The organism is Planctomicrobium stercoris, assembly GCF_051465655.1.
GTDB lineage: Bacteria > Planctomycetota > Planctomycetia > Planctomycetales > Planctomycetaceae > Planctomicrobium.
The window spans coordinates 5117501-5175171 of the sequence record NZ_CP195791.1; the positions used below are offsets into that span (position 1 = coordinate 5117501).

General features: G+C 57.7%; 43 protein-coding genes and 1 pseudogene (1 of these 44 cut by a window edge). 10 read left to right on the forward strand and 34 right to left on the reverse strand.

Annotated elements, in window-relative coordinates:
• Window positions 1-194: 194 nt before the first annotated feature.
• The 7 genes from SH661x_RS20640 to SH661x_RS20670 form a co-directional block, all read right to left on the reverse strand.
• Entirely contained in the window at window positions 195-1067 is an 873-nt protein-coding gene (locus SH661x_RS20640) for an SGNH/GDSL hydrolase family protein (protein ID WP_437225573.1), read from the reverse strand.
• 114 nt (window positions 1068-1181) lie between these two features.
• On the reverse strand, window positions 1182-1676 hold the full coding sequence (locus SH661x_RS20645) for a carboxypeptidase-like regulatory domain-containing protein (RefSeq protein ID WP_437225575.1): 495 nt from the start codon (window positions 1674-1676) through the stop codon (window positions 1182-1184).
• Between the two features lie 126 nt (window positions 1677-1802).
• Entirely contained in the window at window positions 1803-2804 is a 1002-nt protein-coding gene (locus SH661x_RS20650; RefSeq protein WP_437225578.1) for a DUF1559 family PulG-like putative transporter, read from the reverse strand.
• 84 nt (window positions 2805-2888) lie between these two features.
• Window positions 2889-4625, reverse strand: a complete 1737-nt coding sequence (locus SH661x_RS20655) for a LamG domain-containing protein (RefSeq protein WP_437225580.1) — start codon at window positions 4623-4625, stop codon at window positions 2889-2891.
• Window positions 4618-5157 (reverse strand): RNA polymerase sigma factor, encoded by a 540-nt coding sequence (locus tag SH661x_RS20660; protein WP_437225582.1) that lies wholly within the window; start codon window positions 5155-5157, stop codon window positions 4618-4620. The genes SH661x_RS20655 and SH661x_RS20660 overlap by 8 nt, the downstream gene beginning before the upstream one ends.
• Before the next feature lie 574 nt (window positions 5158-5731).
• Window positions 5732-7054, reverse strand: coding sequence for a Gfo/Idh/MocA family oxidoreductase (locus SH661x_RS20665; RefSeq protein ID WP_437225584.1), 1323 nt, complete (start codon window positions 7052-7054; stop codon window positions 5732-5734).
• 582 nt (window positions 7055-7636) lie between these two features.
• A complete protein-coding gene (locus SH661x_RS20670) occupies window positions 7637-8401 on the reverse strand; it encodes a hypothetical protein (RefSeq protein ID WP_437225586.1) in 765 nt (254 codons plus the stop codon).
• Between the two features lie 519 nt (window positions 8402-8920).
• Here SH661x_RS20670 and SH661x_RS20675 point away from each other — a divergent pair.
• From SH661x_RS20675 to uvrA, 3 genes and pseudogenes are all read left to right on the forward strand, one after another.
• Entirely contained in the window at window positions 8921-10129 is a 1209-nt protein-coding gene (locus tag SH661x_RS20675; RefSeq protein ID WP_437225588.1) for a cofactor-independent phosphoglycerate mutase, read from the forward strand.
• 88 nt (window positions 10130-10217) lie between these two features.
• Window positions 10218-10793: a cytochrome c oxidase subunit 3 gene (locus tag SH661x_RS20680; protein WP_437225590.1), complete on the forward strand. Its 576-nt coding sequence runs from the start codon at window positions 10218-10220 to the stop codon at window positions 10791-10793.
• Window positions 10794-10941: 148 nt separating this feature from the next.
• Window positions 10942-14712 (forward strand): annotated as a pseudogene (gene uvrA / locus SH661x_RS20685) (excinuclease ABC subunit UvrA); the annotation flags it as partial.
• 130 nt (window positions 14713-14842) lie between these two features.
• Here the strand turns inward: uvrA and aroB are convergent.
• Both aroB and SH661x_RS20695 read right to left on the reverse strand, forming a co-directional pair.
• Window positions 14843-15988 carry a 3-dehydroquinate synthase gene (aroB, locus tag SH661x_RS20690; RefSeq protein WP_437225592.1) on the reverse strand — a complete coding sequence of 382 codons (1146 nt, stop codon included), beginning with the start codon at window positions 15986-15988 and terminating at the stop codon, window positions 14843-14845.
• 161 nt (window positions 15989-16149) lie between these two features.
• Complete coding sequence (locus tag SH661x_RS20695; RefSeq protein WP_437225594.1) at window positions 16150-16650, reverse strand: hypothetical protein; 501 nt, start codon at window positions 16648-16650, stop codon at window positions 16150-16152.
• A 410-nt stretch (window positions 16651-17060) separates the two neighbouring features.
• On the opposite strand from SH661x_RS20695, the gene SH661x_RS20700 reads away from it, so the two are divergent.
• A complete protein-coding gene (locus SH661x_RS20700; RefSeq protein ID WP_437225596.1) occupies window positions 17061-18746 on the forward strand; it encodes a hypothetical protein in 1686 nt (561 codons plus the stop codon).
• A gap of 85 nt (window positions 18747-18831) precedes the next feature.
• Here the strand turns inward: SH661x_RS20700 and SH661x_RS20705 are convergent, their stop codons facing one another.
• The 4 genes from SH661x_RS20705 to SH661x_RS20720 form a co-directional block, all read right to left on the reverse strand.
• Complete coding sequence (locus tag SH661x_RS20705; RefSeq protein WP_437225599.1) at window positions 18832-19170, reverse strand: P-II family nitrogen regulator; 339 nt, start codon at window positions 19168-19170, stop codon at window positions 18832-18834.
• Window positions 19171-19406: 236 nt separating this feature from the next.
• Window positions 19407-19745 carry a P-II family nitrogen regulator gene (locus tag SH661x_RS20710; protein ID WP_437225601.1) on the reverse strand — a complete coding sequence of 113 codons (339 nt, stop codon included), beginning with the start codon at window positions 19743-19745 and terminating at the stop codon, window positions 19407-19409.
• A 94-nt stretch (window positions 19746-19839) separates the two neighbouring features.
• Window positions 19840-21249, reverse strand: a complete 1410-nt coding sequence (locus SH661x_RS20715) for an ammonium transporter (RefSeq protein ID WP_437225603.1) — start codon at window positions 21247-21249, stop codon at window positions 19840-19842.
• Window positions 21250-21403: 154 nt separating this feature from the next.
• Window positions 21404-21937: a DUF456 domain-containing protein gene (locus SH661x_RS20720; protein WP_437225605.1), complete on the reverse strand. Its 534-nt coding sequence runs from the start codon at window positions 21935-21937 to the stop codon at window positions 21404-21406.
• A 219-nt stretch (window positions 21938-22156) separates the two neighbouring features.
• Here SH661x_RS20720 and SH661x_RS20725 point away from each other — a divergent pair, with 219 nt between their 5' ends.
• The gene (locus SH661x_RS20725) at window positions 22157-23047 is read left to right on the forward strand and encodes a CHAD domain-containing protein (RefSeq protein ID WP_437225607.1); all 891 of its coding nucleotides are present in this window, start codon (window positions 22157-22159) and stop codon (window positions 23045-23047) included.
• 21 nt (window positions 23048-23068) lie between these two features.
• Here the strand turns inward: SH661x_RS20725 and SH661x_RS20730 are convergent, their stop codons facing one another.
• A complete protein-coding gene (locus SH661x_RS20730) occupies window positions 23069-24292 on the reverse strand; it encodes an HD domain-containing phosphohydrolase (RefSeq protein WP_437225609.1) in 1224 nt (407 codons plus the stop codon).
• Window positions 24293-24785: 493 nt separating this feature from the next.
• On the opposite strand from SH661x_RS20730, the gene SH661x_RS20735 reads away from it, so the two are divergent.
• Window positions 24786-25364: a hypothetical protein gene (locus SH661x_RS20735; RefSeq protein ID WP_437225611.1), complete on the forward strand. Its 579-nt coding sequence runs from the start codon at window positions 24786-24788 to the stop codon at window positions 25362-25364.
• A gap of 62 nt (window positions 25365-25426) precedes the next feature.
• Here the strand turns inward: SH661x_RS20735 and moaA are convergent, their stop codons facing one another.
• Window positions 25427-26428 carry a GTP 3',8-cyclase MoaA gene (gene moaA, locus SH661x_RS20740; protein ID WP_437225613.1) on the reverse strand — a complete coding sequence of 334 codons (1002 nt, stop codon included), beginning with the start codon at window positions 26426-26428 and terminating at the stop codon, window positions 25427-25429.
• 30 nt (window positions 26429-26458) lie between these two features.
• Window positions 26459-26989 carry a DUF971 domain-containing protein gene (locus SH661x_RS20745; protein WP_437225615.1) on the reverse strand — a complete coding sequence of 177 codons (531 nt, stop codon included), beginning with the start codon at window positions 26987-26989 and terminating at the stop codon, window positions 26459-26461.
• Window positions 26990-27249: 260 nt separating this feature from the next.
• Here SH661x_RS20745 and SH661x_RS20750 point away from each other — a divergent pair, with 260 nt between their 5' ends.
• A complete protein-coding gene (locus SH661x_RS20750) occupies window positions 27250-29871 on the forward strand; it encodes an MMPL family transporter (RefSeq protein ID WP_437225617.1) in 2622 nt (873 codons plus the stop codon).
• Window positions 29872-29916: 45 nt separating this feature from the next.
• A complete protein-coding gene (locus tag SH661x_RS20755) occupies window positions 29917-31182 on the forward strand; it encodes a PQQ-binding-like beta-propeller repeat protein (protein ID WP_437225619.1) in 1266 nt (421 codons plus the stop codon).
• 76 nt (window positions 31183-31258) lie between these two features.
• Here SH661x_RS20755 and SH661x_RS20760 read toward each other — a convergent pair whose 3' ends face one another.
• The 3 genes from SH661x_RS20760 to leuB all read right to left on the reverse strand — a co-directional run bounded on the left by SH661x_RS20760 (window position 31259) and on the right by leuB (window position 33879).
• Complete coding sequence (locus SH661x_RS20760) at window positions 31259-31939, reverse strand: DUF2062 domain-containing protein (protein WP_437225621.1); 681 nt, start codon at window positions 31937-31939, stop codon at window positions 31259-31261.
• Window positions 31940-32076: 137 nt separating this feature from the next.
• Complete coding sequence (locus tag SH661x_RS20765; RefSeq protein ID WP_437225623.1) at window positions 32077-32712, reverse strand: TlpA family protein disulfide reductase; 636 nt, start codon at window positions 32710-32712, stop codon at window positions 32077-32079.
• Window positions 32713-32802: 90 nt separating this feature from the next.
• Window positions 32803-33879 (reverse strand): 3-isopropylmalate dehydrogenase, encoded by a 1077-nt coding sequence (leuB, locus tag SH661x_RS20770; RefSeq protein WP_437225625.1) that lies wholly within the window; start codon window positions 33877-33879, stop codon window positions 32803-32805.
• Between the two features lie 569 nt (window positions 33880-34448).
• Between leuB and SH661x_RS20775 the strand changes: the two genes are divergently transcribed.
• A complete protein-coding gene (locus tag SH661x_RS20775) occupies window positions 34449-37862 on the forward strand; it encodes an FHA domain-containing protein (protein WP_437225628.1) in 3414 nt (1137 codons plus the stop codon).
• Between the two features lie 44 nt (window positions 37863-37906).
• Here the strand turns inward: SH661x_RS20775 and SH661x_RS20780 are convergent, their stop codons facing one another.
• Together SH661x_RS20780 and SH661x_RS20785 are read right to left on the reverse strand one after the other, a co-directional pair.
• On the reverse strand, window positions 37907-38332 hold the full coding sequence (locus SH661x_RS20780) for a hypothetical protein (RefSeq protein ID WP_437225630.1): 426 nt from the start codon (window positions 38330-38332) through the stop codon (window positions 37907-37909).
• Between the two features lie 244 nt (window positions 38333-38576).
• A complete protein-coding gene (locus SH661x_RS20785) occupies window positions 38577-39947 on the reverse strand; it encodes a hypothetical protein (RefSeq protein WP_437225632.1) in 1371 nt (456 codons plus the stop codon).
• Window positions 39948-40485: 538 nt separating this feature from the next.
• Here SH661x_RS20785 and SH661x_RS20790 point away from each other — a divergent pair.
• Window positions 40486-41310, forward strand: coding sequence for a sugar phosphate isomerase/epimerase family protein (locus SH661x_RS20790; protein ID WP_437225634.1), 825 nt, complete (start codon window positions 40486-40488; stop codon window positions 41308-41310).
• Between the two features lie 102 nt (window positions 41311-41412).
• Here SH661x_RS20790 and SH661x_RS20795 read toward each other — a convergent pair whose 3' ends face one another.
• The 13 genes from SH661x_RS20795 to SH661x_RS20855 all read right to left on the reverse strand — a co-directional run.
• Window positions 41413-42534: a tRNA dihydrouridine synthase gene (locus SH661x_RS20795; protein WP_437225636.1), complete on the reverse strand. Its 1122-nt coding sequence runs from the start codon at window positions 42532-42534 to the stop codon at window positions 41413-41415.
• A gap of 262 nt (window positions 42535-42796) precedes the next feature.
• A complete protein-coding gene (locus SH661x_RS20800) occupies window positions 42797-43369 on the reverse strand; it encodes a CPBP family intramembrane glutamic endopeptidase (protein WP_437225638.1) in 573 nt (190 codons plus the stop codon).
• On the reverse strand, window positions 43366-45702 hold the full coding sequence (locus SH661x_RS20805) for a transglutaminase TgpA family protein (RefSeq protein ID WP_437225640.1): 2337 nt from the start codon (window positions 45700-45702) through the stop codon (window positions 43366-43368). Before SH661x_RS20805 ends, SH661x_RS20800 begins: the two co-directional genes overlap by 4 nt.
• A complete protein-coding gene (locus SH661x_RS20810; RefSeq protein WP_437225642.1) occupies window positions 45695-47092 on the reverse strand; it encodes a DUF58 domain-containing protein in 1398 nt (465 codons plus the stop codon). Before SH661x_RS20810 ends, SH661x_RS20805 begins: the two co-directional genes overlap by 8 nt.
• Before the next feature lie 243 nt (window positions 47093-47335).
• Window positions 47336-49243: a THUMP domain-containing protein gene (locus SH661x_RS20815; protein ID WP_437225644.1), complete on the reverse strand. Its 1908-nt coding sequence runs from the start codon at window positions 49241-49243 to the stop codon at window positions 47336-47338.
• On the reverse strand, window positions 49230-49679 hold the full coding sequence (locus tag SH661x_RS20820; protein WP_437225646.1) for an ASCH domain-containing protein: 450 nt from the start codon (window positions 49677-49679) through the stop codon (window positions 49230-49232). The genes SH661x_RS20815 and SH661x_RS20820 overlap by 14 nt, the downstream gene beginning before the upstream one ends.
• Window positions 49680-49749: 70 nt before the next feature.
• Window positions 49750-52737 carry a protein translocase subunit SecD gene (gene secD, locus SH661x_RS20825; protein ID WP_437225648.1) on the reverse strand — a complete coding sequence of 996 codons (2988 nt, stop codon included), beginning with the start codon at window positions 52735-52737 and terminating at the stop codon, window positions 49750-49752.
• A 121-nt stretch (window positions 52738-52858) separates the two neighbouring features.
• On the reverse strand, window positions 52859-53236 hold the full coding sequence (gene yajC, locus SH661x_RS20830) for a preprotein translocase subunit YajC (RefSeq protein WP_437225650.1): 378 nt from the start codon (window positions 53234-53236) through the stop codon (window positions 52859-52861).
• Between the two features lie 164 nt (window positions 53237-53400).
• Window positions 53401-54513, reverse strand: a complete 1113-nt coding sequence (tgt, locus tag SH661x_RS20835; protein ID WP_437231228.1) for a tRNA guanosine(34) transglycosylase Tgt — start codon at window positions 54511-54513, stop codon at window positions 53401-53403.
• Window positions 54514-54698: 185 nt separating this feature from the next.
• On the reverse strand, window positions 54699-55166 hold the full coding sequence (gene ndk, locus SH661x_RS20840) for a nucleoside-diphosphate kinase (protein ID WP_437225652.1): 468 nt from the start codon (window positions 55164-55166) through the stop codon (window positions 54699-54701).
• Between the two features lie 62 nt (window positions 55167-55228).
• Complete coding sequence (gene carA, locus SH661x_RS20845) at window positions 55229-56377, reverse strand: glutamine-hydrolyzing carbamoyl-phosphate synthase small subunit (RefSeq protein ID WP_437225655.1); 1149 nt, start codon at window positions 56375-56377, stop codon at window positions 55229-55231.
• 164 nt (window positions 56378-56541) lie between these two features.
• Window positions 56542-56814 (reverse strand): hypothetical protein, encoded by a 273-nt coding sequence (locus tag SH661x_RS20850; RefSeq protein ID WP_437225658.1) that lies wholly within the window; start codon window positions 56812-56814, stop codon window positions 56542-56544.
• A 1-nt stretch (window position 56815) separates the two neighbouring features.
• Window positions 56816-57671, reverse strand: the final stretch of a protein-coding gene (locus SH661x_RS20855; RefSeq protein WP_437225660.1) for a transglutaminase-like domain-containing protein. It continues 1196 nt past the right edge of the window; the window shows 856 of its 2052 coding nt (coding positions 1197-2052); the start codon falls outside the window, past its right edge — the gene reads right to left on this strand; its stop codon occupies window positions 56816-56818.

Consider the following 57671-nt stretch of genomic DNA (forward strand, 5'->3'; position numbering starts at 1 on the left):
CCGCGTCGTGTGGGGGAAGGAGCAATGTTAATCAGATCCGCGGGCCCGTCAACCCTGCAGGCCCTTTATTTTTTTCTTCTGCCCGAACGGATCCACTCCGTAGGCAAAACTCTTCATAACGTGCTAGCCGCACATGAGTTACACAATTCCTGACCACTTCCGCGCCGCTCAGATCGCATCAGCGTCGACTGAAACTACGGCTTAGCATGGGGCTGTGCAGGCGGATTGCCTGGTTCCAGCTGAGCGAGAATCGACGCTGCAACCTGTTTTCCCATCAGGGAATAGCCCTTCTGGCTGAAGTGAATGTCCCCTGGGTTTTGTGTTTCTTTCAGCTGTGGAAGGATAAAGCTGTACAGGTCGTCCACGGGGATCTGGAGTTTCTCAGTGATCTCAGCTGCGGCTGCATTCAATTCCACGATCTTCCCTGACAGATCAGGTGACGCCTTCCAGTCATCCGGGACTGGAGTGGTCGAGGCCCAGATCACTTTGGCCCCCGTCCCCTTCAGTCGGGTGAGAATCGATTCCAGGCGAGTGGCGTAATCCTGTGTGGGCGTTTTGGTTTCATGCAGGCCGAAGTTGACATGAATGACGTCCCACTTCCCGTCCCCCAGCCAGAGGTCCAGCTTCTTCACACCATTGCTGGTCGGACCGCAGTTTTCCGGGGCACGATGAACGTTCGCGATCCCTGCCAGTTCTTTTCGAACCGGGCGGGTGTAACCTCCCGAAACGGAATCCCCAATCAACAACACGCGAGGAAGCCCGGGGACATCGGCCACATAATCCCAGGTCGTCTCTCGCCCAGCGACCTTTTCCCGCTGATAGAGAGGGAGATAAAACTTGCCCAGATTCTGTTCGAGGAGCGTTTCCCACGCCTGCTGCTCCGGAGGCAGGGTCCGCTTCCATTCCGCGAACTTCTGAGCGGTCACTGCTTCCTCAGCGGCCTTCTTTTCAGCGACTGCGGCCTCGTCCTGAGCCTGCAAGAACGACACGCATTTCAACGCGACAACGACTACCAGGAACAATGTCAGTACGAGCTTCGTATCAACTTTCATCTGAAAACGTGGCACAACAACTCCTTCTTCAGCTTTGAGCGCGGCTGTATGTACACGAACGGCCAGCATTCTGACGCGGGCCGGAATGCTGGCCGAGCAATTGGGTTTTGTCGTTGCAAAGTGAGCTGCTCACTTTGAATCCGGCTCGAACGGCTCGAGATCGAAGCTGAACTGATTAGGCCCGTCGGGCGTGACAAGGACAGTAAATCCAGACTTCTCCATGTCAGCGTATTGGGGTGCTGTACGTGGAACTTTCTTGAGCGGCTGAAGTTGAACTACGCCTCCATCCGGAGGCGGCCCTGATGGCTTCGGTCCAATCGGAATCCAGTCGTTCTTCTCGACCGTGACCTTGTATTCCCCAGGAACAACTCCGTCGTGTTCCTTGAAAGTCGTCAATTGATATTTTCCGTCGGAACCTGTGACCGCGGTTCCGCCGTACTCTCCTTCAACAGGATGAAAATTGATAATTGCATCAGAGAGCGGGCTGCCACCCTGCCGAACGACTCCCGCAGCCTTATACACCTTCGGTCGCCGCTTTTCCCACTTATCCTGTCGGCTGCATCCGGACTGCAAAACTGTGATACTGACGATCAGCATCAACGCGGCATTTAGTCTGATTCTCATTTTTCCATCTCTGATCATATTGAAACTGCGGGAACCTCAATCAGGAAGGACGACATTCAACGCTTAGGAACGATTCAACCCGCTGGATAAACCCTGGTTCAGTCCAAGCGTATCTCTGAGCTATTACTAAAACTCTCCGGGGACTTCGCCAGCCTCTCGCGTTCCCAGCGCTCCCCAGACGCCAAACTTGCTGGGTCCGGTGATCGCAGGTGAAGCTGTGCTGTTGCCGGCATCAATGTTCTGGCTGATGAACCGGACAGCACCGTCCGCCAGCAAGAGATGAACGCCCCCCACGTGCATGGATTTCGGCGGCAGAACACCATTCGTACCGTTGGCGTCTGCACAGACGGGGGAGTTCGGCGGAAGAATCGTGTTGAAACTGGTGATCGCTGGAATGCCATCGCTCCAGCGTCCTCCGGGAACTCGATCTCTGGATGTCAATGTCGCAGATGCGATGAATTGTCCGTTCACAAACTGTGGCTTACAGGTACCTGGCTGCTGGGGGTTCACGCGGGTGACCGCTGCAAACCCATTTGCTGTCAGGCCTGTTCCGTCATCATCTGACAGGACTGTTTCCGACATCATAGCGGTGTTGGAAGTCCCGTCTGTGACATCCCGGATCGCAAATTTGAAGCTGTTTCCAAAGAGTCCCCGAACGCTGGAACGCTGGGTCATGCTGTAAGAGACATCACCGAAGTTGAAGACATAATTCGTGCCGGGCAAATTGGGGGCGGGGTCCTTGACCTGTGGAGCGGTCGGACACTTCAGCATAGGAAGCCGTACGGTGTAGACCCCTCCATAGAACGCAGGAGTTGGTGCCGCGGCAATACTGTTGAAGAGCGGCGCCTGATCGTAATAAGGAAGCAACGTCACAAATGCGCTCCAGCGGCTGCTGGCCTCAGCAGGCCCGGATGTGCCCAGCGGGAAGCATCCGTATACATCATGGTAGTTATGAATCGCCAGGCCGAACTGCTTCAGGTTGTTCTTGCACTGGCTGCGGCGGGCCGCTTCACGGGCCTGCTGGACTGCGGGGAGCAGCAGTGAAATCAGAACTGCAATGATGGCAATGACCACCAGCAATTCGATGAGGGTAAAGCCACGGGATCGACTTCGTTGGGCGCAAGACATCGACTGGTCCTCCTATGAGAAAATGAATTTGTCGAAATGACATCAATAGCGAGACAGGGAGAATGGATTGGTCCGCACTTTGGTCTACGGTTGAACGGGCCCTTGAATCGGATCTGCACTTCTCATGACACGGGGCCCGGCAACTCCGGCAGGCAGGCCTGCCTGATAGATTCGCCGAATTTCATTCTGGGGCAGGACGCGGCCATGAATGGAGACTTCACCAAGATCTCCTTGAAGATTCCGGATGGGTGAATGGTGGTTTCCCGGACGTGACCAGTTCCCCAGACTCGCCTGACCGATGCAGATCCCATTATCAATCAAGAACGGCCCGTCCGAGAGCATTTCTCCATTCAAGTAATGAGCCGCGGATTGACGCCCGGAATCCAGCACAACCGCAAGATGCAGCCACTTCCCCAGCAGGCCCGGGCCGAGAATCGTCGGGGTATCGAGTTCGCACAGTTTGTTCCACGTGGTTGGATCGCTGATGTAGCACACCCGGATTTTTCGATCGCCCGTCAGCTGCCAGTGCACTCCGCCCTGCGGATTACTATCGCTCATCACCAGTCCCGCGAACTTCTCCGGGAGGGCGTGCAACCGGACCCAGGCCGTCATCGTGACTGCCTCAAACTGATCGGGAATATCGAGACAGACGCGATCGGTCAGACTCTGAAACGTGAGTGCCTGCTGGCCAGTCCAGCTTCCCTTGGTCAATTGACAGCCAACGATCGAACCGCCGCCGACATGGGAGAAACGTGCTTGATTTTTCAGGACAGGATTTGGATCTGACGCAATCTCGCTGAACTCAAAACGGGCGACCAGACTGGGATCCTGATTGGCCTGGTCGTTGAATTTTCGCCACTTTTCGAGTTGGTCACGGACAGCGTGAGCAAACTTCTCGTCAATCTTCCGGACGGAAACAAAGCTCTTTTCGTCCGCGGACAACCGTTTCAGAATCTGCTGCCCGGTGAAGACCAGGGCGTCGCCCTGAAGAACTCGCATCTGCGCGAATTCTTTCAGCTTCGCCTGTCCTTGAAAGACGTGCACCTCCGTCCGGTCCGGGCTGACGGCAAGACCGATCCGTCGGCTCGCTTCAGCAATGCTTCCCTGCGGCGTCTCAATCAGAAACTCCCGAGCTGACGAGGGGAGTTCAGCTGTGATTTTTCCTGTCGCGCAAAACAGATGATTGCTCGCGCGAATTTCCAAATCAGCAGGCCCCTCGATGGCGAATCGCGTTCCATTGAAGAAGTCGATGCAGACCAGTCCCGAGTCCAGCTTAAAGAGCCCCGGGGAAAGAACACTCCCCACATCGAGTTGCGAAGGATTGTGAGAGCTGACTGCAGACAGGCTGCGGGAAACGACAGCCACTGCGTCTGTCATCGGTTCCCCTGTGATCACATTCTGCGGATCCGGTACTGGCGAAACAAACGCTTCCTCCGAGTGAGTCGGCTGAACGGTTGCCGCCACATTCTCCTGCGGCTCCATTTCGACCACTGGCGTTCGCAGCGATGCCCAGATCACAACGATTCCCACAGTCAGTGCCGTTGCCAGCAGCGGGACAACATGTCGCCATCTGGAACCTGAAGCGACCTGTCCCGGGGCAAGGGGAAGTGCCGATGAGATTTGCTGTTGCGGGTTGAGAGTTTCCAGCAGCAGCTGACTTGTGTGAAGTTGCTGAAGCGAGTGTTCACCAAGTTCCGGAAAGCGAGAGATGAGGCCGGAGAACTCCTCCGCCAATGAAGGACTGAGGGTCTGTTCCAGCCAATGCTGAATCAGCTCCTCGACGCGAGCGCGCTCCTGGAATGTCGGACGTGTTTCAGGCATGTTCGATGTCTGGTTTCGTGGAATGCTGGACACACTGGCGAAGTTTTTCACGCAGGCGGGAGAGTGCCCGGCGGACGGTGTCGGCTTTCATGGAAAGACGTTCGCCAATCACTTCAGTCGGAACCTGCTGAAAGTAGTACAGATCCAGCAGCTGATGGCTCTCCGCCGGCAGGCGTTGAAGGCAGAGACGTATCGCATTGAATTCGTCGTCCCAATGAATCTCTTCTTCATGCCCGTCTGCAATCAGGCGAATCTGATTGGCGAGATTCTGCAACGCTTCCGGCTGCTGCCGAATCGCCTGCTTCCAGTGCCGCTGTGCGATATGACGGGTCATCGTTGCCAGCAAAGGACGGATGTCCTGCTGCAGGTCGAGCCGGTCCGCACTCTGAAGGAACTCCAGAAAGACCTGCTGAAAGATGTCATCGATCAAGCCTGGCCAGGGAGCGGACCGGACAGCCATGGCGCGGACAAACCCATAGTGCTGCATGAACAGCATCGCGGCAGCGGTCGATCCAGTGGCAGTCTGCTTCATGGGAATTGAGCTGAGAAATGAGTCGCGACGCAGGACTCCTGACGCGAGGAGTTCGATGGCCTCCGCTGAATCCTCGCAGTCCGCACCTGCACTCGACGTGCTGGATGCGGTTCACAGATAACTACTGACACGAACGCATCAAATCGGACTGATTATTTTTGAAGAATTATCAGAGGATTGCCACAATTTACCGTAAACATCTTCCTGCGAGTGACTAACAACCGATGAACCGATTTATCGCATCCGCTCAATTTCAATCCGTCCCAACACATGAAGACCTACTCGCAAACTGTGATTCACAAACCAGTTCGGTGTACCAAAAGACAAAAAAGCGGTCCCAGGCAAATGAATATCGTGCGAGTAGCATTCAGGTCTGACTGGGGCATCTCCGGATAAAAAAACACCCCCGGCGAAGTTCACCGGGGGTGTCGAGATTGATCAACGTGCACAGGCTTTCGCCAATGCATCGCGACGAGAGCGAATCTCATGAAAGTGTGGCGTTCCGGCGGCGATCAACACAGCTTTCGAACGGCAAATCTCCCGAATCGCCGCCACACTCCCCTGAGACAGGGGTTTATGCCTTCAGGTATTCTCCGTAGTTTCCACGGTATTCTTTATTCACGATCACCTGCACTTCAGGAGCATTGGTCGCCACCATCTTCTCGGCGTCCCAATGAATCTTGCGACCTTCTCCGCTGGCAGCGTCGTAAACCGCGAGATTCCCCAGCAGAATCGTTTCCGTCAGAGGACCGGCGTAATTGGCGAAGTTGGACATCGCCTGCTTCCGCTCTCCGGTAATCGCCTGATGGAATTCCGTGAAATGGCCAGGTGAAGCTTCGAACTCGACATCCGGAACCGGAACTTCCTTCCCTTCCTTGTCGATCAGAATCCAGGGGTCACCGTAATCGCTGGCGGAATACAAAGTCAGATCTTCACCGACGATGATCACTCCCCCTTTGGCCCGGAATTTCAGGCCATTCAGGAGTCCTTCATCCGGGAGATTTCCGCCGTCATACCACCAGACGGGAAGCAGACCTTCTCCCGTGGGATGAGCAAATTCAAAGGCAATCTTGGAAGCCTGCGGGTAGCTGTCACGATTGTGACCGGTGCAGGTCGCCTGAATGGTCAGGGGATTCGCGAGATTCAGACCGGCAAACGGCATGTTGAAGATATGGCAAGCCATGTCTCCCAGGGCGCCGGTCCCGAAGTCCCAATACCCTCGCCAGGCAAACGGATGATAGCCGTCTGCGTAAGGACGCTCGGGAGCTCCGCCGATCCATTCATCCCAGTGAAGGAAGGGCGGCACGGTTCCCGGCTGAGGACGGGCTCCCCCCTGCGGCCAGATCGGGCGATTGGTGAAGACGTGAACTTCCTTCACCTTCCCCAGGCCCCCCTTCTGCATCAGGGCTGCAGCCTTGCGATGTCCCCCCAGGGCGGTCCCCTGATTTCCCATCTGCGTTGCCACGCCGGTCTCTTTGGCAATCTCCTGCAGACGACGCGCTTCCCAAACGGTGTGAGTCAGTGGCTTCTGAGTGAAACAGGCTTTGCCCATCTTCATGGCCTGAGCGGAAGCGGGGGCATGCATGTGGTCCGGAGTCGAAACCGTCACAGCATCGATCTTGTCCCCCAGCTTCTCAAACATTTCCCGGTAATCCGAGAACTTCTCAGCATTTTCGAAGCCCGGTCGGCTCCCCTTCTTCTCGAGTGTGCGGTCGTCCACGTCGCAGATCGCGACGATTTCACCATGAGCAGCCGCATCGTCAGAGTCACTACCCCCCTTCCCCCCCACTCCGATGCAGGCATATCGCACCTTGGCATTTGGAGATTTCTCTTCCGCAGCACGCAGCACATCGTGTCCGACCCACACCGCCGCTCCCAGAGAAGCGGTCGTGGCCATGAAGTCTCGACGGTTGGATCTTTTCAGCATCAGATCAACTTTCTAGGTGGGGGTGAGTGCATCGAAATCAATTCATTGACGCATCACCTGACGAGGGAAAATCCGCTGGCGGTTTTCTTATCAACAATCACAGATAGGTTAGCAGATCGATTCGGAAAGTTCATGCTTCCAATGCCGATCGTCGGCACGAACGGGATGATCCATCAATTCATCCCTGGCCCCTTCCGGACATTCCTGAAAAACAAACTTCGGGGAGTCGACGAAGTGAATCATTCGACAGGGAGACAGCGGGGAGAAGTCAAAATTCCTTGCGCTCCCCCGCAATTGAAAAAGTCCCGTGGGCCTGAAGGAACGGGCGTTTAGGTGACGTTCTGATTCACCTGGAGAGCGCGTGCGGAACCTGTCGAGAAGCAAGGCAGGCAGCAAAGACGGTTGGGCTCACGAACGGGACATTCGAGATGAATCCCCTTGAATTACGTCAGCACCGATGAATTTCCGGCGAGCAGGGCCGACCGCACCCAATGGGACGCAATCGAAGGGCAGCCCTGCATTCTTCGGGTCGTGAGATCGCCTCACCCAGAATCAGCGGGACTTCTGAACCACTGACTGCTGCTGATACTGCTGGAACGGGACCCAGCGGACCCGGTCGGACTGCAGGGTCCGTTCCCAGCTGCTGATGTTCGAACGATCGATCGAGAGAAACTCCCAGGCAAACTGGTGTTCGGCTCGCAATCGCACTGGCTCGGTCATCTGCAGCTGCAGGTCCACCTGAGTGGGAAGGAGTTCGAGCTTGCGAAGGCTGTCATTCAGCTTCAGCCGGGCTTCCGGGTATGTGGAATTCGGACGCAGCACGAAATTCAGTCTCGCTGCCCAGTCTGCATAGTCCAGGTACTGGCGGACGAACTGCGTTGATTCGATCTTCGCAGTCTTCACGTTGTAGGTCAGATGTTCGCTGGCCAGTTCCAGTGTCTGCTTCGACTCATTCTGGGATTCCTGAAATGCCGGTGCCAGCTGGAAACGGACCAATGCTTCGAGTCGAGCGGCGTTGCTGTTCTCCTGAGCATTGAGTTTGCTGATATACGTCAACGACTCCGTCCGGGCCGATTCGAGAAAGTGGTTCAGCTCCGAGAACGGGACTTCAGTAGCCCTGTAGTCCTTCGCCAGAATGACAAAGCGGTGATGCACCGGCTCGAAGATCACCACTTCGCCGGTTTCATCCATGTAGTCGTACACCTTCCCCGCATGAAAGAGGGTGAGACTGTGAGAAACGACGCGCGGGGCCCCCTTGGAGACGTCCGACACGCTGGTATAGATCCGCATGTCCTGAGCTGACGCGGACGTCAACATCAGACTGGTCATCATCAAAGAAAGGCAGAGGCAATCGAGGCGAAACGGCACTGGCACGGGAGACTCCGTGTCGCTGTTGCGACTGTGATCAGCACGCCCAAAACCGCATGACGTCGGTCGGAGCAGCTGATACGTGTGGTAAACAGGGGAGATTTTCAAGGGAAACTGCGGACACACCCACAGAGAGAGTGAGTGAAATTGCGGGATTTCAACGAAAATCAGGAAAGGATTCGGGAATGGGCCGGAAATGTACTTCAGAGAGAGAATTTGCATCAAGAGGAAGTTTCGACAGCCGGCACGCTTCGACACAGCCTGATTCCTTCATTGCAGAATCGACACTCTCGATTCAGAACCCGCAGGCTGATAGTCTTTCGAATCAGAGGCATGCCGGAACGAATCACAACGCGTCCCGCTGGAGGAGACGGAGTGAAGCGAAGCAACTTCGCCCCGTCGGCCTGACCTGACTCCCTGTTTCACCCACAGCATCAACATTTCATTCAGCACTCCCGGTTTTTCGCAATGAAGTACGTTCTCGTCATTCCCGATGGTTGTGCGGATGAGCCGCAGGGATCTCTGGCCGGTCGAACCCCGCTGCAGGCCGCCCACGTGCCTCACATGGACGAAGTCGCGAGAACGGGGATCTCCGGGCTGACCGACAACGTTCCTGTCAGTATGCCCTCGGGCAGCGACGTCGGAACCATGAACCTGTTCGGCTACGACCCGCTCGTGTTTCACACCGGCCGGGCCCCGCTCGAAGCTGCCGCACAGGGGATTGAGCTGGGCCCCGAGGACTGGGCGATCCGCTGCAATCTGGTGACCGTCGAAGACGAGCGGATGAAGAGCTTCACAGCCGGGCAGATCTCCAATCAGGCGGGGAGCGAACTGATCCGACTCATGCAGCAGGCCAGCTGCGGAAACGAACACTGGAAGTTCTACGCCGGTGTCAGCTACCGCAATCTGCTGGTGTACCGGCCGCGAGGCGGGAAGGCTCCGTTTGCATCCGACACCTTCACAACTCCCCCGCACGACATCACCGACCAGTCGACTGCAGAGCATCTTCCGCTGGGCTCGGGGGCCTGCGACCTGCGGGCCCTGATGACTCAAAGTCGAGAAGTGTTCGCCAGTGCCCCGGCCAATCTGGAACGAATCGCCAAAGGGGAACTCCCCGCCACACAGATCTGGCTGTGGGGACAAGGGAAGACTCCGTCGCTGACTCTGTTCAAAGAGCGTTTCGGAGTGCAGGGTGCGGTCATTACCGCTGTCGACCTGCTGCGGGGAATCGGACAGCTGCTCGGCTGGGATGTCGTGGAAGTCGCTGGGGCAACAGGGTATCTCGACACCGATTATGCAGCCAAAGGGCGGGCAGCAATCGAAACCTTGAAAGCGGGCACGGATTTCGTCGTCGTGCATGTGGAGGCGACGGATGAAGCGTCTCACGAAGGACACGCCGACGCCAAGGTGACCGCTCTGGAAGAGATCGACAGACATATCGTCGGCCCTGTTCATGAGTACCTGAAGTCTCAGGGAGAGTATCGGCTGCTGGTCTGCCCCGATCACCCGACCTTCATTCGAACGAAAACTCACAGCCACGGCTGGGTGCCGTTCGCCATGTGCGGCACCGGGTTCACACACAACGGAGCGGCCACTTATGATGAAATCGCCGCGGCAGCCACGGGAGATACCCTGCCGCAGGGACATGAACTGATGCCTCGGTTCATTCTCAGTTGAGTAGGGTCCGCTGTGCGGACCATATTGCGGTTGCATATCTCGCATCACGGTCCGCACAGCGGACCATACGGAATGTGTGGATCACGCCATGGCTGCCACCGCACGACATGTCACGGGAAGCAGTCGCATTTCTCTGACATTCTTCGCACTGGCACTGGCGGTTTGCGGAGTGGCAGCGGGGCTATGCCTGGAACTGATGACACGGCTCGGCCGATCTGCGGACCGGGGACGGATCTTCTTTCCGGCTGCATTTCTCGCGAGCACCTGCCTGCTGTTTGCGGGAAGCATCACGCTGCATCTGGCCTTGAAAGCCGTCCGTCAGGAGCGTCAGAGAACGTTCCGCCGCTGGCTGCTGGCAGCACTGGCCTGTGCATCCCTCTTCATGGGAACACAGCTCTACGGCCTGTGGTCGATGTTCCCCGCTGAACGGAAAGCAGAGGACGCTTCACTCGAAGTGCTGTCGTTCGTGTTCGCACTGACGAGCCTGCACGCGGTCCACTTCTTCGTGGCGTCGCTGTTCGTCTGTTTCGTCACCGCGCGGACAACGCTGTCCCGGTACGATCATGAATACTACTGGGGAGTCAAAGTCTGTGCCTGGTTCTGGGACGCATTGGGAATTGTCTGGCTGGCAATCCTGGGGATTTTCACAATCGTGATCCAGTAGGGTCCGCTGTGCGGACCGCAAGACTGCCCCCCTTTTCTAATTCTGGTCCGCACAGCGGACCCTACGGAATCTCTTTCGTCGGTGCATTGAAACGTTCCGGAGATGGCTATAATGAACAAAACTCCACCTCCCATTGAAACGGATTTCCATGCCCGCTGCCGATATCGTCATTCGAGGCGCACGAGAGCATAACCTGCGCAGCGTCGACCTGGTTCTCCCCCGTAATCAATTGATCTGCATGACCGGCGTGAGCGGGTCGGGAAAGAGTTCGCTGGCGTTCGACACGCTCTACGCCGAAGGTCAGCGCCGGTATGTCGAATCGCTCTCGACGTACGCCCGCCAGTTTCTCGGCCAGATGCCCAAGCCCGATGTCGACACCATCACCGGGCTCGCGCCGTCAATCTCGATTCAACAGAAAGTCACCTCCCGGAACCCGCGCAGCACGGTCGGAACGATCACAGAGATCTACGACTATCTGCGAGTGCTATTCGCCCGCGTCGGTCAGGGACACTGTGTTCGCTGCCAAAAACCGATCACCGCCCAGTCGACGGATCAGATTCTGGAAAGCCTGATGTCGCTGCCGGAGGGGACGAAGTTTCAGATTCTCGCTCCCCTGATCCAGCAGCAGAAAGGGGAGTTCCGCGATCTGTTTGCAGACCTGCTCAAACAGGGATTCGTCCGGGCCAGAGTCGATGGCGAAGTGGTCAGCCTGTCCGACGACCTGGGTCTCAAAAAGCATTTCAAACACACGATCGACGTGATTATCGATCGACTGGTCGCTGGGAAGGGACAGCGGACCCGACTGGCCGACGCCATTGAAACCGCGACCAAGCTCAGCGAAGGTCGATTGATTCTGCTGACCGACGGCGACAAGCCGGAAGAGCGACTGTTTTCGTCGAAGTACGCCTGCCCCGATTGCGGGATCAGCTACGATCCCCCGTCCCCGCAGCTGTTCAGCTTCAACAGCCCGCTGGGCATGTGCCGTGAGTGCACCGGCCTGGGGATGCGCCACGACTTCATTCTCGACCGCCTGATTACTCATCCCGAGCTTTCCATTTCCAAAGGGGCGATTGATCTCATCCCCTCATTTCGCAAGGTCGGTCGCTGGCGTCGACACATCCTCAACGGTGTCGCTGATGCCATTGAAACAGACCTGGGACTGGTCGACGGGGCTCTGTACAAGATTCCCTGGGAAGATCTTCCCGAGCCTGCGAAACAGAAATTCCTGCGGGGAACCGGCGACCGGCACATCACCTTCTCCTGGCGACACTCCGGCGGAGTCTGGAAGCATGGAGGAGTGTGGAACGGATACCTCTCAGAACTGCTTGACGACTATCTCAAGGGGAAAAACCCCATGCGTCGCAAGCAGCTGGAGAAGTACATGGAAGTTGTTCCGTGTACCAGCTGTGACGGGGCGAGACTGAATCCGCAGGCCAGAAATGTCCGGATCACTTCGAAGACGTTGAGTGTTGAGCGGGCCGCGTCTAGTGGGAAAGGAAAAGCTTCCACAGCCAAAGCCCAGCTCTCACTGCCTGAAGTCTGTGGACTCTCCGTTGATCATGCTGTTCAGTTTTTCGAACAGCTCGACCTCTCACCGACAGCGGCCCACATTGCGGAAGAGGCAATTAAAGAGATTCGCGGCCGGCTCGGATTCCTCAAGAAATGCGGGCTCGGTTATCTCGCGCTCGACCGTTCTGCTCCCACGCTTTCCGGAGGAGAATCCCAGCGGATCCGTCTGGCTGGTCAGATCGGTTCGGGATTGGTGGGAGTGCTCTACATTCTCGATGAGCCGTCGATCGGTCTGCACCCCCGCGACAACGACATGCTGTTGGGAAGTCTGCTGAATCTTCGGGATCAGGGGAATACCGTCATCGTCGTCGAACACGATGAAGACACCATGCGGGCTGCCGATCATCTGGTCGACTTCGGCCCGGGTCCGGGTGTCCGCGGAGGGGAAGTGGTCGCGCAGGGAACTGCCGAAGAAGTGATGAAGAACGAACGGAGCGTCACCGGGGCGTACCTCTCCGGAAGAACGTCCATTCCGATTCCTAAAGAACGCCGCGCGCCCGGCAAGAATCATCTGAAGATTGTCGGCGCTGCCCATCACAACCTGCGCAATATCGATGTGGAGATCCCGCTGGGACTGTTTGTCTGTGTGACCGGCGTCAGTGGCTCCGGCAAGAGTTCGCTCTGCAACGACATTCTCTGGGAAGTCCTCAACCGCGACTTGAATAAAGGCAAGGGGACACCCGGGGCGCATCAAAAGATCACTGGGCTGAAACTGCTCGACAAGGCGATCGACATCGATCAGTCGCCGATCGGACGAACTCCCCGGTCCAATCCCGCTACGTACGTGAAGCTCTTCGATGAGATCCGCACGCTGTACACGCAGCTGCCGCAGGCGAAGATTCGCGGATACACCCCGGGACGGTTCAGTTTCAACGTGGCGGGAGGACGCTGCGAAGCGTGTGAAGGGAACGGCGCCACGAAGCTCGAGATGGATTTCCTCGCCGACATCTGGGTCCCCTGCACCGTCTGTAACGGCAAACGCTTCAATCACGAAACTCTCGAAGTGAAATACCGTGAGAAGTCGATCGCAGACGTCCTCGACATGGACGTGCAGGAAGCACTGGAACACTTCAAGAATCACCCCAAGATTCATCGAATGCTGCAAACGCTGCATGATGTCGGACTCGACTACATGAAGCTTGGTCAGGCCTCGCCAACGGTCTCAGGAGGCGAAGCCCAGCGAATCAAACTGGCCCGCGAACTCGGAAAGCGCTCGACCGGCAAGACGCTGTATCTGCTGGACGAACCGACCACTGGTCTGCATTTCGAAGACGTGCGCAAGCTGATCGAGGTGCTGCAGGGGTTTGTGGATGAAGGGAACACCGTGCTCGTGGTCGAGCACAATCTGGACGTCATCAAGACGGCCGACTGGGTCATCGACCTCGGTCCCGAAGGTGGAGACGGCGGCGGCCAACTGATCGTCGAAGGGACCCCGGAACAGGTTGCGAAATGCAAAGAAAGCCATACCGGAAAAGCACTCGCCCCCATCCTGTTCCCGAAGAAACAAACCGCATCATCCCAGAAGAAAGCGACATCCAATCGCTCTTCCCTGTCCCCTCTCCCCTCCCAGGACTCCATCACCATTCGCGGAGCCTCCCAGCACAACCTGCAGTCAGTTGACATCACCGTGCCCCGCGACAAGATGAGCGTCTTCTGCGGGCCGAGCGGTTCCGGGAAGACCTCACTGGCGATGGACACTCTGTATGCCGAAGGACAGCGGCGCTATGTGGAATCGCTGTCCGCATACGCCCGCCAGTTTCTGGGTCAGATGCCCAAGCCAAGGCTTGAACACATCTCCGGCCTCTCTCCGTCCATCGCCATTGAACAGAAAACCGTCGGGGCGACACCTCGTTCGACAGTCGGAACCGTCACCGAAATCTACGACTACCTGCGAGTCCTCTTCGCCCGGCTGGGACAGATGTACTGTCCCGACTGTCAGCAACCGGTCTCCCGCCAGACGACCGACCAGATCGTCGAACGGGTGCAAGCGATGCCGAACGGAACAAAGCTCTACATCGCTGCCCCGATGCAGATTGCTGTCGGGCAAAGTTATGAGAAGCTGTGGGATCGGCTCGGGACGCAGGGATTTCTCCGGGTCCGGATCAACGGGACGACACATGCGATTGAAGATGTTCCGAAGATCGACCACAAGCGGGAACATGTCGTCGAAGCGATCATCGACCGCGTGAAAGTCGATTCGGAGAGCCGCGGCCGCATCGCTGATTCCATCGAGACCGCCCTCGAACTCGGACGCGGAGTGGTTCACCTGGTGCACGTCGAATCCGACAAACCGGAGTCGGACTGGCAGGTCGATCAACTCAGCCTGCACTACTCCTGTCGGCACTGCGGTGCGGGAATCAATTAAGTCGACGTCAAAAATGCTCCAATTGTCAGAGCACGCTGCGTGAGCAAGTGCATTTCATTGTTCAGCGAGAAAAATGCACTCGCTCACGCTTCGCGCTCTGGCAGTCAGTCGACGTTCAGCGAATTCCTTCTTCTGCGAGCACTGTGCGGACGAGATCCGGGGAAACCCCTTTCACAATCTCAACGTGTCCCAGCTTTGAGGGAAGGACGAATCGCAGTTGGCCCCCGACGGTCTTTTTGTCGAGCTGCATGCGGTGCAGAACATCATCTGCCTTCAGCTTCTCCGGGTGCGGCAGCTGGACTGGCAACCTGAGCCCTTTGAGCAGTTCATACTGACGGCGAGTGACATCCGCATCGATTCTCCCCAGCGCCTGAGCGAGTCGGCTGGCGGAAAGCATCCCGATGGCGACCGCTTCTCCATGTAGAAGCTCGCCGTATCCGGTCAGCGCTTCGTAAGCATGTGCGAAGGTATGCCCGTAATTGAGAATGGCACGCAGGCCGGTCTGTTCGTATTCATCCTGCTCGACCACTTCTGCTTTTAATTCGCAGCTGCGGGCGATCGCATAATTGACCACTCCGGGATCACGGCAGTTCAGCTCGGTCACATTCCGCTCGAGGAACTCAAAGAACGGTGCATCCAGAATCACGCCGTACTTCACCACTTCAGCAAGCCCTGCCCGGTACTCACGATCCGGAAGAGTCTCCAGAGCAGCAGTGTCGATCAACACCCCCAGCGGCTGGTGAAACGCACCGATCATGTTTTTGGCCTGAGGGTGATTGATCCCGACCTTCCCTCCGACGGAGCTGTCCACATCCGCCAGCAGCGTGGTCGGAACCTGCACGAACGGGACACCTCGCATGAATCCAGCCGCGACAAAACCGGCCGCGTCCCCGACAACACCTCCGCCGACTGCAACAACAACAGTCCGGCGATCTGCCTGAAAATCGATGAGATGATCCCAGGCTGCGGAGATGACTTCGAGTCGTTTGGACTGTTCCCCCGGCTCCATTTCGAAGAGCGTGGTGCGAATCTTCTGTTCATCCAGGCTGGCCCGGACCACTTCCGCGTGCCGCCGGACATTCGCATCCGTGATGATGCAGGCTGAGGCTCCGGCAACCCCGCCGTAACGGCTGGTCAGCCAGTTCAGGATCGACTCGCCCGACGACTTGAGAAAGTTCTGACCGACGATGATCTCGTAACTCCGGTCTCCCAGCGAGACCCCTACGATACGACGATTGTCAGACTCAGACACGGTGGGCACTTGAAACTCCAATATTGAGCCGCAGCCAGCGAGTGATCGCGGAAGCGGATGTTGATTTTCCGGAATTCCCAAGCATACCAGAGACGAAAAAAGGCTGCGACGCGTTCGTCGCAGCCTTTGGTGATTTTTCCGGGACAGACTCCAGAGAGTCCGCCTGCCTGTTATCGGCAACCGCAGCCAACCGAGGAGTAGCCGAACGCCCCGTAGTAGGCATTGTAGTTCGGGGCAGTGTTGATCGTCGAAATCGGGCCAGCGACGTAGGGAGCGTAATCATAGCCCGAGCTGACCGTGCTGTAGCCGTAAGGAGCATATCCAGCCTGATACGTCACGGGAGAAGCGTATCCAATGCTGTTGTACAGACCGTAGGAGTACGAAGGACGGTAACCGCCGCTGTAGAGGCTGCCGTGTGAATAATACGGGTAACCGGTCGAAGCCCAGCCGCCGTATCCAGCACCATAACCCCAGCCGGTGTACGGATAGCCGTATCCCCGATAGCCGGTTGTGTACGCCGAGTAGGAAGGATATCCCCCGCCATAATAACCGGCGTAGTACCCACGAGCGTAGGCCCGATGCCATCCCCCCGCAGCGGCCTCATTTGTCTCGACGCATGCGAAAACTGCGGCCACGAGCCCGAGTGCTGCGAGAATGGAATACCGACTCATAAGTTGCTCCGGAGTGTAGATCGAGGTTGAGCTGACAGTTGGCTTCTGAAAAATACCACGCGACTCGCAGATGAGGAGGACAAACCGCGAAAGAGCGTTGCGGTTCGCCGTTCACTTTGAAGTGATCATGACTTCTGGATGTGGAATGTCAACATTACAAATTACACATTAGGCCCATTTTACCGATCTTGCCAATTAGGCGGCATTAGTCACAACGATTTCAAGAGCCGCTCAAAATGTTCCGCCGATACGGGTTGTGCCGGAATTGACAGGCTCGTTCGCGGAGACGAAAACCCGGGATAAGAGCCTCGCAACTCTGACGGGACTTCACTCCTCAAAGTGTCACGGGTCAAAGACGGTCCCATTCGCAATTCACTTCCGCCACCGCGGTGAACGACAGGAAAGACCACATGCTTCGATATTCCCAGATTCTCTGTTCGCTGGCGCTGCTTTTCGCCGGCAGTTCGTGGGCAACGGCCGACGAGACTCCGCTTGCCTATTTCGGAGGAGATGTCTCAGTTCTGATCCGGCTGAAAGAACCGGACCAGACCATGGAGAAAGTCATTGGACTGGTCAACAAAGTTCAGCCAGGGGCCGGTGAGGCGATCAAGTCGCAGCAGTCCGACAGCCTCGGCCGCATGATTTCCAACCCGACTCTGACGGGAGTCGACCAGTCCCGCGACTGGTACGCCGGAGTCTACTGCGAGGAATCGGCCCCGCCGACCGTGGTTTTCGCCATTCCAGCCCTGAACGCGGAAGACCTGGTCAGTGCCCTGGGGGAGGAAGTCAGCTCGGACGTCAAGGACCGCTGGGTTCTGTACACCGACGCCGAAGAACTTCCGGAAGCGGACGAAGCAGACTCCGCTGCGACCAAACTCGGAAGTACCGGGATCACCACCTTCACCACCGGCGATCTGACAGTCTATGTCAACATCGAGCAGCTTTCGGAAGTGTACGCTGAGCAGATCGAACTCGCTCAGGACAGAGTCCTGGAATTTCTGAATCAGCTCCGATTCCTTCCGCAGCAGAGTGGAGTGAACATTCAGGCGGTCATCGACATTTATGGAACGATGGCGGAAAGCTTCTTCCAGGCCCTCGAGGACGGACAGACGTCGCTGGCTTCGGTGACCATTACCGACACGGAAATTGTCTTCAGCAAACAGGTCGCTTTCGAAGGAGATTCTGCTTCGGCAAACTTCCTGGCAAAGAACGAGACCAGCGACATGCCGATGCTGATGAAACTTCCTGAAGGGGCTTCGCTGTATTACGGCTTCAGCGGAGGAGTCCGGGACCTGACGAAGTTCGGCCTGAAAATGTCTCTCGCGATGTCCGACGACGCCGAAGCTGTCGAGAAGCTGGAAGAACAGCTGACCGAACTGGACAACGTCGAGTTCGGCCCTGGAGTTGCCGCCATCAAAGTGCAGGGTTCCAAGGACGGAATGCTGCAGATGTCCAGCATCTTCGAAGCCAAACCGGTCGATGTCGTTCGCAAGTTCATGCGGTCTGTCGTGAACCTTGCCGGCAGCATGAAAACCGAGATGTTCCAGCAGACTTCGACCTTGCAGGAAGATGCGGAAACCTACGGCAACTTCAAAGGGGACATCATTACGGTCAAACAGGAATTCAACGAGGATGCTGATCCCAGCGGCATTCAGGAGAAGATCCAGACCCTGATGTTCGGCACTGAGGGAATGCAGTCGCGAACGGTCTATCTGGAGGGGGAGTACGCCACCACATTCGGAGGGGGCGAGAAGGCGATGAAGGATCTCCTGAAGCTGGTGGAGTCCTCCAAGTCCAATGCCGCATTGGAGAAATACCGCGCCAACGTCATGAAGGAAGCGAATCTCTTTACGTTCCTAGACCTGTCCGGTCTGGCGGCGAACGCACTGCGGGCAGTCTCCGCGGTTGAGGAGTTCGGTTCGCCGATCAGCAGTCAGATGATCGACAGCCTGAACCTGAAAACGACTTACATCAGCATGGCGGTCGGTTCCGAAGAGAACGTGCTGAAATCGGAATTGCGTCTGCCGATCGACCAGATCATTGGTCTCACCAAACTGGGAGTGCTGGTTGGAAGCGGAGCCCGGGGCGGACTGTAAGCCGTCACTCACAATCGCTGAAAACAAAGAAGCCGCACACGAAAAATGTGCGGCTTCTTTTGATTTGAGCTCATCCGTCGCGGGATCAGATCGCTTCGCCGCCGGACTCTCCGGTGCGGATTCGAATCACATCCAGAATATCGGTGACAAACAGTTTCCCGTCGCCGACACGTCCGGTGCGAGCCGACTCCATAATGGCGCTGAGCGCTTTGTCGAGCACAGAATCTTCGATGACGATTTCCAGCTTCAGCTTGGGCAGGAAATCGACGGTGTATTCCGCACCACGATACTGTTCTTTATGGCCGCGCTGGCGTCCGAAACCACGGACTTCACTCACGGTCATTCCGACGATGCCCGCGTCGGTCAAGGCTGTCTTGACGTCTTCCAGTTTGTAGTGCCTGATAATGGCTTCAACTTTTTTCATGCATGTTCCCTGCAGTCAAAGGCAATCGGATGAGGACTCGAATGAAGGGCCATCGGTGATGGCGGACAATTTACTGAAAAACACGATCCGCAGGGTCCCGGCGACACATCACAGTGTCGCCGGAGAGATGCGCGATGCCACGCAGCACGACGGAGCTGTTCAGGCAGAACCGCGTACTGCAGGCGAATTCAGAAGCGATCGCGGCTGAATCACCTGCAGTCGACAGAGCACCTGCATTACAGTGACTCACCACCGGTTTCGCCGGTCCGGATGCGAATGGCTTCCTGCAGGTCGCTGATGAAAATCTTACCGTCCCCAATCTGACCGGTCCGGGCGGTTTTGAGAATCGCATCTACAGCGGTCTGCACTTCGTCATCGGCAACGACGACTTCCATCTTCACCTTCGGCAGGAAATCGACGGTGTATTCGGCTCCGCGATACTGCTCCTTGTGCCCCTTCTGGCGTCCGAATCCCCGGACTTCCGAAACCGTCATGCCGGACACTCCGGCTGCGGTCAATGCGTCCTTGACCTCTTCAAGCTTGAAGTGCCGGATGATTGCTTCGATCTTCTTCATGAAAACTTTCCTTTCGAGGATGTAAGCGCTGTTCCAATCTGGTTCAGCGCCACTGCTGAGTCAAGTCCGCGACTGACTGAGATGCCCAGGTGAATCAGAGGAATATGTAGCCTTCTTCGCCATGCTGACTGAGGTCCAGTCCCTGCAGTTCCTCTTCCTGAGTCACTCGCAGCCCCATGGTGGCGTCCAGAATCTTGAGAAGAATGAACGTTCCCACAATCGCGAGGCCCATCGCAGCCCCCACGCCCACCAACTGATTGATCACCTGTCCGGGATTCCCTTCGAGAAGCCCTCCGGCCCCTTCCGTCACGCTCTTCGTCGCGAAGACACCTGTCAGAATCGCCCCCAGAGTTCCACCCACTCCGTGCACGCCGAAGGCGTCCAGAGAATCATCATAGCCCAGTGCATTCTTCAGCTTGGTGCAGGCCAGATAGCAGACCAGACCGGCAGCCAGACCCAGAATCACACCGTGAATCGGATTCACTGCTCCTGCAGCGGGGGTAATGCAGACCAGACCGGCCACCCCCCCGGAACATGCTCCCAGGGTCGTCGGCTTGCCGTGACCGATCCATTCCGCGATGGACCAGGACAGCACGCCAGCTGCAGCTGCCAGATGTGTTGCGAAGAAGGCATTCACTGCCCATTTGTCTGCATGCAGGGCACTTCCGCCGTTAAAACCGAACCAGCCCACCCACAGCAGGGCCGCCCCGATACAGGTGTAGGTCAGGTTGTGAGGAGGCATCGGCTCATGTCCGAATCCATGTCGCTTGCCGATCAGGATACAGCAGATCAATGCGGAGACACCCGAACTGATGTGCACGACGGTTCCGCCAGCGAAGTCAAATCCCGGGAACAGGGCGTCCTTATTGAAGACGTTCAGCCAGCCGGCATCGGACCAGACCCAGTGAGCGATCGGGCAGTAGACGACGAGTCCCCACAGGACGGAAAAGACCGCCATCGTGCTGAACTTCATGCGTTCCGCGAAGGCACCGCAGATCAGTGCGGGGGTGATGATGAAAAACATCCCCTGGAACAGGCAGAAGATCATTTTGGGAACCGCTTCTTCGAGCGGTCGTCCTTCCCCTGCGATCACCCCGTTCAGGAAGAGGTGGTCGAGGTTCCCCAGGAAAGGATTGGTGCCTCCGAACGCCCAGCTGAAACCGATGATCGACCACAGAACCGACATCAATCCCATCAGGAAGACGCACTGCATCATCACGCCGAGAATATTTTTTTTACGGACGAGACCGCCGTAAAACATTGCGAGCCCAGGTGCTGTCATCATAAGCACCAGTGCTGCCGAAGTAAGCATCCAGGCAACGTCGCCCGTGTCCGCCGGGACGATTCCAGCTTCTACGTCCGCTGCGGATTCCACCGGAGAGGGGGCCTGCATTTCGGTGACCGGCTCCTGAGCGGGAGCATCCTGTCCGAACGCAAAAACAGCCTGAAAACTGCAGAAGTACAAGGCCGCCAGCAGCGGCCGCCATCGCAAACCATTCATCATTTGCTTTCTCTTCCGAGCAAAAAGAGAGTTATCGGTCCCCGGGCAACAGCGACTCCGGAGTGGTCACTTCACAGATTGCTCAAATGCAAGGCCTGTGCCACTTTTGTCGGCAAGAGAATTCTGTTGGATGCGGGGCGACCGTCGGACCGCATCCTCAGAAATCGGCGAAAGAGTCCGCCGTGACCAGAATCAGCATCAACAGGCCGAAAATCAGCTTCCCAGCCGTTCCGAGCAATCGCCCGACGAGGGCCCCTTTGCCGATCTCCACTCGCTCGGTGTGAGTTTTTCCCCGCTCGCCGAAATAGGCACCAGCAAATGCCCCCACCGCTCCCCCTACGAGGGCGCCGATCAGCGGACCGGCCACCGGGACGGGAATTCCGATCATCGCTCCGCCGATACTCCCAACCAGAGAGCCTCCAATGGCCATGATCGCTCCACGTCGGCTGCCGCCCCGTTTCGCTGCTCCGGCCGCTCCGGCCACGAACTCCCAGACTTCCCCGAGAATTGCCAGCACCAGCGACACAATCAGGATCGTCCAGCTCACCTCAGGATGCAGGTCGGCAGGGAGGACAAATTTGTAAATGACCGCGAAGATCAGCAGCAGCCAGTTCCCCGGGAGGCCAAAAAAGTTCGAGCCCCACGCGAGCGTGTTCGAAAGGAACAGAATGAACGCCCAGAGATAGATCATGAAGCCGGTCGTCTACAGCCGAGGAACCAAAACAACGCCAGGTTCACTGTAATGGATTCACACCGTTTTCGCTCCGCTGCGTGTGAAAGGAATTCCCCGGAAGTGACTGAGCACACCCGTCCACCTCGCCCGGGTCTTCATCTTCGCGTAAAATTCACATCGATCCACTATGAAGCCGCCAGTGTCAGGAAAGTCCTTCCCCTTTGAAAAGTGGATTCCATGCCCTATGCCTTCCGTCGATCTGAATCGGTTCAGGAGGGACTGCGCCGCATTGCCTGCGATCAGCTGCGGATCGCAGTGGCTTCGCTGAGCGAGACGATAGAAGATCAGCTCGAGGGGATCCACGAAGCACGCAAGTGCATCAAGAAGCTGCGTGCAGTCCTGCGACTTCTCCCGTCCGGGGACCGAAGCTGGGCCGGCCGTGTGGATGGCGAGGTGAAGTCTGTCGCCCACACGCTTGCAGAAGTCCGCGATCAGGATGCGTTGCGACAGGCACTCGGCCGGGTTCAGAAATCCTCCCGGCCTGAAGGGGACGCTGCCCTCTTCGAAGACGCGTTAAGCAGGCTCGAGCACGCAGGCCTTCATCCAGGGGTCGCACTTGAACAGTTTCAGCAGCATCGCCCCGGAATCGTGTTGAAGCTCGAGCAGCTGGTCGGCGTCGTTGAGGCGGCGGAGATTAGTCCGATCTCCCCCCGCAAAGTCCTGAAAAATATCGCGAAGAGGTACTGCCGCGGAAGAGACAGGTTCCGTTCGCTGACTGAAGATTCTGACCCCGAGGCCATGCACGAATGGCGAAAATGCAGCAAGGACTATTGGTATCATCTCCGCCTGCTGAAGAAGGTCTGGCCGGAGTGTATGACCCCGATGATTCAGGCGAGTTCTGAATTGTGCGACCTGCTGGGAGAAGACCGTGACCTGGGACTGCTGGCGGAGGCGTTCGGTGACGAAGAGAAGCTCCAACCGCTGACGAAGCTGATCAAACGACATCAACATCGAGCAAGGAAACGGGCGCTCCAGTTGGGGACGCTGATCTTCGCAGAGAAGAAATCTGCTCTGAAACGAAGGCTCCACTGCTATTGGGACTCGTGGAAGTCCGTCGACGATGAATGAGCAGCCGAACGATCGGTTCGACTACCGGTCCATGTAGTCGAGCTGAATTTTCACGATATCTTCCGCCCGTGCGAAGAAGGCGTCGAGGACTTTTGGATCGAAGTGAGTCCCTCGCCCCTCATCCAGAATCTGAAAACATTTCTCGCGGGGGAACGGTTCTTTATAGGCTCTTCGCGTGCTGAGCGCGTCGTAGACGTCCGCCACAGCGGTCATCCGACCTTCAATGGGGATATCTTCACCTTTTAATCCCAGAGGATACCCTTCGCCGTTCCACCATTCATGGTGCGTCTGCGCGACCCGGGCGGCGAGCATCAGCAGCGGTGAACTCGGGACGTGCAGCAGGCTGGCCCCCAACCGGGCATGCGAGCGCAGCAACGTGGCTTCCTGCTGAGGAAGCGGCTGAATGATCTCTTTGGCGATCGCACAATGCGTCTTCATCACAGCATACTGCTCCGGGTCCAGCTTCCCCGGCTTATGCAGAATGGAATCAGGAATCCCGATCTTGCCGATGTCATGCAATTGTGCAGCGAGTTCAATGATTTCGATGCGAGACTGGCTGAAGCCCAGTTCCCGCGCGATCACTCCCACGTATTTTCCGACTCGGACCACGTGATGACCGGTATCGTCATCGCGGAATTCCCCGGCTCGCGCAAGGCAGTGGACCACTTCTTCGCGGGAGGCTGCCAGTTCCGCAGTCCGTTTGCGAACCTGATCTTCGAGCCACTCCGAATGACTGGCCTGCTGGTCACGGTACTGCTTGTTGAGGAGCAGGTTGCGGACACGTGGGAGCAGGTCCATTGGGTCGACCGGCTTGGAGAGGAAGTCCGAGACTCCCAGTTCCAGGCAGACCTGCTTGATGTCACGATCCGCAGTTTCAGTCAGAACGATGAACGGGACATACTTCAGGGACTGGTCGACGCCAACCACATGGAGAATGTCGATCCCGCTGATTTCCGGCATCGCAATATCGAGTAGCACCAAGTCCGGCTTTTCATGGCGAATGAGGTCAGCCGCTTCACTGGGATCCGAAGTCGTGATGAAGTTCGTATAACCGGCGTCGCTGAGATAGTGCTTGAGCGTGCGGATGTGAACGGCTTCATCGTCGACGATCACGATCCTTGATGCTTTCGTGCACATCGCCTTCCGCGAAATCGTCGAGTCCAGTGTGCGCTGCAGTGATGCGACGCTCACCAGTTGCGATTCCAGCGAAGATCGGGAATGTGCCGGTTCTACAAGTAGAGTCATGACGAGGCTCGGTGCCAGAAGGGGTCCCCTTGCACATGTAGCTCAGAAGCATCGTCACGTCCCGGGAATTCCCAATCCGCGGGCGAGTTTGTGACCCTCCCAGGTTTCCGAATGGCTGCGACGATCAGAATCGGACGAACCCATCGGATGCGGAGAATCCGTGCCGAGGGACGTCAGCGGACCGGACGGTCGCGATCGCACGCTCCCGAATCTCCTTCTGGATCGAAAATCCCGCTTGCAGCGAATGCGCCGACTGGTCCGGTTGTAGCGATCAAAGTAGTCGAAACAGTCTTAGGGGCTGTTCCGTCTGCGAAAAAGCCTGAAAAAATCCTGTCGAATCAACTCTACCGGATAGAGCGATCAGTTCTTCTGGAAACTTCGTAAAGACGCCTCATGCCTGAAAGAGCGATTTCAAATCTTCCGATGCACAAGCTGAGAGTTTCGTTTTTCTGGCGGGAACGGTTTCCCGTCGGGGTATCACCGAGTTCACTGAATGCACCACATTCGAGCAGTTCTGGCAACCGGACTGATCCTGCAGCTGAGCTCCGCTCTGACCTGTGCCGCGCCCCCACGGGACTCGCGTTCGGCGACCCCCATTGTCTCACTCTCTCCGCAGATCGAAGAGCTGGATGACAGCACAATTCCCGCTCCTCTTCCTTCCGCAGTCGCTGAACAGCAGGAAGGCAAGTCGCCAGCAGTCGCGGCCCCCCGGCAGCTCTTTCCGTCTCCACGGCAATTCTTCAAGAGCCTGACACGGAACTCAGTCGCACCGGATCCAGCCCCGGCAGCAGCCCCGCAGAATGAGGCACCGCTGGGGACCCGTCGTGACATTGTGACGATCTCCGGACAGCAGCTGAGTCCTATCCCGGAAAGCCCCCGGATCGAACCGCCGCTTCCGCAGCTCATCACCCCGGACTACAGCGTTGACCCTCCACAACAGGTGTCGGAGCTTCCGCCAGTCTCGTGTGACCAATGCACCAGCGAGCCGGGCACGGTCGCGGTCGCTCCTCGTTCGCCGAAGATTGGCAGCCGGCTCCGCTTTCCGCACCTGTCATCACTGTTCGCGAAATGATGTCGTGAAGCGCATCGACAGGTGATTCGGCGCGGTGACTCTGAACCGTCGAGCCGTGTTGCTCAGCCCCCGATGGCGTGCATGGGGCGAAGTGGCTGTACGAAGTCTGCAGCATTGATATGGTGCCCGGCCCACTTCTCGTGGATCGACTTCCGGACCGCAGAGGTGATCTGGTCATCGTCTGCCCCTTCACGGAGCAACGCCCGGAGATCGCACTCTTCCAGACTGAAGAGACAGTTGCGGAGTTTGCCGTCGGCGGTGATGCGAAACCGGTTGCAGTTCTGACAAAACGGCTCGCTGACCGACGGGATGAAACCGATCCGACCAAGACCGTCCGCGAACCTGTAGTCGGTGGCAGGAGCAGCGGGATCGGGATTCTCTTCCGCCACGAGTGGCATGATCTCGCGAGAGAGGATCTCGCGAATCGTCGAAGCGGCCAGCACCTTGTCCCGTTCCCAGGCACAGTCGGCGTCCAATGGCATGTATTCGATGAAACGAATTTCGCAGCCTGATTGCCGGGCGAAATGACCGAACGGGACAATTTCGGAATCAGTCACTCCACGAATCGCAACGGCATTGATCTTGATGGGATCAAACCCCGCACTCCGCGCCGCTTCGATCCCTTCCAGCACCTGCTCGTAGCCACTGCGTCGGGTAATCTCCTGAAACTTGACCGGGTCGAGTGCGTCCAGGCTGATGTTCAGTCGCCGCAGTCCGGCCCGATACAGCTCCGGCGCCTGCTCGGCCAGAAGGATTCCGTTGGTCGTCAGGCCGACGTCTTCAATCCCGGGGATCCCGACAATCTTTTCGATGAGGGTGGAAAGGTTCCGGCGGACGAGCGGCTCACCGCCGGTGAGTCGAACCTTATTGACCCCCAGCGGAACCATGAGACGAACAAAGCGTTCAATCTCCTCGAACGTCAGCAGGTCACGGCGATCCATGAACTGAACGTTCTCAGCCGGCATGCAGTAGAAGCAGCGAATGTTACAGCGGTCGGTGACGCTGATCCGCAGGTTCGTGTGCTTGCGGCCGAAGGTATCCAGCAGTGGCAGTTGTTCCTTCATGGTGAAAACCCGGCCGCGATCAGATGGACATCACCGACTTTGCTCAACAGAGTGGACGCCCGGAGCGGATGCCAGAATGTTGAGCTGCTCCCAGGTATAGATGCCCGTGTTGTGCCCGTCACTCCAGTCCACTTTCAGGGCATAGTTCCCGCTGAAGTTCAGAGCTGCCGGGACAATCGATTCCGGAATGGTATCCGGATTCAGAATCCGCTCTCCGGTGAATTCATTGACGCAGCTGGCGCAGGGACACTCGCAACGCAGAAGCTTGAACGGGTACCGCAGACACTTGTCCTGCGACCACTGAATTTCGAGGACACCTTGATCACGCAACGCGCGAATCTTCTCGGGAGGCTGAACCATAACCGCAGGAATTCCGACTTCGACAGCTTCGATAACAATTGAAGAGCAGGCTGCTCTTGCCAGAATTCGATCGTAGCAAGTTCGCTGGGAGCCGGCATCTCTCCGGTCCCGGCCTGAATCACCGACCTCCCGCTGGCCTTCGGAACTGCCGTCAACGACGCAATGCTCCAAGAGAGCGGGAATTCTAAAAAAAGGCCGCATCAACCCTCCAGAATTTCCCATCCCCCCCATTTCACGTAAGAGACAGAAGCTCGATTGACCGGCCCGATTCGCCACGTTAGGGTCAAGCTCATCAGGTGATTTTCAGGGCGAATCACCGGGAGAAAACGGGCTGAAGTCATTCGATTTGAAAATTCCAGACACCGATCCGGCTGTCAGCACGGACAGTGGTCTCAGGGAATTCCCCCCGGGACGCTGACTCGACTCAGGATCGCCTCACATCTCTTTGAAGTTCAGCTTCGATGTATCGATTTCTCGGACAAATCGTCAGTCGGTTCCCGATTACGTGGATCGCATTCTGGTTGATCTTCACCGTGATCGCCCATACCACCGCACCTACACCGGAAATGGTCTGGCAGGATGGTGAGCTGGCGTTTCTGCCGGAGAGTTCCCCGAGCGTCGAAGCGGTTCGAATCTATCGCGAGGCTTTCCAGAGCACTCTCAAGGAAGCCAACGAATCCGACAACGTCGGCACTTCGGTCCAGCAGGATCCCATGTCCAGCAGCGTCGTCGTCGTGCTGCAGCGACTGGATCGCCCGAACGGTCTGACGGAAGAGGACAATGCCTTCATCTCGGACGTCCTCGTCAAGAAGCTGGAAGAGCTCAAACGTACGACTCCCAAAGGCTACAACTGGACTCCCGAGCTGGAGCAGGAGCTGAACGAGGAGATTCCCGAGGCCGAACAGGTCATCAAGTCGATCTCCACCCCCAATGATGATCGGATCGGGGCACTGCTCACCAGTAAGAATCAGAAGGCGACGCTGGTGATCGTCGACCTGAAGACAGAATTTCTCGAACGGCAAAACCGCCTCGTGGTCGGCCGCATCGAACACTTCATCAAAGACCATGACCTGCAGCAGAAGCGACCGGCCGGGCTCTCTCTCGAGTTGAGCGGCTCCGCCACGGTGGGACGCGACATGCTCCGCGCAGAACAGGAAAGCGCCAAGAGAACGGAAGTCTTCACCAAGGGACTGGTGATCATCCTGCTGCTGGTGATTTACCGGGCGCCGTTACTTGCTCTGGTTCCGCTGGTCACGGTGGGGATCGCCGTGGAACTGGCGAAAGGCTTGCTGCGACTGATGGCCGGCTGGGGCTGGATCGGCCTGTTCAGCGGACTGGATGTGTATGTGACCGTCGTGGCCTACGGGGCCGGTGTGGACTACTGCCTGTTTCTGATTGCCAGGTACAAAGAGGAACTGGACAACGGTCTGCCTCACAAACGCGCCATCAGCTATTCGATCGAACGTGTGGGAGAAGCCCTCGCGACCAGTGCGGGAACGTGCATCATCGGCATCGGCATGATGATGTTTTCCCAGTTCGGCAAGTTCCGTCAGGCAGGCTTCGCGATTTCATTCTCCCTCGCGGTGGCTGTCTGCGTGGCCCTGACGTTCACTCCAGCGTTCCTGCTGATCTTCGGCAAATGGGCCTTCTGGCCGGACGTGCGCAAGGGAGAAGTCGGCGAGAAATCGGGATGGCTTCCCCGTTCGAGCATGTGGAGCCTGTTGCAGGATCAGCATGTTCTGGAGCGGGTCTGGCAGTACATGGCCGATCTGCTTCGCCGCCAACCGGGCCGTGTCTTCATGGCCACGGTGATCATCATGATGCCGCTGGCGATCATTGGCGTCCTTTATCAGGACGATGTGAGCTATGGACTGCTCTCCGACCTGCCGCAGGATGAACCGAGCGTTGTCGGGGCCAAAGCAGTTCAAAGCCATTTCCCAGCGGGGATCACCGGCCCGGACACCATGTTCATCCGGTTTCCAGAAGAGGTCCTCCAGGAGGTGTTCGACGGCAACGACCTGAAGTCGATCCCCGTTGCGGAAAAGCTGAGTGCCACCATCACGAAGAACCTGCTGGAACGGGAAGATCCCGCAGCTCCCACGGGCCATTCCGACGAGCTGATTGGGATTGCTGACATTCGCAGCCAGCATTACCCGCTGGGAACCAATCCCAAAGCTTTGGAATACCTCTCGAACCTTCCCCTGCGCAGCCGCGGAGCCAAACGGACCTTTGCTCACCGAACCTACACCAGCCTCGATGGTCCATTGGCCGGTCAGGTCATGCGGCTGGACGTCATCCTGAACGACGACCCGTTTTCGCGAAACTCCGTCAGAAATCTCGCCCGCCTTGAGAATGCCGTCAAAGAATCGATCCACTTCCCGCCGGATTCGGAGATCACTCCTGAACAATCGAAAAAACTGCGGGACTCGGCGAAGATCTACACGCTCGGAACAACAGCCGCCATCCGTGACATCAAGTCTGTCACCGACCACGACCGTATCCTGATTGACGTGCTCGTGACGGTGTCGGTGTATCTGATCATTGTCCTGATGCTGCGGCAGCCGGAAATCTGTGCATACCTGATCATCACGGTGATCTTCAGCTACGTGGTCACGATCGGGGCGACCTACATGGCATTCTACCTGTGGGATCCGGTCGGCTTCCACGGCATCGACTGGAAGGTCCCCATCTATCTATTCACGATCCTGGTGGCGATGGGAGAGGATTACAACATTCTGCTGATGTCCCGCGTCACCGAGGAACAGGAAACGCATGGCCGGACCGAGGGGGTGCTGCAGGCTCTGATGAAGACCGGGAGCATTATCTCCACCTGCGGTATCATCATGGCGGGTTCGTTCGTCACCCTGATGGCGGGTTCGCTGATGGGGATGGTGCAGATGGGATTCGCACTCGCCTTCGGGGTGCTGCTGGACACGTTCGTTGTCCGGCCCATTCTGGTTCCCGCCTACCTGATCCTTCTGTATGATGGTCGGTTCGGAAAGTTCGGTCGTTTCATGGGGGCCCCACCCGATGTGGTGGAGGCGTCTCCCACGGAATCCGAACTGGTTCGCGACTCAGTCTGACCCCTGCCTCGCACGTCCTGCCAGAAGAATTGCGGAGTTTCGTCCATGCCCTCTCGTCTGTGGTTGTTCGCCCTGCTATGCCTGAACGTTGTCCCCACCCTGCAGGCGGAAGACTGGCCTCAGTGGCGCGGGGCCAAGCGGGACGGAAAGGCGCAGGAGCCCGGACTGAAACTCGACTGGAAAGAAAAGCAGCCGGAGCACCTGTGGACGATCGACGGCATGGGCTCCGGCTACGCCAGCGTCTCAATCGCGGACAACCGGCTCTTTACCACGGGCAATCTCCCGCAGGGGCAATCGGTCATCTGCATCAATACGGAAACACATGAGCCCGTCTGGTCCACACCACTCACCGGCCAGTCTCCGGAACATGGATACCCTGGTTCGCGGTGCACCCCGACCGTGGATGGGGACCGGGTTTACGCAATCTCCTCCGATGGACAGGTCGCCTGCCTGCAGGCTTCCGACGGCAAGATTCTCTGGAAGCGAAGCTTCGTCGACGACTGGCAGGGACAGATGATGTCCGGCTGGGGCTTCTCGGAATCTCCCCTGATCGACGGCGATCAGCTGATCTGCACACCGGGAGGCCCGGAGGCGATGATGGTCGCCCTGAACAAAAACACCGGCAAGGAAATCTGGAAAACTGCCGTCCCGTATGCGGGTGACCGCGGCAAAGACGGGGCAGCGTATTCGTCGATCGTCATCTCCAACGCCGGTGGAGTGAAGCAATACGTCCAGCTGATCGGCCGGGGACTCATCGGGGTTCGGGCGAAAGATGGAAAGCTGTTGTGGGGGTATGACAAAGTCGCCAACGACGTCGCCAATATCCCCACGCCGATCTGCTCGGGGGACTATGTGTTCGCCTCGACCGGATATCAGACCGGAGCCTGCCTGCTGAAGATTTCGAAGTCACGCGACGGAGTCACCGCCAAGGAAGAGTACTTCCTGCCTCCCAAGACTTTTCAGAATCATCATGGCGGCATGATTCTGAATGGCGACTTCGTTTATGCCGGTCACCAGCATGGCAAAGGGTTTCCGATCTGCGTGCATCTTCCGACCGGAAAGATCCGCTGGGGCGGCGACATCCGTCCCCCCGGCAGCGGTTCCGCAGCTGTCACGGCAGTGAATGATCAACTGATCTTCCGCTACGAAGACGGCACGATCGCACTCATCTCCGCCACTCCCAAGGGGTACGAGTTGCAGGGGACATTCACCCCTGAATACCAGGAGAAGGAAAGCTGGTCACACCCGGTGGTGGTCGATGGAAAACTGTACCTGCGGGAGCAGGACAAGCTGATGTGCTATCAGCTCTGAGTGCGACCGCAGACTGACTCGAGACTCTCGCTGAGCCGCGCATCGCAATTGCGCGGCTCAGGTCGTTTTGGTTCTGTCACTCCGCGACGGTGTGCAGTTGCGACCGCGGAAATTCTTTGCGGAAACGCTGAGCCCGGTGTGCGAGAACGTAAACGATCGGGTAAGACAGCGCCCCGACGATCGCCCCGAGAATCACCGATCCGATCACCAGCGGGAGACCGATCGTCACGAACAGCGAATGAACCGTCAGCCACCATTCGCTGAGTCCATGATCGACAAAGAGCTGCTTGAATTCCTTCCAGGAGATCGTCTTGCCGCAGAAGAGAGTTCCGATCTTGTAGCTGTACCAGCAAAGCGGAATCGTCGTCAGCGGATTGGAAACGTACACTCCCAGCAAGGCGGCGATCCGGTTGAACCGGAACAGCCACCCGGTGGCAAACGCGATCAGCACGACCAAAGCCATCTGGATTCCACCCGTCGGCGTAATGCCGACGAAGAGTCCGATGGCGGTCCCCAGGGCAATCGAATGCGGCGAATCATCCAGATGCAGGATGGTGTGCATCCATTGCCGTGGATCCAGATACCGCAGGCACCAGCTGATCCGGTGGGCCACGCCCCCCGGGTTTTGTGCTCGCGGAGTCACTGCAGGTTGCGGTAACGGCAATGCATCAGATTCCAACGGATGGCTGGCGAACGGTTTCCCGTTCAACGTCATCGGTTCGGATTTCTGGGCCACGGGCATGGAACGGACCGTCATCAGGACGCTGCAAGTAGGTGAAATGGCTTTCGGCCAATCGGGAAGTCACAGGCCGTCCTGGCCGTGAGAGACGGGGTCCGCAAGACCTCGCCGTCTCTTTCAGAAGTCGGAACATCGGGTCGCCAAAGTTCCTGAAATCACTCGTTCTTCAGCAGCTTTTCGACAAGCGGTAGAATCTGCTCCTGATAGGTGAATTCTGCGGGCTCCTTGGGGTTGGGGAACTGGCCTCGCAGATTCCCCTTCTGGTCGAAGACAAACACGATCGGAATGGACTGCTGTTCGACTTTCTCCGCGAACAACTGTTCGGCACTGATGGAGAGCAGAACGTTCTGAAAAGTGGCTTCCTGCTTTGTCAGGAACTTCATCACCTTCTCGCGATAACTCTCGACCGGCTGATCTTCCAGGCCGTCATAATCGGTCGAAACAGAAATGCACGCCACCTTGTCGCCGTGTTCCCGATTGAGACGGACCAGGTTGGGAAACTCCGCAATACAGGGAGGGCAGTACGTCGCCCACAGGTCCATGACGACCACTTTTCCGGGATGCTGTTTCACAAGGGCCAGAGTCTCTTCCCAGTTCAGCACGTCCAGCTGAATTCCCTCCACCGGCGTCATGGCAGGTTTGGCCGCACCGGTTTCGTCACCTTCGCTCTGTCCTTCCGGAGCCGGAGCACTGGGAGGGGAAGCCGGTTCCGGGGCCGGAGCAGCAGGGGGGGCGGGCTTGCATCCGACGAGAGTCACCAGAGTCAGAATCAGCAGGCGGGATTTCAACATCCTTGAACTCCAATCTTACAATCTGCGGTCCCGGAGCAGACCCTTCGATCTGCCCCGGCCATCTCGCTGTTTCACGACGTTCGTAAAACGTTACTCCAAAGCAGCCAGGACGAGTTGTCCCATTTCCACGGTTCCGACGCTGGGAGTTCCCCGCGGCGCGATGTCCCGCGTGCGGTGACCCGCATCGAGAACCTTCTGCACAGCTGCTTCAATGGCGGCCGCTTCCGTTTCCAGCTTCAGCGAATGTCGCAGCATCATGGCCGAGGCCAGAATCGTTGCCAGCGGATTGGCAATTCCCTGACCGGCGATATCCGGAGCGGTCCCGTGAATCGGCTCGTACAAGCCGGGGCCGTCGCTTCCCACAGACGCCGACGGAAGCAAGCCCATGGATCCCGGCAGCATCGAACCTTCGTCCGTCAGAATGTCACCGAACAGGTTGCTGGTGACGACGACGTCGAACGTGCTGGGGCGGGAAATGAGGTGCATTGCCATCGCGTCGACCAGCACCACGTCGAATTTCACATCCGGGAACTCGGTACGGACAATGCGTTCGGCCGTCCGTCTCCAGAGACGGGACACTTCCAGCACGTTTGCCTTGTCCACGGAGGTCAGCCGACCGGACCGCCCGCGGGCTGCCGTCGCAGCGACTCGCACAACACGCTCAATCTCATGCGTGGAGTAGGTCATCGTGCTGAAGGCGGTTTCGCTGCCGTCTTCATTTTTCTTCAGTCCGGATTCACCGAAGTAGATCCCGCCGGTCAGTTCACGGACGAAGAGAATGTCCGTTCCCTGCACGACTTCCCGCTTCAGGGGAGAGGCGTCAATCAGGCATTCCTGAGCCTTGATCGGCCGCAGATTGGCAAACAGTCCGAGTTCTTTACGAATCTTCAACAGGCCGGCTTCCGGACGGGTTTTCGCGTTCGGATCGTCCCACTTCGGTCCTCCCACCGCTCCCAGCAGAACCGCATCGGACTTCTTGCAGGCATCCAGAGTCGACTGCGGCAGCGGGTCCCCAAAGTCATCAATGGCATTGCCGCCGATCGGATGAGTCTCGAATTCAAAGTTGTGACCATACCGTTTGGCCACTTGCTCCAGCACCAGCCGTGCCTGGCTGACGACTTCGGGTCCGATCCCGTCACCTGGGAGTAAAATGAGACTCGCGTTCACCGTTCAATTTCCCGTCATGCAGTGTTCAACCAGGACAATCAGGTCCAGCACCCTGTCCGCGACCACTCACTCTAACGGAGCCTCGGGGCGGATGCCACCCGTCCGTTGGTGTCGATTCCATCGGTGAACATGACTGCAGGGAGGGGAGAGAATGCATTTCAGTTGCCCCTGCCTGACGTCCGAAGTGTGCGAGAGACGAGCCCTTCCGCCGGTGCGCGCACTGCGAACTGACCCGAAAATCCCGTCCGTGATGCAAGTTCGCTGCAACCAGTTCGGAAGGAAGATTCGGAACGACTCGCGTAATCGGGGGCCGGGATGCGGAACAGATACGTTCACCGCATTCAGAACCTGCGAAAGTACAAGATGTTGCGAGGGTTGCACTCGACTCGCCGATCATCGGGAAGTTTCTGAAAAGTTGGATTTCGCCACGCGAAGGGATTGAGCTTGAGGTAGAGAAAAAGAGAGGGACTGACGACTCCCGGCCACGCTGGGGCTGTGGCCAGAATGTGTTCCATGCCAACACGCAAAGACCAAGGCTGAATGATCAGCCGATTCGAAATACAGATTCAATGACCGACTACGAGTTTTCACTGGCGAATCGCGAACCCCGCCACGCGGAACGGTTCAGCCATGGAAATCGTTCCACTGCTGCGGTGACTGCAGCTCCCGCAGGGATCCGACTCAAGTCACCCCGCAATCAATTCGACTGGGCGTTTCGGGATCTGAGTCCGGGAACGTACCTGCTCGGCTCGGGCAGTGACTGCAATGTCGTGCTGCCTGTGGATGGAGTCGCTCCCCGGCACTGCACAATCATCGTGGGCAGCCAGAGAACTGTCGTCAAAGCCTGGTCTCCGCGGACCTGGGTGAACGAAGGCGCGATCAACGAGGGAACACTCAAAGTCGGCGACCGCCTGATTCTCGGACCGGTCGAGCTTCAGGTCGCCGAACTGCCGGTGGTCAGCCATGCGTTTCCTCCCGTCTCCGACAAAACACTTCAGCAACTGCTCGCAGCAGCCAAGAAGTCGACTGCCAATTACGAGTTTTCTGGAACAGACTCTCTGCGTCGGGAAGCCCAGCTCAATGAACTGCTGAGTGAGGTGCAATCCAGCCTCGACCAACTCCTGCAACAGGAACGCTCGACCCGGGAAGAGTTCTCGCGAGAACGCATGGTCCTGAAACAACGCGCTCAGGAGCTGGACAAGCAATGGGCGCTGCTGGAGTCGTCCCGTCACCAGCCGGCGCCTGTTGAACAAGCCGAGGCAGCTGCCCCGGAACTGCTGAAGAATCTCGAACGCCAGCATGGGGACTTGACCCAGCTGGAATCACTTCTGAACGACCGCTACGAAGAACTGGCCGGTCGAGCCCGTGATCTCGTCGGCGTCCATCGACGCCTCAAAAAATGGGATCACGAACTCCGTGCCCGCCAGGTCGCGCAGGCCAACAATCCGGACAGCAGTCAGTTTGCATCAGTTCGCTCGATGCTGGCCCGTAACGAAGCGCAGGGTCGCCAGCTGATGGCTCGACAGCGGGACATCGAGCAACGCGAAGATCAGTGTCACCTCCAGCAGGAGGAACTGCTTGCGAATCGACAGAAGCTCGTCGATCAGGTGCAGAAACTGGAAGAGGAACAACGGCAATGGAATTCCAAATGCCGTAGCCGCGAGCGGTTCCTCGAGGAACTGGAAGAGAGCCTGAATCTGCGCCTGCAGCAGGTCGAAGAGGAGCAAGTCCGTCTGGAAGTCGAAGACCAGCGACTCCGGGATCAGGAAGCATCTGCCGGAGAACAGCTGCACACCATCGAGCAGAAGCATCGCGACCTGGATCGGGCAAGTCGTGAACTGGATGCCGAGAAATCCAGGCTCACCGAAGAACGGACTCGGCTCGAGCGAGAACGCTCCGAGCTCACGGCATTGCGTGAGTCTCAGGCTGCCGAGCAGCTTGGACTGCAAACGAAGTCAACGGAGATCGAAGAACTTCAGCGCACGATCGAACTGCGCCAAAGTGAACTTGCCGATCTGGAAGTGCGTCTGCAGCATCGGGATCGCGATCTGCAAGCCAGGTCGCAGGAACTGGAGAGCCGTCAACGCGAATGGTCGGACCGGCAGACAGAACTGCAACAGAGACTCGAAAAGCTCGCACTTCAGGAAACTGAACAGCAAGCTCGGCAGCAGGCACTCGAGGCCCGTGAATCTTCACTGACAGCACTGGAACGGACGCTGCAGGAACAGAGCGCGGAACTCGAACGACTTGCTGCCGAAATCGAATCCAAAGCAACCTCACAGCTTCTCGCTGAAGAAGCGAACGCGGAGCTTGCCCGGCGGACCGAACTGCTGGCGCAGGAACATGGCAAACTGGCCGAAGAACGGGAAGGCCTGATCCTCCGGCTGGCCGAGATCGAGTCGGAACGCCGCTCGCTCGCTGCTTCTCAGGAGCAATTGCAGGTCAGCCTCAACGACATCACTGCTGAACGTCAGAACTTTGCCCGTCTGAATGCAGAAATTGAAGCGGAACGTCAGCGCGATGCTTACGACCGCGAACAGACGCAGACGATGCGCCGGCAACTGGAGTCGCTGCAGGCGCAGCTGGATCAACAGCAGAACCAGTTGGCCGAGGAACGTGCGAAGCTGGAGCAGCAACGCGCGGAACTTCAATTCCTGCGTGCGGAATCGATACAGGTCGCCCCCCCAAAGGAAGACCCCAGCGAGTCCGATGCTATCGCTGAAGAACTGAAACAGCAGATGCAGGAGCTGCAGACAGCCCAGGCGAATCTGGCTGAAGAACGCGACATCATCGAACGTCGGCAACACAATGTGGATGCAGCCGGCGACAAGCTGAAAGAGGATCTCGACCAGCTGCATACGTTGGAGTCGCAACTTTCGGAGACTCAGAAGCAGCTTGAGGAACGTGAACGGGAACTCGAGGAGAGTCGCGAACAGCTCTCGGCCGAACGAGAGCGATTGCGCATCGAACGGGAAGAATTCGAACAGCGTCAGGCTGAGTCCCAACGTCTCCAGCAGGAGTCGATTCAACTTCATCAGACAGTTGCTGACGAAACTGTAAACTTAGAGCCTGCCGAGGAAGCTGCGGAATCAATCGCCCAAACGGACATTGAGCCGTCGCAGCCAGAGCCATCTGCTCTCAATGCGGAAGAAGACGACGAGGCGGTCAAGCTGCGACAGCAACTTGCCAGCCTGTTCGGCATGAAGACTTCGGACTTCACCGAAAACAAACCCGCCCACAACGACTCCCCAGCTCCGCCACGTCGCCGGAGATCGGTGGTGACGGAAAGAGTCGAAGCAGACCAGCCGGAACGAAAGCCTGAGCCGGAACCGATCCGTCCGCAGCCTCCCGAGCCGGTGCATTCACAGTCATCGTCAATGGGGCACAGTGATGATGGTGAAGTGTCCGTCGAGGCGTATATGGAACGCCTGCTGGCCCGAACACGTCAACCGCATCAGCAGTCCCAGCCGGAGTCGAAGCCGGTCGCGCCTGCACCAGCACCTCGGCCGGTCATCGAAGCCCCCGTCAAGGCAGCGACCGAACCGGTTCCCGTAGAAGAGCCGGTCAAGAAGGTCCGCAAACTCGACGAGGGAGCGAAGAAGTCCATGCGGGCGAACCTGCACTCGTTCCGCGAAGTCGCCAATCAATCCGCCCGGATTGCAGTTGCCAAGTCGAAGCACACGCAGAAGTCCTCGCTCCTGAGGAACATGATTATTCTGAACAGTTTCGGCTGGGCTACTGCTGCCGCTCTGTTGACCTCAAGCATCTGGCTGGGGAAATCACTGCAGTTTGAAGGGACGACGGTCGCGGCTGTTTCGGCCATCCTGTCGGGCCTGTGCCTCTTCCGGTACAAAGAGATCCGTAAACTCCGGGGCAAGGTCAGTGGGGCTCCGATCCAGCAGACGGGACCTTCAGTGGCAGACAGCCCTGCATCTCAGCCGGATGACCCGCAGCAGAAGTCCGGACCGCTTTCATTCCTGTAGCGAGATCTCCGGCAGGCGAACAGAATTCTCGCGCTGGTTGAGAGTCAGCCCTGTTTCTTCGGCTTTCGCGAGGGAGGAGGAACGTTGGAAGGAACCCAGTTATTGGTTCCGTTCTTCAACTCCTTCAGGTCCGCTACGGACGGGGGACGGTTGGTTCCATAATCACGGACCGAACGCACCGCTTTGGGTTTGTACTCTTCGGTTTCGCGGAATTCCCGACTCTTGATCCAGCTGTAGAGCGATGTCAGTGTTCGCTGGGGAGAGACCCTGAGGAGAAAGACGAACACCGGAACGATCGCTGCGAAGCCTGCAAAGATCGCCAGGCCGACATAAGGATTGGTCCCGCTGGCGGTGACCACCACAGCTGCACCGATGGCCCCCAGAAACAGCACAAGCGTACTGGCGAGCAGCGGACCAGAGCGTCGGTCCGGACGAAATTGAAAGTTCGCGGGCATAGCTGCCAACCGCAAAGGCCGCACTTCTGCTGAGGAGTCTCCGAACTCCCCCGACAATCACCCTCGACGTCGGATTCTCCCAGATTCGCCATCGACGTAAAGCATTTCGGCAAGAAATTTCGGGATTTCATTTGACTTCAGGGACAACGAAAAAAAGGCGGGCGACAATCAAGTGATCGTCGCCCGCCATGCATCTGGGATCAGTCTTCGATCAAACCGGAAGGTGTGAGGACGTCCCCTTCCGGTTCGAGTTCCTCAATCAGTGCACGCACTCACCAGGAGCACAGGCTGTCGGGGTGGCACAAGCCGGCTCGACAACCACGCACGGATCTTCACAGCACGGCACCTTGCGGCAAACCGTCTTGGGCACGCATCGGGTCTTGGTGACCATCACAGTACGAGGTGTGCATTTTGTCTTTGTGACCAGTTTGGTTTCGCAGACGGTGCGAGGAACACAGTACGGAACCTTGCGGGTGTGGCACTCTTTCACGTAGCTGCAGGTGGTGTATGGAACCTTCTTGACAATCGTCTGGCAGGTCCAGCTGCAGGTCGTATACGGAACCTGCTTGGTCACGGTTTCGCAGACATAGGAGCAGGTGGTGTATGGAACCTGCTTGGTACGGCATTCGCGAACCATGCAGCAGGTCGTGTAAGGAACGCGACGGGTGCAGGTCTGGGAAACGTAATGGCAAGTTGTGTAAGGAACCTGCTTGGTCGTGCAGCAGGGAACCCGGCGGCAGACCGTGTACGGAACGCGGCAGTGCTTCACTTCCGGAACCATCCGGGTGCAGGTCTGCTGAGTCATGATGGTCTTGGGAACCCAGACTCGCTTGCAGACGGTGCGGGGCGGGCACTGAACTTTCTCAATGCGGCAGCAACCGGGCTTGTAGGTCGGGCAGCAACCGGATTCATCCATCACGAACTGTCCGGGATCCTGGACGCAGCGATCCACGATCGGTCCGGGAACGCACTCGGTGACAGTCTGCCATTCGCCGCACTGGACCGGGACGCAGGTGGTCGTGGTAACAGGCTTCATGACAGTCGTGCAGACATCGCGATAGCACGTTTCCATCTCTGTCTTGTAGGTCGTGCAGGTCACGGTGCGGTAGCAGGTCTGGTACACCGGCTTGCGGATGGTGTAGCACTCATCGCGGTAGCAGGTGTTGTAGACCGGGCGGCAGACCGTGTAGTTCACCGTGCGATAGCAGGTCTGGTACACCGGCTTGCGGATCTTGCAGCAGACCGTGCGGTAGCAGGTTTGATAGACCGGCTTGCGAACAGTGGTGCAGACGTCGCGGTAGCAAGTTGTGTACACCGGTCGGCAGGTCGTGTAGGTTTCGTCCCGATAGCAGGTGTCAAACACCGTCTTCTGGCAGGTGACCGGAACCTGGTAGCAGCAGGTGTCCATCACGGTATGACATTCAGTGTATTCCTGGGTGCACCAGACAGTTTCGGTAATCGTCTTGTACTGCGGGGCGCAGCATGCCCGTGCGGAGCAGTAATCTCCGCTCGGTTCACAACAGCTTGGCGGACAGTTCCGGAACTTGCAGAACAGCCCTGCTTCGGCGTCTCCGACTCCCACCAGCGACACAAACGCCGCCAGCACGGGAATCCAGGTCAGGTATCTCATGATGGTCGTCCTCATTACATCAGTCCTCAGATGCATTGAACCCAATACGGATTCATCCACTCTGAAAATCGACCGATGCAGTCAACTCACTTAGCGCAAGTTCGCAATATTACCCAGAGTGAAGAGCAGGCTTCGCATTCAACCGTTTCCACTGCATATCGGGCATGAACGGGGCAGCCGTCAGCTTGCGTGCGACCCGATCTTCCCGCTTCTTTGAATCGACGGGATTCGCTCACGACCCTTACATTCGTCACGCCCCGGCACGCGAGAGAGCGAGCCGGAGGAAATTTTCCCATCACAATCGTCAGGACCGGAAAATTTTGACATCGCGTTCCAAGCGGCGTATCTCGATTCCTGTGCCGCTCGAGCATTTTCCGAAAGGGCCTTTAGTAACCCGCAGAAGCCAAAATGGACGTTCAAGCGGGAAAAACGCCTGAATCGCTGCACATGGGAGTGCGAACTTCTTTAAACTTCGCGACAGTCTCGAACACATCGAGCGGACTTACCGGATTACTTCTTCAGCCCCCGAAATCGACTCATGAAATTTGCCATCTGCCAGGAACTGTTCACGGACTGGGATTGGGACCGACAGTGCGAGTTCATTGCCAAGACGGGCTATACGGGAGTCGAAGTCGCCCCGTTCACCCTCGCCGGCAGCCCCGCAGATATTTCTCCCGCCCGACGCATCGAATTGAAGCAGGCAGCCCGGGCAAACGGCCTCGAGATCATCGGACTCCACTGGCTCCTCGCCAAGACCACCGGACTTCACCTGACCACCAACGACGCAGCGACTCGCGAACGCACCGCCGCATACCTCGGCGAGTTGGGCGACCTGTGTGCCGATCTTGGTGGGAAGTTGATGGTGCTGGGTTCACCGCAGCAGCGGAACCTGGAAGAAGGAGTCTCCAGAGAACAGGCGACCCAGAATGCGATTCAGATTTTCCGCAGCGTCCTTCCCCGCCTGGCCGACCGTGGCGTGGAACTCCTGCTGGAGCCGCTGACGACCCAGGAAACCAATTTCATGAACACCTGTGCCGAAGCCGCTGAGATCATCGCTGAGGTGAATCATCCCAATCTCGCACTGCATCAGGATGTGAAAGCGATGTCCGGGGAAGGGACGCCGCTGCCGGAACTGATCCAGGAATTCGCCGGAATCACCCGTCACTTCCACACGAATGACGTCAACCTGCGCGGACCGGGAATGGGAGACATCGATTACTTCCCCATTTTCGAAGCATTGAAATCGACCGGGTACCACGGCTGGATTTCGGTCGAAGTCTTCGACTACTCCCCGGGAGCGGAATACACCGCGCAGGAAAGCCTGCGGTACATGAAGGAAGTCAGCCGCGCCATCGGGGCATAGACCTCTGAACAAACTGCAAGCACCGCTCCGGTCTGGAGTGGGACCATGAATTCGCAAGGGCAGGCTGTCATCTTCTGAACGACGGCCTGCCCTGATTTCGTCTCATCTGCCCTCACTCGAACAGGTCTCCGACGACGAATCCGTGCTGCAGTTGTCCTGCGACTCAGCGACATCGTCCGGCTGTGGAATTCGCCCCGGGGCGTCCACCGCGTAGTGGTCCTGAAGAAGCTCTTCCCAGTCGGAGGGAGTTCGTACAAAGCCGATTCGCGTGCGGAGATTCTGGAAGTCCGGATGCAGCCGCGCGTACTTGAAAGCGAATTTTCGAAGTGTGCCGAACCAGCGAGTCGGCCCGTAAATCTGTTCTGCCAGCGATTGATGTTCCAGCAGCACGTCGCGTTGCTCGAAGACCGTTGGAGCGGCTGGGTGAGATTCCCCATTCCAGATGGCCAGAGCCTGCTGAAAAATCCAGGGATTGCCGATGGCTCCACGGGCGATCGTGACACCGTCCACCCCCGTCTGGATTAACATCTGCACGCAGTCCTGTGCTGTGAACAGGTCACCGCTTCCCAGGATCGTCCGCCCGCCGACATGCTGCTTGACCTCTTTGAGGAACGACCAGTCGCTGGGTCCGCGGTACTTTTGCTCAACGGTTCGACCATGCACGGTCACCGCACTGACTCCCCTTTCGAACGCCCCGTCAAGGATGCGGTAGAACCGGTCGCGACTGATTTCGCTGCGATCAATGCCGCGTCGCATTTTGAGTGTGACAGGGATCCCCGGAGGAACCGCTTCCCGCACCCGGTCGACGATTTCCAGTGCAACTTCCGGCTGGCTGAGATGATATCCCCCCCGGCAACCGCCCATTGCAGACCGCACCGGACAGCCGAAGTTGATATCGATGACGTCGAAGCCGGCCTGCACCAGTCGCAGGGCAGCAGGAGCAAACCGCAGCGGATCGGCCCCCATCAATTGCCCCCCCACGGGGTGGTCGGCATCCGCCACATACAGGTGATGCTCCGTCTTGCCGGTGCCGCGTACCTCATTGACGAATCGCTCGAGCATGACCTCCGCGAGCGTATAAGACGCCCCGTGACGGCGGGCGAGCGTGCGCATCGGCCAGTCGCTGTAACCACTGAGCGCTGCCTGCACAAAGGGGCTCGCCAATTGCAGATGGCCAATGGTCAGCGGCGAACGCTTTTCGAGATTGAGTAAGGGAGATGTCACGATCAGTTGAAGGCAGCAATCAAGGATTCAGTGGGCCAGTTGATGTTTGGAGGATGGAATTTTACCACGGAGGCACGGAGACACCGAGTTTTTCAATGTCAGTTCACCAGATGAGTCGTTCTAAGAATCAGTGAATTCATTATTATATTCGCCGCCCACTCCACGACTTGAACACCTCATCCACCTCTCCGTGTCACCGTGTCACCGTGGTGAACCCTCCCCGTGGTGAACATGCCGCGTTGCCAAACGTCGCCATCCCCGGTCACAGCTCATCCTGAGCGGACCGGAATTTTCGATAACGGCTCGCCAGCCAGACAAATCCAATGTAGTCGTAAACGGCGTGAGCAACCATGGGGCGGAGCAGATTGAAGTCTCCAGGACCATGTGCCAGCCCGCTGAGGACTCCTCCCAGAACCGTCGCGATGGCTGCATAAGCAACCGATACCGAATGCAGCAGCCCGAAAAAGAGATTCACGCTGATGAGCGCGAATGTCGGATCGATCCGCGCCACCCAGGGCTCGAGCACTCCGCGAAAAAGAAGCTCTTCGATCACGCCGACCAGCGTCGCCAGAATAATGAGATCATACCAGCGGCAGTTCGCCAGAGCCGGACCGAGAATCTGCTCCGCCTGGTCCCGCACACTGGTGATGAAACAGAACGCCAGAACCATCAGCACCGCGGCAACAACGCCGATCACCGCATCCCGCCAGGACCAGTGAATTTCTCGCAGCGGAGAGATTCCCGCTACCGCTGCCAGCAGGAGACTCACCCCCAGCAGCACCAGCAGGAACACGCCCGAGTAGTTCAGAAAACTTCGTCGATCCTGGAAGTTCACGATATGGGTTCCGAAGCAGTCTGCAGACACTTTTCAAGATCGCGCAGCCCTTGCTCCAGGTCCTGCAGTTCCTGCGAACTCAATTTCTCATGCCCAAATCGAACGCGATAGAAGTTCTCGACGACCTCCGCAGGCCAGACGTCCAGACCCAGCTGACGCAACCTGGGTTCGAGTTTCGGCAGAGCTGCATGAATGAATTCCCGTGCCGTCTGCGTTGGCTGCTGGACAATCCCATGCATTTTCAAAATCGACACGAGACGCTCGTAAAAGGGAACTTTCTGCCCTCGGACAGCGGCGGCAACCTGTGAATTCCAGAAGCTGCGAATCGAGTGACCTGCCTGATACAGCCGACGAATCAACCAGCTGATCGTCAGCAGCAACAGGATGATCAGAACAGCCACGATGGCACCTTCGATGCTGAACCATCGTTCGGGCGATGTAAAGAACCCCAGCATACTCTTCAATCGCGTGGTCCGTCCCTGCATCAGTTCCGTAAACGTGTTACGAACGTGTACGGCACGTTCCGCCAAGGGCCGATAGATCTTTTCTTCCTGCCCTTCCCGGGACATGACCGAGAAGCGATGCCAGACCGACTCCACGTTTCTCCACGCCTGGACCAGTTCAGAAGGACGACCTTGAATTCCCAGAACGGTTTCATTCCGTTCTGGCGGTGTCGGGTCGAATGTCATCCAGCGATTATCAAGATACGCTTCGACCCAGGCATGTGCGTGGAACTGCTGAATGGTTAATGTGTTCGACTTCGGATTAAACACACCCCCCTTGAATCCCGTAATCACCCGCGAAGGAATGCCCACACAGCGCAGCATTGTGGCCATCGCGGAAGCGAAATATTCGCAGTGACCCGCCTTCCGGTTTTGCAGAAAGTCCAGAATGGGGTCAATGGCCTTGTTCGACACGCTGAGCTTCATCGTGTAGCGGAATTCATCGGAATTCGTCAGCCAGTCTTCAATCTTTCTGGCTGCTTCCAGATTCGTCGAGGCGTTCCCTACGACCTTTTCCGTGATGCCATACAGCTGCTCGAGTTCGGGGGGAAGCTGCGTCAGGGACTGCAGATTCATCTGAAACTTTCGACTGACCATCGGGGTGATGGTCCCTGAATCGGGATCAAATCGCATTCGCGATCTCAATTCACGTTCCCGCCGCTCTGCCAGCCACTCATCAGGGGCTCCCGGGAGAGTGAACAGGTCATACGAAAATTCGCGATCCAGATCGGTCTCTTCACCCCGGTTCATCTCATTGGAAAAGTAGTCCCAGACAATGTTGCCATGGTCTTTCGTCGGGGAGACTCCCACAGCGTTTCCAAAAGAGAAGATGGCTTCGGAATGGATCGGATTCAAATCGATCCTCAAGCGGTACTTCGCCAATGGGATACCGCGGTCAATCCGCCATGAAGACTTGAACTGCGGACGATGCCACCGGCCCTGCCGATACTCTTCCAGAACCGCGCCACGAAACAGCGGTTCGGCTCCCAGGTATTTCTCCGCTTCCAGGGGGGGCAGCAGAATCCCCTCTTTCGCATCATAGACCCGGACATCCATGACCTTTTCGTTGCTCTCGAGAATCTCTCCCATGTCTCCCAGGCGAACTTCCGTACTGAAGCCCGTTAACGGCGACCCGGGGGCGCCTCCCGCTCTGGCGACGCTGGAACTGGGCCAGATTCGCGGAATGAACAGAAAGAACAACATCGCGATAAACATCGCCAGACAGGTCACGGAGACAGTGCTGCCGTAGAACCGGGGGGTCAACAACCGCTCATGGCGATCTCGTGAGACTCCTGACCAGATCCGGACCGTCGCCGACGACATGGTGGCCGCCCGGCTTGGAGCAGCGAATTCTCCATCATTGTCGTTCAGGGACGTGACGCTGCGATACAGAAGAAACAGTGACAGTGTCCAGGTCGCCAGCAGCGTATACGCGACCAGCGCGACCCCAAACCAGATCGAGAACGTCAACAGGGACGTTAATGCGATCTGCACAATCGTGAGCGCCATCAACGTCCAGTACAGGCGAATCTCTTTGTGCTGGATCAGCAGAATCCATGTCAGGTACGCCAGCAGGTGATTTCCGACAGACAGGTACGAAGGATTCGGAACGCTCGCATATTCCGCGCCCGCCACAGCAAAGGCAATCAAACCCAGGAAGGGGGGAAGCCAGCGGGGAGCGGCCAGGATCTGCTGAAAGTCGACGAAATACCAGGTCGCCAGCGCGATCGGCAGAGTGAAGGCGGAGATCGGCGTTCCCTCGGCGATCGCTGCGGTTAATCCCGCCAGCGAGACGAGCAATGCCATGCTGATCTGAAAGACTTCAAGCATCTCTCTGCATCTTCATTTCTGAATCGGAAGGTGCGTCCGAGTCTTCAAACAGTCCGTTGAGCTCTTCTTCGCTTGTTCCGTACACCTGCAGGTCGATCGCAGAGCCGGGATGGATCCGCAACAGTTCTTCTTTGAATTCCATCGGCCGGGGCGAAATCACCAGCGTCCGACACTGACCGCTCCACTTGGTTCCCAGTCCCTCGCCAAGCCGGTGAAAGTCTTCACGATGACTCGGCTCCAGCAAGGCGAACGCATCCAGCAACGAATCCGCGTTTTGTTGACCCGTGTCCCCGAACCAGTCGAACGTTTCTTTCCCAAGCAGTCGAACTGTCAGTGACGACTGCCGACTCGACCTGAGGTAGTTCATGCTCACTGTCGCAGCGAAACGAAGTCCCCGTTCGAACTGCTCAGTCTGTTTGACACTGGGACGTGAGGGGAGCCACGCATCCACAATGATCATCAGGTCCCGGTCCCGGCATTCGTGATACTCACAGACCATCAGGTCATTCATGCGGGCGCTCGTGCGCCAGTGGATCATGCGTCGGTCATCTCCCTGACGAAACTCGCGGATGCGGTGCATGTCATCCTGGAAGGTGCCGTTGTTGGGCCGTGCATGACTGACCAGTTCCATCGAGTGCTGAAGAATACGCCGGAATTGCGGACGCAGGTGCCCCAGTCGCGGATAGACCAGCAGCACATGCGGCGCTTCTCGCCCCACGCCTCGTTCCACCATCCCCAGCGGAAAACGAGTCATGACATCCAGGTGAGTGAACTCATACCGACCTCTGGCAATGGGACACAGATGATAAGTCCCCACACGATGACTGTTGGGAGGAACCCGAACAAAAAGCACTTCCGGCTCCAGGATCAATCCCCCGTTGCGAATCGAGTCCTGCAGCCGCATCAGCCAGCACGAAAGCCAGGTGTTTCGATTTTCAAGCAGCAGCGTGACCATGAATGTCTCACCGGCCATGACCCGGTCAGGCACGTCTCGCTGCATTCGAGTCCGGCGCAGCATGGTAAACGTCAGCCATCCGTTCACGACAAACGACCCTGCCATGACGCAGAAGACCATGATCAACAGGTTCGACCGTGCGAGAATCGAACCGATGAACAGCACGAACATAATGGCCAGATAGGCGAGTCCGACGCCGGGGATCCGGAAGTGGTAGCCTCGCCCCGCCAATCTGGGCCAAAGCTGTGAAACAACTTCTTTCAGCCCCCAGATTGAGAGAGTGGTCCCGCTGATAATGCTGAGAAAGTGCCCCGCCAGTCCCAGTCGGCGATGCAGGTAGCCCGTCTGCACTTCAAAGAACACCAGCCCCATTCCGCCAAGCATCAACGCCGCACCGGTGATCGAAATGCGTCGAAGGAGGTTCCCGGAATTCATGGTGGGGAGGGCCGATTCGATTGCGTGGCTGCTCGTCGAGTCCGCCGACAAAGTCTGTCAGCAGAAATTATCATACGCATTCGAGTATGCCGCAGCCACCTGTCATCACAGCCCCGCGAAATGAATTCCCGAGGAAACCGGACAATCGCTCCAATCGCAACGGGATGATGTGCATGTCCCGGAAAATCAGACTCCGCGACCCGGCCGCCTCGGCCATGAACTGCGTGAACAGGTCATGCGAAGTCAGCGTTTCCAGGGATTCTTCTTCCACGGATGATCCGGCTTCGAAGATCTTGTGTCATCACCCCTCGCATCGGGTTCTTTCACTTCTACGTCACTTTCGGAAGGTGTGGACTCTTCGACAGGCACTGCCGGCGCAGTAGCGACCGCTTCAGCGTCGGGGACGGGCGCTGGTTGCGGGTCGACCGGAGTCGGCTCTTCCTTCTTCGGTCTGATCCACGGATTCTCAACCGGGACAGCAGGGGCAGCCTGAACCGGACGTGATTCCACGACAGGAGGCGTCTCGACCGGCAACTTTTCAGGAGTCGAGGGAACTTCGGCAGGGACTGGCTGTAGAGGAGTGCTGACGACATCGACCTTAACGATCTCGGGAACGGGCGCTGGTTCCGGGTCGACCAGAGTCGGCTCTTCCCTCTTCGGTCTGATCCACGGATTCTCAACCGGGGCAGCAGGTGCAGCCTGAACCGGATGTGATTCCACGGCAGGAGGGGTCTCCACCGGGAGATCATTCCCAGTAGGAACTTCTTGCGGAACTTCCACCTGCTCGACCGGCGGAGGTGGGAGCGAAGGTTCAGAGACGAAGGGCTTAGCAGGCTGCTGCTCGGCTTTCGGCGCGCGTGCCCGCGACCATGGATTATCCGCTGCCGGCCTCTCTGCGGGACGCGGACGATCTTCGCGGTAAGGAGAGAACTCGCGCGGAGCAGGACGTTCTCTCTCTGCTCGCGGGCTGAATTCTTCTCTGGCAGCCGGTGCGGGAAGTTCTTCAATCACTTCCACGCCGACGGGCTTGGGTCCCAGATATTGGTAGTACGTGCAGGCGATCCGTGCGTTGTACAGCTTGCGTCGACGGTCCGCCTGCTTCCCGAAGTGTCGTTCAAAACCTTCGGCACCGGTCAGGATGTACAAAGACCAGTCGTCCAGCGGTCGCAGCAATTCCCCCATGTCGGAGTACAGCTGACGGACTTCTTTCTCTTCGCCCAGCCGTTCTCCATAGGGGGGATTGCAGATGAGGATTCCAGCATCCCGATTGGTCGGGAAGGCAATGAAGTCCTTCACGTCGAAGTGAATATCGGTCTCGACTCCCGCTTGCCGCGCATGCTGCGTGGCCATCTTGATCGCATACTTATCGCGATCCGTGGCGATGATGGGGATGTTGAGCGGCTGGCGGCGTTCGAGGTCTTTGACTTCCTGCCGTGCGGCCGACCATGTCGAGTGTGGAATCTGTTCCCAGTTTTCCGCGATGAAAGACCGGTTGCGACCGGGAGCCAGATTCCGTCCGATCATAGCGGCTTCGATCGGAATTGTTCCGGAACCGCAGAATGGATCGACCAGCAACCGGTCCGGGTTCCAGTAGCTGAGCTTTACCAATGCCGCAGCGACGGTCTCTCGCAACGGAGCCTGTCCGACAAGATTCCGGTAGCCTCGCTTGTGCAGACCGTCCCCGGTGGTATCGATCGTCATCACGACCCGGTCACCGAGGATCGCTGCTTCAATGTTGTATTCACTCCCCGTCTCTGAAAACCAATGTCGCAAATAGATCTTGCGCAGCCGTTCCACGATGGCCCGTTTCACCATTTTCTGGGTGTTCGGAACGCTGCGGATTTCTGATCGCACGCAGCGGGCGGTCACCGGAAATTTGGCATCCGCGGGGAGCCATTCTTCCCAGGGGAGTTCCTTGACCGTGTCGAACAGCTGATCGAAGTCTTTGGCTTTGAAATCGGCGACGACGACCTGCACGCGTTCAGCACAGCGCAGCCACAGATTCGCCCGACAGATGGCAGCATGATCGCCCCGAAAACGGACACGGCCGTCCTCCACGATGGCGTTTGCGTACCCCAGATCGCGCAGCTCGCGAACGACAATCGCCTCCATGCCGAAAGCTGCCGAGACCAATAAATCAAACTCCGCCATCTTTTCTCCGTTGCCGCGTATTGGTCCGCAATCTCTGGAATGGATAAAACCACGTTCCGAACGGGACGTACCGCGGCTGCACAGGTTGGGGGAGTCGCTGCGGATTCCCCAGAATCCAGGCATACGCATCCGACAGGAATGCAGGTGGAATCCGGGCTGCGGCCGCATCGGACTCACACGCGGGGCGACACCCCAGAATCTCGACCGTACCGACTAACGCGCCCAGCGGCAACGCTCCGGAGGAAATTCCCTCCTCGGCGAGCAAAGATTCCACGCCCGGCAACCTTGAAAAACGTTGCGATGCGTACAGATAGATGGTCCCGCGTGGCCGTGCTGGCGAGCGACGGATTTCGATCGTCTTGATCCCCCGCAGGATCAATTCCGCCCACGGCTGCTGGATACTCAGTGCGATCCGGTCCAGGTCGGCGCCGATCATGCGAATACGACCACCCTGTCAAAAAAACGCCCCGACAGGTTGTCGGGGCGAAGGTCTCATATCCCGGTGCTTACGATGCCGGAAGGGCACGCTTCGCATTCCAGTTTGCCAGCCACAGCAGGACCGGAGCGGCAATGTAAATGGAACTGAAGGTTCCCACCAGAATCCCCAGCGTCAGACAGTAAGCGAACGCGTGAATTCCGTCCCCTCCGATGCAGTACATGATGATCACGACCACCAGAGTCGTCATCGAGGTCAGCAACGTTCGGGACAAAGTTTCGTTCAGACTCTGGTTGATCATCTTCTCGGTCAGCTGCGGGTTACGGCCTCGCACTTCGCGAATACGGTCGAACACCACAATCGTATCGTTCAGCGAGTACCCGATGATGGTCAGGAACGCAGCCACAACGGTCAGGTTGATCTTGAAATCTTCCAGTCCGAACATCTGTCCGATCGGATTGCCGCTGAGCAACGCTCCGAAGGCGACCAGTCCCAGCGTGATCAGCACGTCATGCAGCAGTGCAATGCACGCTGCCAGACCGTAGGAGACTCGCTGAAAGCGAACCCACAGGTAGGCGATAATCGCCAGCAGACTCAGGATGATTGCGAAGATTGCAGACATCTGAGTGTCCTGGGCCACCGACGTATCGAAGGTGTTCATCTCATCGAAGTAAGGAGCACCGTCGAACTTGGCTTTCAGGTAATTCGCCGCGTCCTGAGCAGCTTCAGCAGGAATCTGACTGCCGAGCTTCACATTGACTTCGTGAACTTTCACCTGATCGTTCTGATCCATCCCGGCGGCGACCACGGCGTCGTCGATATTCTCCAGCTTCTTCTCAGCTCGCAGGTACTGCACCACTTCTTCCGTGATCGAAAGTGGAAGCATTTCCTGAGTAATCTTCACGTTGAACTCGTGTCCGCCGGCGAAATCATCGTCCACTGCGGGAGTTGCAGGGACTTCACCATCGGCGGCAGCTGCTGCCGTCTTAGGTATTTCCTTTACTTCGCTCACGTCCAGATGCTGCTGCACCAGTTTGTAAGGAGTCCCGCTGAACGCTTCGACGATGTTCTTGCTGACAACATCTGCATTGGATTCGATGGTTCGCATCCGGAAGAGAATCTGCTGCGATCCCGCTTCGTTGATCAGCAGGCGCTCAAGTGCGAGCGATTTCTCAAACTTCTTGCCCAGGGCGTCACGGACCTCTTCCGAAGTCGGTGTGTCCCCTTCGAACTTGAAGGTCACCATCGAACCGCCGCGGAAGTCGATGTCGAGATTGTCTCGCCCACGCGCTCCCACCAGAAGCAATCCAGCAATCATCACCGCCAGTGAGATTCCTACTGCCAGCTTCTTCTTGCCCATGAAATCGACTCGACCGGTCGGAATCACGCTGAACATCTTCAGATCGGTGAGCCAGCCCTTGCGTTCTGCAATATCAAAGATGATCCGGCCGACGTACACCGCCGTGAACATACTGATCACAATCCCGATGAACAGGGTCACGGCGAACCCCTTCACCTGATCGGTTCCGATGTAGTAGAGCACGACAGCGGTGATCAGAGTCGTCACGTTCGAGTCGAAAATGGTGGAGAATGCTTTTTCGAAACCGTTCTTGATGGCCAGACGGACGCTGGAGCCCCGCTGCCGTTCTTCACGCATACGTTCGAAGATCAGAACGTTCGAGTCGACCGCCATCCCGATGGACAGCACCAGACCCGCAAGTCCGGGCAGGGTAAAGGTGGCGTCGATGAGAGCCATCGCTCCCAGCACGAGAATCACGTTGAGTGCCAGACAGATATCCGCAACGAATCCCAGGGCCAGGTAATAACCCAGCGTCACGACGAACACCGCCACTGTTGCGATTGCCAGCGCGAAAATTCCTTTCCGCTGAACGTCGGTTCCCAGTGTCGGGCTCACGGTGAATTCACTGACGGGAGTCGGATACAGGGGAACCTGCAGAGCACCCGCGTTCAGCACGCTGATGAGTTCGTCAATTTCTTCCTGAGTGAACGAGCCTTCGATGATCCCCGAGGAACCGATCACCGCGTTAATCGACGGCGCGGAATGAATCTGTTCATTCAGCAGCACTGCCAGCTGATTCTTGTAACCAGCCCCTTCACGTGGCTGATACTTGGAGGTCATCTGCTGCATGAGATAACCGCCGCGATCATTGAACGTAAAGCCGACCGCGAGTCCCTTTTCGGAAACCTGTTCGCGGACCCCTTTCAGCAGTTCACCGGTGATGCGTCGCTGCGGATCGGGATCGACAGCCACCAGAAACTGGGTGACATCTTTTCCGTTCCGCTTGACGGTCCGGGTCACTTCACCGCCGTAGGCGTTGACCTTGGTTTCGCCCGTCTTGGAATCGACAGCCGAGGGCCGCCATTTCCCGACGAGGTCCTTATTGCGGTAGACTTCATCGACTTCCGGACCCTGCTTGCTGGCGAGGTCAATCAGCGTCGCGTGGTCAGCTTCGTTGCGATTGGCCAGCAGTGCGAACTCGAGTTTCCCCAAGTCCAGAATCATGCGCTTGGTCTGATTTTTCTTGTCTTCGTCGGCACCGGGGACGATCACTTCCAGCCGGTCTGCTCCGACTTTGCGAACGGTGACTTCCTCGGTTCCGGTCGGATTGACGCGGCGGCTGACCGCAGCGACCATCTTATTCATGATGTCGGCATTGACGACCTTCCCGGCCTTCTCAGCTTCTTCCTTGTTGACCGCGAAGACCATGTTCGTCCCCCCGGCCAGATCGATCCCCAGGCTGATGGCGGACAACGGGCTCTGTCCGGTCGCCCAGCGGGTGACGAACGGTCCCAGCGCCAGGGTCAGGGTGAACAGCACGATGCCGATCTTGGTCGCGTAGTCCCGCATCTTCAGAGCGCGGGCAATCAGGCTTCCCAGCACGAACGGCACGACGACGATCGCCAGGACGATCAGCATGACGAGCCACCCGGCGGTGGCACTGGCGGGCCCCTCCGCAGCTTTCGTCGCGACAGCCTCACCAGCCTTGATTGTCGATTCACCAGCAGCGAGCAGCAGGTTCATACTCAGCGAATTCATCCTGTGTACTCCGTCCCTGTTCCGGGGCCTCGACATCTTGCCGAGCGATCTTGGATCAGTAGATTGACGTATCTGTTATTGATCGATTGAAAATCCGGCAGTCGCTTCAACCCGCGAAGCACTATTCCGGCTTGGCATCTTTGGTCTCTTTCGTCTTCGATGCCAGTGACTCGCGAATCGCGGTCGCCTGCATCTTCAGACGGGTGTTGTCGTCGACTCGAATGGTCACCTCAGTCTTGTCTTCTGAAACACTCACGACGCTGCCGAGAATGCCGCCGATGGTGACCACGGGATCATTCTTCTTCAACGATCCGATAAAAGCTTCACGTTTGGCTTTCTCTTTGGAGTCCGAGCGTCCGAAGATCATCTGGACGACCATGAAGATCACCAGACCGCCCATCAGGTAGACCATGAACGGTCCGCCGAACGGAGTCGGCTCCGGGGCGGGGGCAGCAGGCGCCTGCGCCAGGAGATTGGCCAGTAAGTTCAACTGCAACATGTTTCAGACCATGACCGGGATGACGATTCCATCCCTTTGAAATTCCCGAAAACCTCGCTGAAATGTGCGTCCATAACCGGACAAAAATGACAGCGCGATCCCGGCTTTGCAAATCAACATCACGGCCGCCAGCAGAAACTGGCGACCTTGAGGAAGCGGGTAGTTTAGGGATCGGATGACATCCGAGCAAGATGGTCGCGTCGAAACTCTTGCCCCGAGTTTGACTTAATTGCCTCCCGCAGGTCCCGCATCACCTGTTCGTAGTACCAGAGATTGTGCACCGAGAGCAGCATCGGGCCCAGAATTTCCTTCACCTGAAACAGATGCCGCAGGTACCCGCGACTGAACTGCTGACAGGTCGGGCAGTTACAATCCGCATCCAGCGGCCGGTCATCCGTTAAATGCTTCAGATTTCGCATCTTCACCTGCCCCCGGCTGGTGAAGGCGGTGGCATTGCGGGCGTTCCGGCTGGGCATCACACAATCGAACATGTCAACCCCTCGCAGCACCGCCTCAATGATGTCGATCGGCCTTCCAACCCCCATCAAATAGCGTGGTTTCTGCACGGGAAGCTGGGGCGCGGTGGTGTCCAGAGTCTCGTACATCGACTCCGGAGTTTCCCCGACACTCAGTCCGCCGATGGCGTATCCGGGAAGGTCCAGCGGGAGCAACCCCTGAATGGAACGCTCCCGCAGCTGGGGATTCGTCCCCCCCTGGACGATCGGAAACAGGGCCTGATCCGGCCGTTTATGGGCGTCCCGACAACGCTGCGCCCAGCGGGTGGTCCGGTCAACCGCAGCCTGGAGTCGCTCCAGCGGGGCATCGTGCGGAGGACACTCGTCCAGACACATGATGACATCCGCCCCCAGGTCCTCCTGAATCTGCATGGCCCGTTCGGGGGAGAGATCCAGCAGACTCCCGTCGACGTGCGACTTAAAAACGACCCGGTCTTCAGAAAGCTGCCGCAATTCTGCCAGACTGAAGACCTGAAAGCCCCCGCTGTCGGTGAGAATGGGGCCATCCCAGTTCATGAACCGGTGCAGCCCGCCGAGCTCCTTGACCACTTTTTCCCCGGGCCGGAGCGCGAGGTGGTACGTGTTGGCCAGAATCATCTGAGCCCCCATCGCCTTCAGCTCATGGGGCCAGACAGCCTTGACGGTCCCGCGTGTCCCGACGGGCATGTACGCGGGGGTATCCACAACCCCATGCGGGGTGACGAATCGTCCGACACGGGCGGATGATGAGGTATCAGCGTGATCGAGATGAAATTCAAACATGCGGGCATCGTAAGGTCCGCACGCCAGACCAGCCAGCGAGTTTCCCTGGCAGACAACCATGAGCGAAGGAAACGCTCGCCCGCCGTCGCAACAGCCCATGAATCAAAACGCCGAACCGCGTCACATCCCGGAGATGCGACGCGGTTCGGAGATTTGTTACCGAGAGAGCTCAACAGAGCTGCTGGTTATTTCTCGTCGCTGGCGCAGACCCAGTCGGCCAGCGTCGTCGAGTATTCCAGCACTTCTTCAGGCTTGAAGTAGATGCTGATTTCCCGGGCAGCCGCTTCAGGACTGTCGCTGCCGTGAATCAGATTCACCTGACGGGACAGGCCGAAGTCTCCGCGGATGGTTCCCGGAGCGGAATCGCGTCCGTTGGTTTTTCCCATCATTCCACGGACCACGGCGACCGCTTCCGGACCTTCAACCACAAGGGCGACGACCGGTCCGGAGGTAATGAACTCTTCGAGCATCGGGTAGAACGGCTTGCTGACGTGCTCGGCATAGTGCTGTGCTGCCAGTTCCTTGGTCACGTGCAGCATCTTCAGCCCGAGCAACTTCAACCCGCGTTCTTCAATCCGGGTGAGGATGCGACCACACAGGCGGCGTTGAACAGCGTCGGGCTTGAACAGAATGAGCGTCTTTTCCTGCGGCATGAATGAACCTTGAAGAAATAAAGAGAGTCAGTGATGGAGATCGTGAGTGAACCGGAGTCGACCTATCGGGACGACGAGGCGCTCATCATGTCGAGGAACTGGCCGAACAGGTAATGACTGTCATGCGGGCCGGCGGAGGCTTCCGGGTGATACTGCACGCTGCTGGCCTGCAGACCCAGATGCTGAATCCCCTCGACGGTCTGGTCGTTCAGATTGACGTGCGTGACCTGAGTCCCCTGCGGCAATGAATCGGCATCGACCGCAAAGCCGTGATTCTGAGAGGTGATTTCCACCTGTCCAGTCAAGACGTTCAACACCGGCTGATTCGCGCCCCGATGGCCGAACTTCAGTTTGTACGTTTCGCCCCCCAGTGCCAGCGCCAGCAGCTGATGCCCCAGACAGATCCCGAAGATCGGCTGTTTTCCGAGCAGATCGCGAATTGTGTTGATCGCGTAATCCAGCGGTTCCGGATCGCCGGGTCCGTTGGAAAGGAACACACCATCGGGACTGTGCGCCAGAATTTCACTTGCAGTGGTCGATCCGGGAACGACCGTCACCCGGCATCCCAGTTCCCGCAGGTGACGGGGAATGTTCCACTTCATCCCGTAGTCGATCGCGACCACGTGGGGGCCGGAAGTTTCTCCCCCTTTGCGGCGGAACTCCGGCGTCGTTTCATTGAGGAATTCCTGGTACAGACCGGTGTTCCAGTCCGCCGTCGACTTCGGCATCACTTCACGGACCAGATCCTGTCCGACGAGTGCCGGGCTGCTGCGGGCCTTGGCCACCAGCGACTGGTCATCCAGATCGATGGTGGACAGCACGCCGGTCATCGCCCCCTGGGAACGAATCCGGCGGACCAGTGCCCGCGTATCGATCCCTTCCAGACCAATGACGTTGTGCTCTCGCAGATATGCGTCCAGCGACATCTTCGAGCGGTAGTTGCTCGGTTCGTGACACAGCTCCCGGACGACGAATCCACGGAGTGAAAGTCCTCCGCTCTCCACATCTTCCGGGTTGATTCCTGAATTCCCGATCAACGGATACGTCATCGTCACGATCTGGCCGTTGTACGATGGATCGGTCAGAATCTCCTGATAACCAGTCAGGCTGGTGTTGAAGACCACTTCGCCGTAAACCTCGCCATCAGCACCGAATCGGGTGCCGGTAAAGACGGTTCCATCAGCGAGAGCGAGTTTTGCGGGTGCGGACATACCTGCCTTTGATACTGCGAAATTCTGCGTGTTTGAGATCTCTATTTATAGTGTTCCCGCCCCCGGGCTGTCACGAATGGCGGAAATTTTTTCTCAACTGAGCCACTCCGCAGCTGCACAGTGCCCGTGAAAAAATCCCCTCGCCAAGCCACATCGGGCGATTTTCAGGGAACGACATCTTCCAGCCGGGAAATACTGACGACCTGACTTTTCAGCACGTAAACCTGCTTTCGATTGACCCCGATACCATGTCGGCGGCAGTCCAGCACATACAGATCACGTGTCGTGCTGGTATCCCGCAGATCGTGGACATCAGCATCTTCCAATACAAAATACTGCGGGCCCTCTGACGCCAGGGTCCCCAGAATGACGTAAGGAGCCGACATGTCCAGGACGATGGCTGAGCCGACGATCTCTTCCAGTGGATGTTCGAGCATTTCACTTGCGTTCACGGGAGACTTTGGTCTGCCGCGCCAGCTGGCGACGGGAATCGCGGACAGCCTCGATGGCCTGAGTTTCCAATGGCCGGGCCTGAAACCGCAGGGAGACGTAATGACGGTACCACTCCGCCAGCGACTGCGACGTATTGATCCGGGTCTCGCTCTCCACTCGACTCGCGAACTGAAGCAGACTTTCTTCCACCGGCCGGTGCAGACCGCGCCGGGCGAGGAATCGATCCATCCGCGCCCGCTCGCGCGTGAGGGGAATCATCGCCAGATCGATCCGATTTTCATGACGCTTCCGGTTCAACAGTCGATTCACCGAGAACTTGATCACCAGATACATCAAGCCGGCGAGCGGCACAAAAAACAACACCATACGGCCATACTTCTGCCCCAGCGTCAGAATGATCCCGGATCGCAGAAATTCCGAAAACTGCATCATCGCCGCCTGACCAAAGGTGTACGACGACTTTAAAGGCGTCAGCTCTTCCCGGGCGGGAACCCCTTCCATCGGAGTGGACTCCACAGTCACCCACGTCTGCAGCGACTCGTCGTACGCTTCCACCCATGCGTGCGCATCTTTTCGCAAAGCAAAGTAACTGCCGTCCACGGGATTCTGGCCTGACACAACATACCCCGTCACATAACGGGCAGGAACATTGGCCAGCCGCAGGAGGATTGTTGTCGCAGTGGCGAAATACTCGCAGTGGGCTGCCGGGCGAACGGAAAGGAAGTACGCCAGCCGGTCCGTTCCCCGAGGGACTCGCAGGTTCAAGCTATACGTGTAATTCCGGTGAAAGAAGGATTCGACAGCTCGAATCTTTTCCGCAGGAGTTTTCGCCCCCGCAAAG

Excerpts from the sequence above, each read along its gene's own strand:
- SH661x_RS20645 (WP_437225575.1), bottom strand. The coding sequence starts at position 1,676 with ATGAGAATCAGACTAAATGCCGCGTTGATGCTGATCGTCAGTATCACA.
- SH661x_RS20650 (WP_437225578.1), bottom strand. The coding sequence starts at position 2,804 with ATGTCTTGCGCCCAACGAAGTCGATCCCGTGGCTTTACCCTCATCGAA.
- SH661x_RS20655 (WP_437225580.1), bottom strand. The coding sequence starts at position 4,625 with ATGCCTGAAACACGTCCGACATTCCAGGAGCGCGCTCGCGTCGAGGAG.
- SH661x_RS20660 (WP_437225582.1), bottom strand. The coding sequence starts at position 5,157 with ATGAAGCAGACTGCCACTGGATCGACCGCTGCCGCGATGCTGTTCATG.
- SH661x_RS20665 (WP_437225584.1), bottom strand. The coding sequence starts at position 7,054 with ATGGCCACGACCGCTTCTCTGGGAGCGGCGGTGTGGGTCGGACACGAT.
- SH661x_RS20670 (WP_437225586.1), bottom strand. The coding sequence starts at position 8,401 with ATGTTGACGTCCGCGTCAGCTCAGGACATGCGGATCTATACCAGCGTG.
- SH661x_RS20675 (WP_437225588.1), top strand. The coding sequence starts at position 8,921 with ATGAAGTACGTTCTCGTCATTCCCGATGGTTGTGCGGATGAGCCGCAG.
- SH661x_RS20680 (WP_437225590.1), top strand. The coding sequence starts at position 10,218 with ATGGCTGCCACCGCACGACATGTCACGGGAAGCAGTCGCATTTCTCTG.
- SH661x_RS20695 (WP_437225594.1), bottom strand. The coding sequence starts at position 16,650 with ATGAGTCGGTATTCCATTCTCGCAGCACTCGGGCTCGTGGCCGCAGTT.
- SH661x_RS20700 (WP_437225596.1), top strand. The coding sequence starts at position 17,061 with ATGCTTCGATATTCCCAGATTCTCTGTTCGCTGGCGCTGCTTTTCGCC.
- SH661x_RS20705 (WP_437225599.1), bottom strand. The coding sequence starts at position 19,170 with ATGAAAAAAGTTGAAGCCATTATCAGGCACTACAAACTGGAAGACGTC.
- SH661x_RS20710 (WP_437225601.1), bottom strand. The coding sequence starts at position 19,745 with ATGAAGAAGATCGAAGCAATCATCCGGCACTTCAAGCTTGAAGAGGTC.
- SH661x_RS20715 (WP_437225603.1), bottom strand. The coding sequence starts at position 21,249 with ATGATGAATGGTTTGCGATGGCGGCCGCTGCTGGCGGCCTTGTACTTC.
- SH661x_RS20720 (WP_437225605.1), bottom strand. The coding sequence starts at position 21,937 with ATGATCTATCTCTGGGCGTTCATTCTGTTCCTTTCGAACACGCTCGCG.
- SH661x_RS20725 (WP_437225607.1), top strand. The coding sequence starts at position 22,157 with ATGCCCTATGCCTTCCGTCGATCTGAATCGGTTCAGGAGGGACTGCGC.
- SH661x_RS20730 (WP_437225609.1), bottom strand. The coding sequence starts at position 24,292 with ATGACTCTACTTGTAGAACCGGCACATTCCCGATCTTCGCTGGAATCG.
- SH661x_RS20735 (WP_437225611.1), top strand. The coding sequence starts at position 24,786 with ATGCACCACATTCGAGCAGTTCTGGCAACCGGACTGATCCTGCAGCTG.
- moaA (WP_437225613.1), bottom strand. The coding sequence starts at position 26,428 with ATGAAGGAACAACTGCCACTGCTGGATACCTTCGGCCGCAAGCACACG.
- SH661x_RS20745 (WP_437225615.1), bottom strand. The coding sequence starts at position 26,989 with ATGCGGCCTTTTTTTAGAATTCCCGCTCTCTTGGAGCATTGCGTCGTT.
- SH661x_RS20750 (WP_437225617.1), top strand. The coding sequence starts at position 27,250 with ATGTATCGATTTCTCGGACAAATCGTCAGTCGGTTCCCGATTACGTGG.
- SH661x_RS20755 (WP_437225619.1), top strand. The coding sequence starts at position 29,917 with ATGCCCTCTCGTCTGTGGTTGTTCGCCCTGCTATGCCTGAACGTTGTC.
- SH661x_RS20760 (WP_437225621.1), bottom strand. The coding sequence starts at position 31,939 with ATGACGGTCCGTTCCATGCCCGTGGCCCAGAAATCCGAACCGATGACG.
- SH661x_RS20765 (WP_437225623.1), bottom strand. The coding sequence starts at position 32,712 with ATGTTGAAATCCCGCCTGCTGATTCTGACTCTGGTGACTCTCGTCGGA.
- SH661x_RS20775 (WP_437225628.1), top strand. The coding sequence starts at position 34,449 with ATGACCGACTACGAGTTTTCACTGGCGAATCGCGAACCCCGCCACGCG.
- SH661x_RS20785 (WP_437225632.1), bottom strand. The coding sequence starts at position 39,947 with ATGAGATACCTGACCTGGATTCCCGTGCTGGCGGCGTTTGTGTCGCTG.
- SH661x_RS20790 (WP_437225634.1), top strand. The coding sequence starts at position 40,486 with ATGAAATTTGCCATCTGCCAGGAACTGTTCACGGACTGGGATTGGGAC.
- SH661x_RS20805 (WP_437225640.1), bottom strand. The coding sequence starts at position 45,702 with ATGCTTGAAGTCTTTCAGATCAGCATGGCATTGCTCGTCTCGCTGGCG.
- SH661x_RS20810 (WP_437225642.1), bottom strand. The coding sequence starts at position 47,092 with ATGAATTCCGGGAACCTCCTTCGACGCATTTCGATCACCGGTGCGGCG.
- SH661x_RS20815 (WP_437225644.1), bottom strand. The coding sequence starts at position 49,243 with ATGGCGGAGTTTGATTTATTGGTCTCGGCAGCTTTCGGCATGGAGGCG.
- SH661x_RS20820 (WP_437225646.1), bottom strand. The coding sequence starts at position 49,679 with ATGATCGGCGCCGACCTGGACCGGATCGCACTGAGTATCCAGCAGCCG.
- secD (WP_437225648.1), bottom strand. The coding sequence starts at position 52,737 with ATGAATTCGCTGAGTATGAACCTGCTGCTCGCTGCTGGTGAATCGACA.
- yajC (WP_437225650.1), bottom strand. The coding sequence starts at position 53,236 with ATGTTGCAGTTGAACTTACTGGCCAATCTCCTGGCGCAGGCGCCTGCT.
- tgt (WP_437231228.1), bottom strand. The coding sequence starts at position 54,513 with ATGTTTGAATTTCATCTCGATCACGCTGATACCTCATCATCCGCCCGT.
- ndk (WP_437225652.1), bottom strand. The coding sequence starts at position 55,166 with ATGCCGCAGGAAAAGACGCTCATTCTGTTCAAGCCCGACGCTGTTCAA.
- carA (WP_437225655.1), bottom strand. The coding sequence starts at position 56,377 with ATGTCCGCACCCGCAAAACTCGCTCTCGCTGATGGAACCGTCTTTACC.
- SH661x_RS20850 (WP_437225658.1), bottom strand. The coding sequence starts at position 56,814 with ATGCTCGAACATCCACTGGAAGAGATCGTCGGCTCAGCCATCGTCCTG.